This window comes from Kitasatospora sp. NPDC088779 (assembly GCF_040685395.1).
In the GTDB taxonomy this organism is placed as follows: Bacteria; Actinomycetota; Actinomycetes; order Streptomycetales; family Streptomycetaceae; genus Kitasatospora.
On the sequence record NZ_JBFBHW010000001.1, the window covers coordinates 1 to 56,995 of the forward strand.

Annotated in this window: 54 protein-coding genes and 1 tRNA gene (1 of these 55 cut by a window edge); 38 read left to right on the plus strand and 17 right to left on the minus strand. The window is 72.4% G+C overall.

Going from position 1 to position 56,995, the window contains the following annotated elements:
• The 4 genes from AB0P03_RS00005 to AB0P03_RS00020 all read left to right on the plus strand — a co-directional run.
• A partial coding sequence (locus AB0P03_RS00005) for an acyl-CoA dehydrogenase family protein (RefSeq protein ID WP_363627431.1) occupies positions 1-216 on the plus strand: 216 nt, incomplete at its 5' end.
• Positions 217-349: 133 nt separating this feature from the next.
• The gene (locus tag AB0P03_RS00010; RefSeq protein WP_363627537.1) at positions 350-1,057 is read left to right on the plus strand and encodes a TetR family transcriptional regulator; all 708 of its coding nucleotides are present in this window, start codon (positions 350-352) and stop codon (positions 1,055-1,057) included.
• 670 nt (positions 1,058-1,727) lie between these two features.
• Positions 1,728-2,564 (plus strand): hypothetical protein, encoded by an 837-nt coding sequence (locus AB0P03_RS00015; RefSeq protein WP_363627432.1) that lies wholly within the window; start codon positions 1,728-1,730, stop codon positions 2,562-2,564.
• 225 nt (positions 2,565-2,789) lie between these two features.
• Complete coding sequence (locus AB0P03_RS00020) at positions 2,790-3,512, plus strand: YukJ family protein (protein ID WP_363627433.1); 723 nt, start codon at positions 2,790-2,792, stop codon at positions 3,510-3,512.
• A 25-nt stretch (positions 3,513-3,537) separates the two neighbouring features.
• Here the strand turns inward: AB0P03_RS00020 and AB0P03_RS00025 are convergent, their stop codons facing one another.
• The 7 genes from AB0P03_RS00025 to AB0P03_RS00055 all read right to left on the minus strand — a co-directional run bounded on the left by AB0P03_RS00025 (position 3,538) and on the right by AB0P03_RS00055 (position 9,084).
• Complete coding sequence (locus AB0P03_RS00025) at positions 3,538-4,209, minus strand: PHB depolymerase family esterase (RefSeq protein ID WP_363627434.1); 672 nt, start codon at positions 4,207-4,209, stop codon at positions 3,538-3,540.
• A gap of 90 nt (positions 4,210-4,299) precedes the next feature.
• Positions 4,300-5,781 (minus strand): NAD(P)/FAD-dependent oxidoreductase, encoded by a 1,482-nt coding sequence (locus tag AB0P03_RS00030; protein ID WP_363627435.1) that lies wholly within the window; start codon positions 5,779-5,781, stop codon positions 4,300-4,302.
• A gap of 77 nt (positions 5,782-5,858) precedes the next feature.
• Positions 5,859-6,503 carry a flavoprotein gene (locus AB0P03_RS00035; protein ID WP_363583950.1) on the minus strand — a complete coding sequence of 215 codons (645 nt, stop codon included), beginning with the start codon at positions 6,501-6,503 and terminating at the stop codon, positions 5,859-5,861.
• 17 nt (positions 6,504-6,520) lie between these two features.
• Positions 6,521-7,051: a hypothetical protein gene (locus AB0P03_RS00040; RefSeq protein WP_363583948.1), complete on the minus strand. Its 531-nt coding sequence runs from the start codon at positions 7,049-7,051 to the stop codon at positions 6,521-6,523.
• Complete coding sequence (locus AB0P03_RS00045; RefSeq protein WP_363583946.1) at positions 7,048-7,959, minus strand: alpha/beta hydrolase; 912 nt, start codon at positions 7,957-7,959, stop codon at positions 7,048-7,050. The genes AB0P03_RS00040 and AB0P03_RS00045 overlap by 4 nt, the downstream gene beginning before the upstream one ends.
• Complete coding sequence (locus tag AB0P03_RS00050) at positions 7,956-8,804, minus strand: hypothetical protein (RefSeq protein WP_363627436.1); 849 nt, start codon at positions 8,802-8,804, stop codon at positions 7,956-7,958. The genes AB0P03_RS00045 and AB0P03_RS00050 overlap by 4 nt, the downstream gene beginning before the upstream one ends.
• Positions 8,805-8,910: 106 nt before the next feature.
• The gene (locus AB0P03_RS00055; protein WP_350878031.1) at positions 8,911-9,084 is read right to left on the minus strand and encodes a cypemycin family RiPP; all 174 of its coding nucleotides are present in this window, start codon (positions 9,082-9,084) and stop codon (positions 8,911-8,913) included.
• 505 nt (positions 9,085-9,589) lie between these two features.
• Here AB0P03_RS00055 and AB0P03_RS00060 point away from each other — a divergent pair.
• Entirely contained in the window at positions 9,590-10,288 is a 699-nt protein-coding gene (locus AB0P03_RS00060) for an ATP-binding cassette domain-containing protein (protein WP_363618084.1), read from the plus strand.
• A gap of 5 nt (positions 10,289-10,293) precedes the next feature.
• Positions 10,294-11,970 (plus strand): DUF6297 family protein, encoded by a 1,677-nt coding sequence (locus AB0P03_RS00065; protein WP_363627437.1) that lies wholly within the window; start codon positions 10,294-10,296, stop codon positions 11,968-11,970.
• Positions 11,971-12,178: 208 nt separating this feature from the next.
• Here AB0P03_RS00065 and AB0P03_RS00070 read toward each other — a convergent pair.
• A tRNA-Leu gene (locus AB0P03_RS00070) sits at positions 12,179-12,266 on the minus strand.
• A 291-nt stretch (positions 12,267-12,557) separates the two neighbouring features.
• On the opposite strand from AB0P03_RS00070, the gene AB0P03_RS00075 reads away from it, so the two are divergent.
• The 3 genes from AB0P03_RS00075 (at position 12,558) to AB0P03_RS00085 (ending at position 15,552) form a co-directional block, all read left to right on the plus strand.
• Positions 12,558-13,889: a M20/M25/M40 family metallo-hydrolase gene (locus AB0P03_RS00075; protein ID WP_063346934.1), complete on the plus strand. Its 1,332-nt coding sequence runs from the start codon at positions 12,558-12,560 to the stop codon at positions 13,887-13,889.
• Positions 13,890-14,135: 246 nt separating this feature from the next.
• Positions 14,136-14,381, plus strand: coding sequence for a chaplin (locus tag AB0P03_RS00080; protein WP_363583937.1), 246 nt, complete (start codon positions 14,136-14,138; stop codon positions 14,379-14,381).
• A 349-nt stretch (positions 14,382-14,730) separates the two neighbouring features.
• Complete coding sequence (locus AB0P03_RS00085) at positions 14,731-15,552, plus strand: chaplin (protein ID WP_363627438.1); 822 nt, start codon at positions 14,731-14,733, stop codon at positions 15,550-15,552.
• A gap of 333 nt (positions 15,553-15,885) precedes the next feature.
• On the opposite strand, the gene AB0P03_RS00090 is transcribed toward AB0P03_RS00085, so the two are convergent.
• Entirely contained in the window at positions 15,886-16,095 is a 210-nt protein-coding gene (locus tag AB0P03_RS00090) for a DUF5703 family protein (protein ID WP_280681853.1), read from the minus strand.
• A 366-nt stretch (positions 16,096-16,461) separates the two neighbouring features.
• On the opposite strand from AB0P03_RS00090, the gene AB0P03_RS00095 reads away from it, so the two are divergent.
• Positions 16,462-17,067, plus strand: a complete 606-nt coding sequence (locus AB0P03_RS00095; RefSeq protein ID WP_063346931.1) for a hypothetical protein — start codon at positions 16,462-16,464, stop codon at positions 17,065-17,067.
• Positions 17,068-17,153: 86 nt separating this feature from the next.
• Here the strand turns inward: AB0P03_RS00095 and AB0P03_RS00100 are convergent, their stop codons facing one another.
• Entirely contained in the window at positions 17,154-19,376 is a 2,223-nt protein-coding gene (locus AB0P03_RS00100; RefSeq protein WP_363627439.1) for a helix-hairpin-helix domain-containing protein, read from the minus strand.
• A gap of 49 nt (positions 19,377-19,425) precedes the next feature.
• The gene (locus AB0P03_RS00105) at positions 19,426-20,406 is read right to left on the minus strand and encodes an aldo/keto reductase (RefSeq protein WP_350878016.1); all 981 of its coding nucleotides are present in this window, start codon (positions 20,404-20,406) and stop codon (positions 19,426-19,428) included.
• A 251-nt stretch (positions 20,407-20,657) separates the two neighbouring features.
• On the opposite strand from AB0P03_RS00105, the gene AB0P03_RS00110 reads away from it, so the two are divergent.
• Positions 20,658-21,704: an LLM class F420-dependent oxidoreductase gene (locus AB0P03_RS00110; RefSeq protein WP_363583931.1), complete on the plus strand. Its 1,047-nt coding sequence runs from the start codon at positions 20,658-20,660 to the stop codon at positions 21,702-21,704.
• 23 nt (positions 21,705-21,727) lie between these two features.
• On the opposite strand, the gene AB0P03_RS00115 is transcribed toward AB0P03_RS00110, so the two are convergent.
• Entirely contained in the window at positions 21,728-22,711 is a 984-nt protein-coding gene (locus AB0P03_RS00115) for a magnesium and cobalt transport protein CorA (RefSeq protein WP_363627440.1), read from the minus strand.
• Positions 22,712-22,907: 196 nt separating this feature from the next.
• Between AB0P03_RS00115 and AB0P03_RS00120 the strand changes: the two genes are divergently transcribed.
• From AB0P03_RS00120 to mshC, 6 genes are all read left to right on the plus strand, one after another.
• Complete coding sequence (locus AB0P03_RS00120) at positions 22,908-23,600, plus strand: MSMEG_4193 family putative phosphomutase (RefSeq protein WP_363583928.1); 693 nt, start codon at positions 22,908-22,910, stop codon at positions 23,598-23,600.
• 346 nt (positions 23,601-23,946) lie between these two features.
• Entirely contained in the window at positions 23,947-24,522 is a 576-nt protein-coding gene (locus AB0P03_RS00125) for a DUF3090 domain-containing protein (protein ID WP_350878006.1), read from the plus strand.
• 56 nt (positions 24,523-24,578) lie between these two features.
• Positions 24,579-25,364, plus strand: coding sequence for an SCO1664 family protein (locus tag AB0P03_RS00130; protein WP_363583970.1), 786 nt, complete (start codon positions 24,579-24,581; stop codon positions 25,362-25,364).
• A gap of 68 nt (positions 25,365-25,432) precedes the next feature.
• The gene (locus tag AB0P03_RS00135; protein WP_363618098.1) at positions 25,433-26,362 is read left to right on the plus strand and encodes an AraC family transcriptional regulator; all 930 of its coding nucleotides are present in this window, start codon (positions 25,433-25,435) and stop codon (positions 26,360-26,362) included.
• 131 nt (positions 26,363-26,493) lie between these two features.
• On the plus strand, positions 26,494-27,345 hold the full coding sequence (locus AB0P03_RS00140) for a carbohydrate-binding protein (RefSeq protein WP_350878004.1): 852 nt from the start codon (positions 26,494-26,496) through the stop codon (positions 27,343-27,345).
• A gap of 317 nt (positions 27,346-27,662) precedes the next feature.
• Positions 27,663-28,892 (plus strand): cysteine--1-D-myo-inosityl 2-amino-2-deoxy-alpha-D-glucopyranoside ligase, encoded by a 1,230-nt coding sequence (mshC, locus tag AB0P03_RS00145; protein ID WP_363618102.1) that lies wholly within the window; start codon positions 27,663-27,665, stop codon positions 28,890-28,892.
• 91 nt (positions 28,893-28,983) lie between these two features.
• Here mshC and AB0P03_RS00150 read toward each other — a convergent pair whose 3' ends face one another.
• Both AB0P03_RS00150 and AB0P03_RS00155 read right to left on the minus strand, forming a co-directional pair.
• Positions 28,984-29,934, minus strand: a complete 951-nt coding sequence (locus AB0P03_RS00150; RefSeq protein ID WP_363583922.1) for a PAC2 family protein — start codon at positions 29,932-29,934, stop codon at positions 28,984-28,986.
• A gap of 371 nt (positions 29,935-30,305) precedes the next feature.
• Positions 30,306-31,397, minus strand: a complete 1,092-nt coding sequence (locus AB0P03_RS00155) for a hypothetical protein (protein WP_363627441.1) — start codon at positions 31,395-31,397, stop codon at positions 30,306-30,308.
• Between the two features lie 143 nt (positions 31,398-31,540).
• Between AB0P03_RS00155 and metH the strand changes: the two genes are divergently transcribed.
• The 3 genes from metH (at position 31,541) to AB0P03_RS00170 (ending at position 37,875) form a co-directional block, all read left to right on the plus strand.
• On the plus strand, positions 31,541-35,047 hold the full coding sequence (gene metH / locus AB0P03_RS00160) for a methionine synthase (RefSeq protein WP_363627442.1): 3,507 nt from the start codon (positions 31,541-31,543) through the stop codon (positions 35,045-35,047).
• 153 nt (positions 35,048-35,200) lie between these two features.
• A complete protein-coding gene (locus AB0P03_RS00165) occupies positions 35,201-35,902 on the plus strand; it encodes an HAD family phosphatase (protein WP_363583916.1) in 702 nt (233 codons plus the stop codon).
• A gap of 353 nt (positions 35,903-36,255) precedes the next feature.
• Positions 36,256-37,875, plus strand: a complete 1,620-nt coding sequence (locus AB0P03_RS00170; RefSeq protein WP_363583914.1) for an ABC transporter substrate-binding protein — start codon at positions 36,256-36,258, stop codon at positions 37,873-37,875.
• Between the two features lie 88 nt (positions 37,876-37,963).
• Here the strand turns inward: AB0P03_RS00170 and AB0P03_RS00175 are convergent, their stop codons facing one another.
• Positions 37,964-38,635 (minus strand): response regulator transcription factor, encoded by a 672-nt coding sequence (locus AB0P03_RS00175; protein ID WP_063346919.1) that lies wholly within the window; start codon positions 38,633-38,635, stop codon positions 37,964-37,966.
• A complete protein-coding gene (locus AB0P03_RS00180) occupies positions 38,635-39,543 on the minus strand; it encodes a RecB family exonuclease (protein WP_363583912.1) in 909 nt (302 codons plus the stop codon). Before AB0P03_RS00180 ends, AB0P03_RS00175 begins: the two co-directional genes overlap by 1 nt.
• Positions 39,544-39,711: 168 nt before the next feature.
• Between AB0P03_RS00180 and AB0P03_RS00185 the strand changes: the two genes are divergently transcribed.
• The 3 genes from AB0P03_RS00185 (at position 39,712) to AB0P03_RS00195 (ending at position 42,668) form a co-directional block, all read left to right on the plus strand.
• Positions 39,712-40,932: a site-2 protease family protein gene (locus AB0P03_RS00185; RefSeq protein WP_363583910.1), complete on the plus strand. Its 1,221-nt coding sequence runs from the start codon at positions 39,712-39,714 to the stop codon at positions 40,930-40,932.
• A 45-nt stretch (positions 40,933-40,977) separates the two neighbouring features.
• Positions 40,978-41,937, plus strand: coding sequence for a tRNA (adenine-N1)-methyltransferase (locus AB0P03_RS00190; protein ID WP_350877994.1), 960 nt, complete (start codon positions 40,978-40,980; stop codon positions 41,935-41,937).
• A gap of 125 nt (positions 41,938-42,062) precedes the next feature.
• The gene (locus tag AB0P03_RS00195; protein WP_363583908.1) at positions 42,063-42,668 is read left to right on the plus strand and encodes a hypothetical protein; all 606 of its coding nucleotides are present in this window, start codon (positions 42,063-42,065) and stop codon (positions 42,666-42,668) included.
• A 13-nt stretch (positions 42,669-42,681) separates the two neighbouring features.
• Here AB0P03_RS00195 and AB0P03_RS00200 read toward each other — a convergent pair whose 3' ends face one another.
• Positions 42,682-42,987 (minus strand): ferredoxin, encoded by a 306-nt coding sequence (locus tag AB0P03_RS00200; protein ID WP_363583906.1) that lies wholly within the window; start codon positions 42,985-42,987, stop codon positions 42,682-42,684.
• A gap of 283 nt (positions 42,988-43,270) precedes the next feature.
• Here AB0P03_RS00200 and arc point away from each other — a divergent pair, with 283 nt between their 5' ends.
• The 15 genes from arc to tatC all read left to right on the plus strand — a co-directional run.
• Positions 43,271-45,037 (plus strand): proteasome ATPase, encoded by a 1,767-nt coding sequence (gene arc, locus AB0P03_RS00205; RefSeq protein ID WP_363583904.1) that lies wholly within the window; start codon positions 43,271-43,273, stop codon positions 45,035-45,037.
• A gap of 230 nt (positions 45,038-45,267) precedes the next feature.
• Positions 45,268-46,779 (plus strand): depupylase/deamidase Dop, encoded by a 1,512-nt coding sequence (gene dop / locus AB0P03_RS00210; protein ID WP_208869055.1) that lies wholly within the window; start codon positions 45,268-45,270, stop codon positions 46,777-46,779.
• 174 nt (positions 46,780-46,953) lie between these two features.
• A complete protein-coding gene (locus AB0P03_RS00215) occupies positions 46,954-47,172 on the plus strand; it encodes a ubiquitin-like protein Pup (protein ID WP_031069167.1) in 219 nt (72 codons plus the stop codon).
• 163 nt (positions 47,173-47,335) lie between these two features.
• Positions 47,336-48,178: a proteasome subunit beta gene (gene prcB, locus AB0P03_RS00220; protein WP_363583902.1), complete on the plus strand. Its 843-nt coding sequence runs from the start codon at positions 47,336-47,338 to the stop codon at positions 48,176-48,178.
• Positions 48,179-48,209: 31 nt separating this feature from the next.
• On the plus strand, positions 48,210-48,965 hold the full coding sequence (gene prcA, locus AB0P03_RS00225) for a proteasome subunit alpha (protein WP_363583900.1): 756 nt from the start codon (positions 48,210-48,212) through the stop codon (positions 48,963-48,965).
• Positions 48,966-49,086: 121 nt separating this feature from the next.
• On the plus strand, positions 49,087-50,448 hold the full coding sequence (gene pafA / locus AB0P03_RS00230; protein ID WP_363618116.1) for a Pup--protein ligase: 1,362 nt from the start codon (positions 49,087-49,089) through the stop codon (positions 50,446-50,448).
• Positions 50,449-50,584: 136 nt separating this feature from the next.
• Positions 50,585-51,571 (plus strand): FKBP-type peptidyl-prolyl cis-trans isomerase, encoded by a 987-nt coding sequence (locus AB0P03_RS00235; RefSeq protein ID WP_363583896.1) that lies wholly within the window; start codon positions 50,585-50,587, stop codon positions 51,569-51,571.
• Between the two features lie 246 nt (positions 51,572-51,817).
• Positions 51,818-53,128, plus strand: coding sequence for an FKBP-type peptidyl-prolyl cis-trans isomerase (locus AB0P03_RS00240; RefSeq protein ID WP_363583894.1), 1,311 nt, complete (start codon positions 51,818-51,820; stop codon positions 53,126-53,128).
• Positions 53,129-53,291: 163 nt separating this feature from the next.
• Positions 53,292-53,675, plus strand: a complete 384-nt coding sequence (locus AB0P03_RS00245; protein WP_363583892.1) for an FKBP-type peptidyl-prolyl cis-trans isomerase — start codon at positions 53,292-53,294, stop codon at positions 53,673-53,675.
• A gap of 165 nt (positions 53,676-53,840) precedes the next feature.
• Entirely contained in the window at positions 53,841-54,833 is a 993-nt protein-coding gene (locus tag AB0P03_RS00250; RefSeq protein WP_363627443.1) for a WYL domain-containing protein, read from the plus strand.
• Positions 54,834-54,859: 26 nt separating this feature from the next.
• A complete protein-coding gene (locus tag AB0P03_RS00255; protein ID WP_363618486.1) occupies positions 54,860-55,807 on the plus strand; it encodes a WYL domain-containing protein in 948 nt (315 codons plus the stop codon).
• Between the two features lie 27 nt (positions 55,808-55,834).
• The gene (locus AB0P03_RS00260) at positions 55,835-56,041 is read left to right on the plus strand and encodes a hypothetical protein (RefSeq protein ID WP_363583890.1); all 207 of its coding nucleotides are present in this window, start codon (positions 55,835-55,837) and stop codon (positions 56,039-56,041) included.
• 54 nt (positions 56,042-56,095) lie between these two features.
• The gene (locus AB0P03_RS00265; protein ID WP_360230298.1) at positions 56,096-56,272 is read left to right on the plus strand and encodes a hypothetical protein; all 177 of its coding nucleotides are present in this window, start codon (positions 56,096-56,098) and stop codon (positions 56,270-56,272) included.
• Positions 56,273-56,598: 326 nt separating this feature from the next.
• Complete coding sequence (gene tatA / locus AB0P03_RS00270) at positions 56,599-56,916, plus strand: Sec-independent protein translocase subunit TatA (protein WP_363583888.1); 318 nt, start codon at positions 56,599-56,601, stop codon at positions 56,914-56,916.
• A gap of 76 nt (positions 56,917-56,992) precedes the next feature.
• Positions 56,993-56,995: the beginning of a twin-arginine translocase subunit TatC gene (gene tatC / locus AB0P03_RS00275; RefSeq protein WP_363618122.1), read on the plus strand. The gene runs 939 nt beyond the window's last position; the window shows 3 of its 942 coding nt (coding positions 1-3); it begins with the start codon at positions 56,993-56,995; its stop codon lies off the right edge, out of view.

The window sequence follows — 56,995 nt, forward strand, 5'->3', positions numbered from 1 at the left end:
GGGGACGGGGATCTGACGTTCTTCGGGGCGGCGGCGAAGTGCTACGCGTCGGATGCGGCGATGGAGATCACGACGGACGCGGTGCAGTTGCTGGGTGGGTACGGGTACACGCGGGACTACCCGGTGGAGCGGATGATGCGGGACGCGAAGATCACCCAGATCTACGAGGGGACCAACCAGGTCCAGCGCATCGTCATGGCCCGCAACCTGCCGTAACAGCGCCTCCGAGGTGCACCGACGGCCGGGCCGAGCACCCGGTCCGGCCGTTCGGGGCCGATGCTATGTTCCGGGAATGAGCGAGAAGGAAGAGCAGGACCTGCCCATGAACGACGGGCCCACCAAGCCGGCGATGCGCGAGGCGCTCGTCGCCGCGGCCTTCGAGCTCTTCCTGGAACGCGGCTTCGAGCAGACCACCATCGACGACATCGTCTCGCTCGCCGGGGTCGGCCGGCGCTCCTTCTTCCGCTACTTCCCGGCCAAGGAGGACGTGGTCTTCCCGGACCACGAGCGCAGCCTCGCCGAGATGACGGAGTTCCTGGAGTCCGGCACCGGCGAGGAGGACCCGGTCAAGCACGCCTGCGACGCGGCCCGGCTCGTCCTGCGGATGTACGCCGAACAGCCCTCCTTCTCCGTCCAGCGCTACCGCCTCACCCGCAAGGTCCCCGGCCTGCGGGCGTACGAGCTCTCCGTGGTCTGGCGCTACGAGCACACGCTCGCGGCCTATCTGCGCGGCCGGTTCGCCGACCGGCCGGACGGCCCGCTGCGCGCCGACGTGACCGCCGCCGCCGTCGTCGCCGCGCACAACCACGCCCTGCGCACCTGGCTGCGCTCGGGCGGCGAGAGCGACTGGGTGGCCGAGGTCGACGCGGCGATGGCCTTCGTCACCGGCACCTGGAACGACCGCCCGGGCGGCGAGAACGGCGCGGGCGGGGAGTCCGGGGAGTCCGGGGAGTCCGGGGCGGACGATGTGGTGGTGTTGGTCGCCAGCCGCCGGGCGCCGCTGTGGCGGATGGTCCAGGGCATCGAGAGCGCACTCGGCGACGCCCACCGGCTCTGACCGCCGGCTCCGATCAGCCGGCTCCGGCCGACGCCGACCCGCTCCGGTCGCCACCCGCTGCGGAGGGCGCTCCCACCCGAACGGCGCAACTCCGCTCGTCCGGCGCCCGGCTGACGAGCCGCACGCCGTGCGGGCCGCCCGGCCCCGGGCGAGACTCGGTCGCAGGACGGGGGCCGCGCGCCCCGGGAGCGCGAAGGAGCGGCGATGCCGGGGACGCCCCAGCAGGAGAACGGTGGCCCCACCCTGCGCCAGGTGCTGCTCGGCAAGGGCTACCTCGGCCTGCTGCTGGTCGCCGCCCTGATCGGCGCCCCGGTCTCGCTGGTCGCCTTCGGCTTCGTCGGTCTGGAGCACCAACTCCAGCACTGGGTCTGGGAGAGCCTGCCGGTCACCGCCGGCTTCGACCGCGCCCCCTGGTGGTGGCCGCTGCCCGCGCTGCTGCTGGCCGGCCTGCTGCTCGCCCCCGTGGTCACCCGGCTGCCCGGGCACGGCGGCCACGTGCCGGTGGACGGGCTGGGCGGCCCGCCCACCCCGCCGGGCGCCGTCCCCGGCGTGGTGCTGGCCGCGCTCGCCTGCCTGCCGCTCGGCGCGGTGCTCGGCCCGGAGGCGCCGCTGATGGCGATCGGCGGCGGCCGCGATCTCCACCATCTTCGGCAGCCCGCTGGTGGCGGGCGTGATGATGATCGAGGCGGCCGGGCTGGGCGGCCCGCGGCTGATCGCTCTGGTCCTGCCCTGCCTGCTGGCCAGCGGGGTCGGTGCGCTGGTCTTCACCGGCTTCGGCCACTGGACCGGGCTGTCGATCGGCGCGCTCTCGCTGCCGCGGGTGCCCGAGAGCGGCGTCCCGGACCCGGGTGACTTCCTCTGGGGCGTCCCGCTGGCGGTGGTGATCGCCGTGGTCTGCGTGGCCGGGCAGGCCCTCGGCCGGCGGGTCAAGGCCTTCACCACGGGCGATCCGGACGGCCCCCGGCCGGTGCCGACCGCTCGTCGGACCGCCGTCCGGACGGTGCTGTGTGCGATCGCCGTCGGAGCCTGCCTCGCGGCGTACGCCCTGCTCACCGGTCGCTCACCGGAGGAGGCCGCGCTCTCCGGGCAGGCCACCCTGGGCGCGCTGGCGGCCGACCCGGCGGCCTGGCCGATCGGCGCGCTGCTCGCCCTGGTGCTGTGCAAGACGGTCGGCTGGGGGATCGCCCTGGGCAGCCTGCGCGGCGGCCCGATCTTCCCGGCGATCCTGATCGGTGCCGCGCTCGGGGCGGCCTGCGCGCCGCTGCCCGGCCTCGGCACCGCGCCCGCGCTGGCCGCCGGACTGGCCGCCTCCGGCGCGGCCGTCACCCGGCTTCCGGTCACCAGCACGGTGCTGGCGGCGGCGTTGCTGGGTGGTCAGGCCGCCGATGCGATGCCGCTGCTGATCGTCACCGCGGTGACGGCCTTCGTCACCGGCGAGCTGGTCCGGGGGCGGTCGAGACGCGTCCACGCTCCGCCCGGCGGGGGCAGGCCGGCACCGGCCGACTGACCGTCCAGCCCTCGTCCGGTCCCCGTCCAGCCCTCGCCCGGCCCCCAGGCGCCGGCGCCCCGACGTCAACGTTCTGCGGCGCGAAAATCCCTTCGGGGGACGGCAGATGAACAACTGCGGATTCCACGGTCCCCGGTCGGCGGGGTGCGCGATAACGGAGGCACCCCGGCCGACCGGCCGGCGGGGCACCATGACCAGCAGCCAGGGAACCGAGGAACGACACCCATGCCGATCAGCGACTACGGCGTGCTCGCCGCCACCGCCGTCGACCGGCGCCGCGAGGGCGCCACCGACACCCCGCACTACCAGATCCACCTGCGCGACGCCGGGGGCACCGACTACCGCGCGGCGGTCAACGTCCTCTCCCAGCAGGCCCCCGCCGACCTGCGCTACCTCGCGGTCGAGGACTTCCGGCACCCCGTCACCGGCCTCCTCCCGCCGGCCGGCAGCGGCTGGAACCCGCTGCCGTCCCGGCCGGGCACGGCGAGCCTGGACTTCGTCCGCGGGTGCCTGTTCGACCCCGCGGCGATGCGCGTCCTGCCGCCCGACCTCCCGGGCCCGGACAACGACCTCGCCGACGTGCTCGACCAGCACGTCCAACGGGCGATCGCCGACCCGGCGGCCGCGGTGTACGTCTTCGGGCAGCGCTTCGGGCCCGAACCCGGCGTCCCGGACAAGGTGTTCGGCTTCCTGTCCGGCAACGGCGTGCACGACGTGCACATGAACCAGGGCAACAGCGGGCGGTTCCGGACGGACGACGGCGTCTACCAGGACGGCGCGCTGCTCATCCACCTGCCGGCGGAGAGCCGGTGGGCGGCGGTGTTCCTGGCCTTCCAGTCGCAGTCCTGGCACACCGACGACCGCACCGGACACGCCCTGCCCGCGTCCGTCCCGCACCCCACCCGCCCCCGGACCGGGCCCCGTCAGGCGACCGGACCCCAGCAGTAGGTCCTGTCCGGCCGATCCTGGCGGATCAGCCCGCGCTGTGGGACCGGCGGGACTGGGCGAGCAGCCAGGCGTAGACCTCGGGGTCGTCGTACGTCCGCGTCCAGGAGTCGTGGCCGATCCCCGGGTAGCGGGTGAACCGCACCGGACCGCCCGCCTCCCGCAGCGCCTCGACCACCCGCTCGGTGTGGGCGACCGGGACGACGTCGTCCTCCCCGCCGTGGAAGGCCCACACCGGGAGGTCGACGAGGCGCGGCGCCGCCTCGCTCAGCCCGGACCCGCAGATCGGCACTGCGGCGGCGAACCGGCGCGGGTACCGGGCGGCGAGCGCCCACGTGCCGGTGCCGCCCATGCTCAGCCCGGTGACGTACCGCCGGTCCGGGTCGATCCGGTACGTCCGCGCCACGTCCTCGACCAGGGCCGCCAGCGCGCTCACCTCCGCGACCCACGAGCTGTGCGCCGGGCACTGCGGGGCCACCACCACGAACGGCAGCTTCGCCCCGGCGGTGATCTGCCGCACCGGCCCGTGCACGGCGAGCGCCGCCAGATCCTCGCCACGCTCCATGGCGCCGTGCAGGAACAGCAGCAGCGGCCACGGCCCGGGGCCCTCGTCGTACCCGTCCGGCAGCGACAGGGCGTACCCCAGGTCGTTGCCGTCCTCGTCGACGGCGAAGCGGTGGTGCTGAACAGGTGCGGACATCGGTCTCCTCCAAAAACGTCAGGGGTTCCACGGGGCGGACCCGCCGCCACCACCCTTACCGAGCTGCCTCTCCGATTGATGACGCCGCCGTCACGGTTCACGTCGCAAAGACGCCGGACGGGGCCCGAGCGAGGGCGGCGCGGCGATGCCGAACTCCCGGCGGAGCGCGGAGACGGCGGCGAGGTAGCCGCTCATGCCGTGGACGCCCGGACCGGGCGGCGTGGACGCGGAGCACAGGTAGACGCCGGGCAGCGGGGTCGCGTACGGGTTCCACCGGGGGGTCGGGCGCATGAGCAGCTGGCCGAGGGTCAGGGCCCCGGCCCCGATGTCCCCGCCGACGTAGTTCGGGTTGTACGCCTCGTACTGGACGCCGTTGGTGCTCCGGGCGGCGACGACCGTCTCGGCGAACCCGGGCGCGTACTTCTCGATCTGTGCCGTGACGGAGCCGGTGGGGTCCGCCGCGTACCCGTTGGGCACGTGCGCGTACGCCCAGACGGGCCGCTTCCCGGCGCGGACCCGGTCGGGATCGGCGACGCCGGGATCCACCAGCAGCACGAACGGGTCGCCCGCGTCGACACCGCGGGCGACCCCGGACTCCCGGCGGTAGATCTGCGCCTGCGACCCTCCGAGGTGCACGGTGGCGGCCCTGGCCACCTCGGTGTTCCGCCACGGGATCGCCTCGGACACCAGGAAGTCGACCTTGGCCGCCGCGGGCCCGTACCGGAACCTGCGGAGCCGTCGCCGGTAGGCGGCGGGCAGCCGGTCGCCCGCCACGGCCGAGAACTCCTTCGGCCCGGTGTCGAACATGACGACGCGCGAACCGCGCACCTGCGCCAGGTCGGTGATGCGCGCACCGGTGTGGATCTGCCCGCCGTGGCGCCGGATGTCCTCGGCCAGGCCGGCCGCGATCTCCGAGCTCCCGCCGCGCGGCACCGGCCACCCCGAACTGTGCGCCAGGTGGCCGAGGAAGACCGACACGGCTCCGCCGACGATGCTGGGGAGCCTGCCGACGGCGTGCGCGGCCACCCCGGCGAGGAGGGCGGCCGCCTCGTCGGTCGCGAACCGGTGGGTGGCGAGCGCCGTCCCGTGGACCAGGGACCGCCACGCGAGCATCGCCGGAGTCCGCAGGGACGTGGGGACGGAACGGAAGTCGGAGAGGAAGAGCTCCCCGATCTCGGTGCTGCGGCCGATGAGCGGTGCCATCAGCCGCCGCCAGCCGGCGCCGTCGCGGCCCAGCGCGTCGCAGGTCCGGTCGAGGTCCTGGTACGCCACGGCGGCCCGCCCGTCCGCCAGCGGATGGGCGTAGGACGCTTCCGGCCGGAGCAGGTCGACGCCGCGGGCCGACAGGTCGAACCGGCGGAAGAACGGCGACACGGCGGCCATCGGATGGACGGCGGAGCAGATGTCGTGCCGTACGTCGCTGTCGAAGAGGGCGTGCGTGCGCAGGCCGCCGCCGATCTCGTCCTGGCTCTCGTAGACGTCCACGTGCAGCCCGGCGCGGGCGAAGGTGACGGCCGCCGCCAGGCCGTTCGGCCCGCTGCCCACGACCGCGACGTCCCTGTTCCACTTCATGGTCGGTCCGCCTCGTTCATGGTCGGTCCGCCGCGCGGGATTCCACGGGCGGGGCGGCCGGTCACCGGGAGCTGGTGCTACCGGCGGCCCTTTGCATCGAACATTCCTTCCAGCTCCTTCAGGACCGACGGCAGGTAGAAGCCGGTCTCGCCCTCCCATTTTCGCTTCCCGACGCTGTACGCCGCCACGGTCTGGCTGACCGAGACGTTCGGGCGCCGCAGCAGGAGCTCCATGTTGTGTTCGACGACGGCATTTCCGGCCGGAAAGGCGGTGGCGAGCACGATCGGCTTTTCGGTGATCTGCAACGCCATGGTGGCGGGGGTGTCGCAGTTTCCCGAGGCGAGCCGCATCGCGAAATCGAGCGTCGCGGGGAAGACGGCGAAGGCGTCGACGCGTTCGCCGATCTCCACGTGTGCGGATTCCGGGAGGGAGGGGTCGGCGTAGTCGTCGGTCCACACGTCGCCGCCCACCAGTCGGCGCAGGGCGTCCAGCGTCACGAATCGCTGTGCGGACCTGGTCACCAGGAGATCGCTCGTGATCCGGGGAAACGACTGGCGCAGCCAGTGCAGCCAGTACGGTGTGAGCGCGGCATTGATGGATCCGGTCACGATGAACAGGATCCGCTTCTCGCCCAGATCGGGGATCGCCTGACTTCCGGCGCTTGCGGCGATTCCGGTGTTCGCAGCGCTTCCGGAGTTTTCGGTGCTTTCGGTTTCGGGCATCTCGGTGTTCCCCCGGTTCACAGGGCGAGTTCGGGCGAGATCATGATGGGCTTGATCCCGTCGGCACCCTCGGTCGGGACGGACGCCACGATCATGAACTGGTAGTCCCCCGACTCGCTGCTCCTCCTGCACGTGTCCCGCACGGCCCCGGCCATCAGGTTGTACCCGTCGCTGTTCAGCATCCACTCGAACATGGCCCCGTTCGAGGCGAGCGTGCGCACCTGCGACGCCATGTCGAACAGCGCCTTCGGAACCCGGCTCCCCGGGTTCCACAGCACGGCGAGCGGCTTCGCCTCGTTCCGCATGGCCAGGTCGGCCCACGTGGTCCACCCGTCCGCGGGCGTCGCGCGCGTGCGGTAGAAGACGTACAGGTCCTCGATGCCGGGGTTCGGAGCGAAGAAGCGCCACTGCGGCAGGTCGGGGAAGAACGGCAGGCGCATCTTGATCGGCAGCTTGTCGTCGGGCAGGTTCTCGAAGACCGTCAGCACGACGTGCGTCACCAGGGCGGCCTTGACCAGGGACGTGACGGTCCTGCGCCACGCGCTCATGAGTTCTCCAGGATGATCGCCGCCGTCTGCTGCGCCAGGGCGGGCTTGGCGATGATGGACCGGTGGCTGCTCGCCGGGACGACGTGGAAGTCCGCGGCGACCCGCTCGCTGAGCTTGCGCTGCTGCTCGGTGTTGTTTGCGGCCGAGATGACGACGCGCCGCAGCGGGCCGGCGGCCACGAAGTCCTGGCCGGCGAGGGGCTCGTGGAGGTACTCCTGGCGCGCCGCCAGCAGCACCTGGGGGCTGGAGATCGAGGCCAGGTACGCCCGTTGGATGTCCGGGCGGTACTCGAGTTCCCGCTCGGTGGGGCTCGTCAGCCAGCGGGTGGTGCCCAGGGCCGAGCCGAGCAGCCGTCGCGCGGTGTCCTGGTTGTAGCGCGCCACCCGCCGCTTCGACCCGCGATCCTCACCGAGGAGTACGGCGTCCGTCCCGTCGACGATGTGCAGGACGGTGGCGCGCTCGCGCACGTAGGCGGACTCCGCCGCGACGTTCATGGCGGTGAGGGCGCCGATCGAGTGGCCGCACAGGACGACGTCGCCCTCCGGCGCGAGCTGTTGCAGGAGGAACTCGACCGACTGGGCCGGCCGCAGTCCGCTCTTCGAGCGCCAGTACCCGCTGCGGTGGTAGCGCAGGACCCGGAAGCGCCGGCTGAGCAGCCCGGCCACCCAGTCCCAGGACTCCAGCGGCGCGCCCAGGCCGCTTTCGAGGACCGCGACGGGGGCGGTGGGACCGAGCTCCCCGGCATCGAGCGCGTACTCGATCGCGAGGCCGTCCGGGCCCTGGATCAGGGAGGTCCCCTTGAGCCCGCTGCGCCGGGTGTACTCCTCCTCCAGGCGGATGTACGAGAGGTAGGCGCTGACCGCGGCGGCGGCGCTGAAGGTGGCGACCACCTGGCGTTCGAACCTCATCCCCGGCCCCCGTTCCTGGGCAGGCGGTCCACGGCGTAGAGGACCGCCGCGTGGGCCGAGCTGAATCCCCAGAAGAACCGCGGCAGGCCCATCGTCACGGCGATGCCCAGGTGGAAGAGCTTGACGCCGGCCAGGGCCTTGCGGGCGTCCGTCGGCGCCAGCAGGTAGACGACCGGGAACCCGGTCTCCCAGACGATGGTGAACCACGTCATCGAACTGCACAGCAGCGGGCTCTTCTTCAGCCACTTGGCGACCGCGCTGTCCCCGTACTGCTGGGTCTGCAGGACCTGTTCCAGCGCCTCGCCCGACCGCCAGGTGCTGGAGATCGCCTTCGCCGCGCCGGCGGTCACGTAGGCGATGAAGGTCTGGGCGTTGACCGCGCGCAGGAAGAGGTCGTCGGACTTCTCGGCCTCGGGGACCAGGGCGGTGAGCAGGCGGTAGCCGCAGATCAGGGCGGCCATGTGGTCCGCCCCGTCCCTGCCGAACGAGGTGCGGTACTTGCTCAGGCCGCTGGAGGCCAGCATCAGGCCGGCTCCGGTGATCTGCTGCGCCCGGCTCCTGCGGCCGGTCAGGGTCAGCGCTCCGCCGACGACGCCCATGGCCTTGATGGCGACGGCACCGCCGCGGCTGTCGATCGCCTTGCGGAGGGCCTGCGGGACCACGCTGCGATCACGTTTCGAACTCAGGCCCTGCAAAAGGCCGTTGGGTCCGTAGGCGGCCGTCCTGGTCAAGGCTTCGAGGCCGCTGATGATCTCGCCCACCGCGGCAGGGGCCAGCGTCCAGTAATGCGCGTCCTCGCGCGATATGGGGTGGGAAGGCTCGTTGACGATCTTGGTGAATGGCATTCACGCGTCCTCGTGCTCCAGTCGAGCGGGGCCGGAAAGGGGAACCGCTCGTCCCCCTTTCCGGCCCGTCTGCTCACATGGGTGGTGTCACCGGTGGGTCAGTGGTTCAGCAGCCGAGGCAGATCGTGCTGCCCGTCACGACGACCTCGCATATGGCGACGATGGTGGGGGTGGTCATCGCGGGAGCGTTGTGTGCGTTCACGAAACCCTCCTGCGCCTCCGCGAACGAAGCGTTGACGGCATCGGTCACGAACTCGACACGCGATTCGGTGGCGTTCACTCTTTCTCCTTTTGATGGTGGAGACAGCGGCCAACCCGCAGAGGACCGACGCCCGCTGCCGGCCGCTGCCGTTCGACCATATGTCGTTCCGGTAACCACGGGAAGACCCTTGATGTGTTCATGGTGTGCACAATGCGAATCGGTGGCGGATAATTTCGAAGAAATTGACCAATTCCATTGTAGGTGGACATTCTTCGAATTCTGTGCAATGCCCCTTTTGTTGTGGAGTCACCGGATGCTCCTGTATTTGATCATTGATATCGCAGGTCAGGCCTTGATCGAGAATCCGGGCGGGCGGCGGATTCCGCCGAACAGTCCGTATGGCCTCAAATCGCCCCATTTGACTTGACGGCCTCGGGGCCGACCGGAGGATGCGTGCCGGGCCGTCCGGAGGGCGTATTTGGGTCGGCTTTGCAGGATTGGGACGCCTTGCTATGATCGGCCCAATGTTCAGAAAAGTGTGAAAATGAACGTTTCGATCATCCGAGAGAAGACGGCTCGTCGATTGAAAAAGAAAACCGGCAAGGCGGCGGACGCACCGCTGCTGCAACTCGTCGACGTCACACACGCGTACGGTGACAGCACCGTGCTCGACCGGGTCTCCCTCCGCATCCACCGTGGTGAGTGCGTTTCCCTGGTCGGGGAGAACGGATCCGGCAAGAGCACGCTGCTCCGCGTGGCGGCCGGCCGGGAGAGACCCTCCGCGGGGTCGGTCGTCTTCGACGGGGAGGAGATCCACGAGGATTCCCTGGACGTGCGCAAGCGGGTCGCGTCGGTGATGGATCCCGGTGCGTTCTATCCGGACCTCACCGTGCGGGAGCACCTGCGGCTCGTGGCGCTGTCGCACGGCATGGGCGCCGGAGCCGATGCCGCGGTCGACGGGGCGCTGGAGTCGCACCGCCTCACGGCGCAGTCCGAACAGTTCCCCTCGGCCCTGTCCTCCGGGCAGACCCAGGCGCTGCTCCTCGCCGCCGCCTTCATCCGGCCGCACGACCTCCTCATCCTCGACGAGCCGGAACAGCGGCTCGACTCCCACGCCCGGACCGCCCTCGCCCGCCTGATCGCGGAGCACCGCGACCGCGGAACGGCCGTCCTCATGGCCACCCACCACCGGGCCCTGAACGAGGTCGCGGACCAGATCGTCGAAGTCGGCTCGCGTGCGGGGCACTCGGGCCCGTCCGGGGCGGTGCGGGGGGAAGGATGAGCGGTTTGAGCGACAGCGTGGCACCCGCGACCGGGACGAGGGCGCGGGTGCCCGACAGGTCGGGGGACTGCACCGCGGACACCCTGCTGTTCCTGCGCGAAGCCCGGAGTGGCACGCGCCAGGAGAAGCGCAGGAGCGCGTGGTTCATCGCCTACACGGTCCTCCTGGTGGGCGGCTGCTGGGGCGTCCCCGCCCTGCTCCAGTGGACGAGTTCGACCCGGGCGGCCGACCGGCCACCCGTGCAGATCGGGGAACAGGCGTCCGCGACGCTCCTGGCGCTGATCCCGGCGGTGCTGGTCCTCGCCCTGCTGCTCACCGCCCGGGGAGCGATGTGGCGTGGCCCGGTCCTGCTGGACCGGGCCACGACCGGCTTCCTGCTGCCCTCGGCCGTCGACCGGCGAGCCCTGCTCGCGCCGGGGTTGCGGTCCTCGGTGGCGCTGGCCTCCGTGGTGAGCGGCGTCGCCGGCGCGGTCGCGGGCTTCCTGCTGCAGGGCCTGGCCCCGCAGTCGTGGATCCTGCTGACCCTCGCGGGCTCCTGGACGGGCGTCTCGGTGGCGCTCACCACGAGCGCGGTCGGCGTCCTGGTCGAGCGGAACGACCAGTGGATGTCCCGCTACGGCCGCGGGGTCTTCGCCGCGGGGTGGCTCCTCGCCGCGGTCGCCGCCGCCGGCGTGTGGACGGCATGGACACAGGGGCGGACGGGCTGGCTGCAGGACCTCCTGCTCTGGTCGGGCCCGTGGGGGTGGGCGTCCCAACCGCTCCTGTGGGCGCTCGGCCTCGTGGGTACGGCGGGCGCCGTCGGCACGGTGCTGTCGGTCGGCACCCCGGTGGTCGCCCTCGTCCTCGCCTGGCGGGAACTGCCCGCGATCCCGCAGGCCGCCCTCAGGCTGCGCGCGACGGTCGCCGCCCAGATCAGCACGTCCGTCCTCATGCTCGACCTCCGCCAGGCCCGCTCCGGAGTACCGCGGCTCAAGGAGCGGCGCAGCACCCCCCGGCTCCGCCTCCCCGTGCCGCGGCACCGGCTGCTGCTGGTCCCGTGGCGCGACCTCACCTGCCTGCTGCGCAACCCCCGCCGCCTGGGGTGGGCCGCCGTCTGGAGCGGGCTCGCCGTCGGACTGACCGCGGCCGCCCCCTCCTTCACCTCGACCGCACAGCAGATCGTCGTCGTGCTGTCCCTGGTCGCCGAATACCTGGCGGCCGCTCAACTCACCGAGCCGGCCCGGCTGGAGAGCGACGACCCGCGGCGCTCCACCAACCTGCCCTGGACGTTCAAGTCGCTCGCCCTCCAGCACTCGGCGGTGCCCGGCGGCCTCCTCCTCGCGCTCACCGGAGCCGGCGCACTGGCGTGCGTGCTCGGCGGCCGGGGCGCCGCAGGACTCCTCCCGCTCCTCGCCTCCGTACCCGCACTCACCGCGGCCGCGCTGGTCAGCTCCTACCGGGGCGTCGTGCCCATGCACCTGACGATCGGTGTCAACACCCCCATGGGCAACACCGGCCCCGGCCAGGTGGCGCTCTGGTACCTGCGCGGCCCGCTGGCGGTCGGCACCCTCCTGTTCCCGCTCGCCCGCTCCGCAGCCCAGGGCCACCCGTACGCCGCGGCACAACTCGCCTGGACCCTGGCCGTCACCGCGGCCGCCCTCTGGTGGGTCCGGCGCACCGCCCACCGCCTCCACACCCGATAGCCCCGACCCCACACCAAGGGCCGGCCGACCCGCCGTCACGTCGGATCGACCAGCCCCACGAGGTCGGCCGACCACCATGCCCGAAGCCACGACTCCCCGGCGGAGACCTCCACCACCACCCGACACCACTCGCCGGGCCGCCGGTCCCGCGGTTGGTCACACGACGGCCGGGAAAAGCAAAAGACCCCTGAATCAACAGGGGTCTTGCTGGTGTCCGAGGGGGGACTTGAACCCCCACGCCCGATAAAGGGCACTAGCACCTCAAGCTAGCGCGTCTGCCATTCCGCCACCCGGACCGGGTGTTGTCTTAGCGGCTTTCGTTCTCTCGTCGGCCGCGCTGACAGATGTAACTGTAGCAAAGATCGGCTTGGGGTCCCAAAACGGTTCGGGGCGGGGGAGCGAGGGTGGTGGCGGGGGCAAGGGGGAGTGTGTGGCGGGGGCGTGACCAGGGGGTTTCGGGGGCGCGCAGGGGGTGGATCCGGGCCGGGGGCTGGGGGAGGATGGGCGTACGTGCTCGTACGGCCCGGGTGCAGGTCCTGGGGGTGGCGCGCTGGTGCGTCGGTGCGGGCCAAAGACGAGGAGTGACCGTGAGCGAGCGGAGCGAGTCGGCGGGGCCGAGGGCGACGGCTGAGTCGGAGGTCGCCGGGATCTGTCGCGATCTGATCCGGATCGACACCAGCAACTACGGGGACGGCTCCGGCCCGGGGGAGCGCAAGGCGGCGGAGTACGTCGCCGAGCAGCTCGCGGAGTTCGGGGTGGAGCCGCAGATCTTCGAGTCGGCCAAGGGGCGGGCCTCGACGGTGGTGCGGATCGAGGGCGAGGACCGTTCCCGCCCGGGCCTGCTGATCCACGGCCACACCGACGTGGTGCCGGCCAACGCCGCGGACTGGACGTACGACCCGTTCGGGGGTGAGATCGCGGACGGCTGCGTGTGGGGGCGCGGCGCGGTCGACATGAAGGACATGGACGCGATGACCCTCGCGGTGGTCCGCGACCGGCTGCGCACCGGCCGCAAGCCCCCGCGCGACCTGGTGCTGGCGTTCGTCGCGGACGAGGAGGCCGGCGGCACGTACGGGGCGCGGTTCCTGGTGGACAAGCACCCGGAGCTGTTCGAGGGCGTGACCGAGGGCATCGGCGAGGTCGGCGGCTTCTCCTTCACGGTCAACGACCAGGTGCGGCTTTACCTGGTGGAGACGGCCGAGAAGGGCATGCACTGGATGCGCCTGACGGTCGAGGGCCGCGCCGGGCACGGCTCGATGGAGAACGACGACAACGCGATCACCGAGCTGTGCGAGGCGGTCGCCCGGCTCGGCCGGCACAAGTTCCCGCTGCGGATCACCAAGACCGTACGGGCGTTCCTGAACGAGCTGTCGGACGCGCTCGGGGTCGAGCTCGACCCGGAGAACATGGACGAGACCCTGCGGGTGCTCGGCGGCATCGCCAAGATGATCGGCACCACGCTGCGCAACACCGCCCAGCCGACCATGCTCGGCGCCGGCTACAAGGTGAACGTGATCCCCGGCCAGGCCACCGCACACGTGGACGGGCGCTTCCTGCCCGGCTACGAGGAGGAGTTCCTGGCGGAGCTGGACAGCGTGCTGGGCCCGCGCGTGAAGCGGGAGAGCCTGCACTCGGACAAGGCGATCGAGACCACCTTCGACGGCGCGCTGGTGGAGGCGATGCAGACGGCGCTGCGGGCGGAGGACCCGATCGCCCGCGCGGTGCCGTACTGCCTGTCGGGCGGGACGGACGCCAAGTCGTTCCAGGACCTCGGGATCCGCTGCTTCGGCTTCGCGCCGCTGCAGCTGCCGCCGGAGCTGGACTTCGCCGGGATGTTCCACGGTGTGGACGAGCGGGTGCCGGTGGACGGGCTGAAGTTCGGCGTCCGGGTGCTGGACCGGTTCCTCGACGCCTGCTGAGCACCTTGGGTGGACGGCCCGTTCCCGGAGTGCCGGGGGCGGGCCGTCCGCATTGTCCGAGCTAATGATTTGGGACAGGGCGAAGGAGATCAACAGAAACGATCCTGCAAGGAAATGCGGATCGACCGTGTGTGCGGACCGTCACCGTTGCGAGTGAATGGCAAATCTGTTCCGTACCCCGTTTGCCACACCCTCGTTCATCCCTGTGCAACCCGCCGAACGGGTTGCGTTGTCCATACAGGAGGAATGATGAAGGTCAAGAAGATCGCCGCTGTTGCCGCCGCCACCGGTGGCCTGGTGATCGCCGCCGCCGGTGTCGCGTCCGCTCACGGCGGTGCCGGCGCCGAGGGTGTGGCCGCTGGCTCCCCGGGTGTCGTCTCCGGCAACCAGGTGCAGATCCCGGTGCACGTCCCGGTCAACCTGTGCGGCAACACCATCAGCGTGATCGGCGTGCTGAACCCGGCGTTCGGCAACCACTGCGCCAACTTCTGAGTCACGCTCCGAGCTGCTGAGGCTCGTTGAGCCGACTCATTCGGCCCCCGGGCGGCGGACGCGCCGCCCGGGGGCCGCTTGCATGCGGAGTGCGGAGTGCGGAGTGAGGGGAGCTGGGTGCGGAGGGGCAAACAAGAGGGCAATCGCTCGATCGGGTGAAGTTGGTTCGTTCGGCTCAACCTCTCCGCCGCTCTCTCGTTAACTCCTGTGCAGTCGAAGACCTTGCCGGATATCCGGATATACGGAAATTCCGACTTTCGGAAGGTATTTACGTCAAGGTCGTCACGTCGTTCTCGATACGTCAGGGGAAAAGATGAGGAATGTAGCCAAGAAGGGGATCCTCACGGTCGTGGCCACCGGCAGTGTCCTGGCCTCGACCGCCGGCTACGCCTACGCGGGTGCCGAGGCCCAGGGAGGTGCCGCCGGATCGGCGGGCGTCGCCTCCGGGAACTCGGTGCAGGTGCCGGTCGAGGTGCCGATCAACGCCTGCGGCAACACCGTCGACGTGATCGGCGTGCTGAACCCGTCCTACGGCAACCGCTGCGCGAACGTCAGCGGCCACCCCGAGGCCGCCAAGCCGGGCGGCTCCCACGCGGGCTCCGGTTCCCACACCGGCCCCGGGGCCAACACCGGCTCCGGCCGGGGCTCCTCCGCCTCGGGCACGTCCGCCTCCGGCGTCGCCGCCAACTCGCCCGGCGTGGTCTCCGGCAACAGCATCCAGGCCCCCGTGCACGTCCCGGTCAACGCCTGCGGCAACTCCGTCGACGTGGTCGGCGTCGGGAACCCGGCCTTCGGCAACGACTGCGCCAACGTCGCGCAGCCCGCCCCGGCCCCGAAGCCGGTCGACGACTGCCCCGAGAAGCACAGCCCGTCCATCCCGCCGCAGGCCGGCGGGGAGGTCCCGGGCAACCCGCGCAACGGCGGCCCGTCCACCACCCCCGAGGCCGGCGCACACTCGGCCCCCGCCGTCGCGCCGGTCGCGAGCGGCCAGGTCGCCCCGGTCGCGGCCCGCGCCGCAGCCCCGGTCGTCGCCTCCTCGCCGAGCGGCGCCGTCGGCAGCCAGCTGGCCTCCACCGGCGCCGGTGACGTCGAACTGCTCGGCGCCGCCGGTCTCGCCCTGCTGCTCGGTGGCGGCGTGCTCTACCGCCGCGCCCGCGCCGGGGCCCGCTGAGCCGCCGGTAGGCCACATCCCGCGGCGCCACACCCCCGCGGCGCCGCCGGAGCACGAGGCCGGAGCGTGACGCGCCCGCGGCCGCCTGGAGGTACGGGCGGCCGCGGGCGGGCGGAGGTCCGGTGTGAGAACCCGCATCAAGGCCTGACATGACGTGAAGCCCCGGCTCGAAAGCCCGGCGTGAGATCCCCACCGCGACGGGCGCGTTCCCGGGCCCGGAGCTCGCCGATCCGGAGCTCCCCGACCCGGCCGCCTCCCGCCTGGGCCTTCCCCACCCAGGCGCCCCGCCCGTCCATCCCCGTGGCGGCGGGTGGGTTCAGGCGCGCTCGCCCGTCACCAGCTCCGGACCTGCCGGATGATCCGCCGCCGCAGCCGGACCGTCCGGCTCCCGTCGGGGAACAGCCTCAGCCGGTCGAGCTCCCAGTGCCCGTACTCGGCGTGCTCGGTGAGCAGTTGGCGTGCCGCGTTGCGCGTGGTGCCACGCGGCATGCGCAGCGACTGGTACTCGTACTCCGGTTGCCGGACCGGCTTCGGTGGGGTCAAAACGCTCCTCCTGAGGATCACCTGCGCGCAAGCCTACGACCTGCCTCGGACAGTCGGCCCGGGTATTTCCGGACGTCCTCCCGGCCGTCCGTCCGACCCGGTGGGACGCCCCGGACCGGCCGGGGCACGCCAGCCCGACTGACAGTGCATCAGTCCCGTTGTTCCTCCGGACGGGATACCCCGATCCCGGCGCGCGAAGCGGCACCCGATCGGCCCCGCGCGGCCCGGCCGCACGCCCTTCGCGCCGGGCATGCGCGGGGACAGAACCACGCGGATCGGACATCAGGGGGGAAGTTGCGGTGAAATCGCGGGTGTAGGTGACAACCGCTGTGCGTACCGACACCGCGGGGAGATAGCGTCTGCACCATGTCTGATGCCGCGCAGCCAACCATTGCCGAGGTACGCGCCGCCGCCGAGGCGGTCAAGGCCGCCATCGACCGTCATCTGGAAGCGGTGTCAAGCCCCAGCGCAGCGGATGATCCCGCTGTGTCCGCCGCCTACGAGCAGCTCGCGACGGCGGCCATCGCCTACGACCAGATCCTCTACGAGGTCTACGACGAGGTCACCCCCTTCGAGATCCCCGGGGACGAGGGTCCGGGCGGCTACCACGGCCCCGAACAGCCGGAGGCGATCAGCGTGCTGATCCGCCGCGACTACCACGTCGCCGACCCCAAGCGGCTGCGCGCCCAGGCCGAGCGGCTCGACGAGTCGCTGACCCCCGGCGGGGGCGGCACCAGCGGGGTGAACGCCGCGATCGGTGTGCTGTTCGGCGAGTACGAGCCGGACGAGATCGCCGCCCGCAGCGAGGAGTTCGGCCTGGAGGAGGCGGACTCGACGCTCTGGGTCGCGGCGGCGGAGCCGACCGAGCCGGGGGAGTGGCTGCCGGAGCCCTTCGAGCACGCCGACCCGCAGATGCTGATCTGCCGGTTCGACGTGAGCGAGGTCTACGACGACGAGGACCCCGACGACTGAACCGTTCGTCGTGCGGACACCCGGAGGGCGGGCCCCACCTGTAGGGGGCCCGCCCTCCGCGCGTTCCGCCGACCGGCGCGCAGGACCTAGTACGCCGAGGCGGCGTTCTCGGCGAGGATCGCCCGCAGCCGGGTGGTGCGCGGCTGCGCCGGGCGCTCGGTGACGGCCTGGGCGAGCGCCGGGCCCGCCGCGTGCACCACGGACAGGTGCCGCTCGCCGCGGCCGAAGGCGGTGTAGACCCACTGCCGGGTGAGCGCCGGGCCGGCGTCCTCCGGGAGCACCACGACCGCGCCCGGCCAGCGGCGGCCGAGTGCCTGGTGGACGGTCAGCGCCCAGCCGTGCCGCAGCCGGCCCACCTGGGCGGGCGGGACGGTCCGGCGCGAGCCGTCCGCGTACGCCAGGTGCAGGCCGGTGGCGTCGCCGTCCAGCACCCGGGCCGGGCGGGTGACGCCGGGGGCCGGGGAGTCGACCACCCGGTCGCCCGGGTCGAAGCCGCCGAACCGGCCGGGCCCCGGGTTGAGCCGGGCCTTCGCGGCGGCGTTCAGCGCCCGGGTGCCCGCCGGGCCGCCGTGGCCGGGGGTGAGCAGCACCACCTGCTCGGCGGGGATGCCGAGGGCGCGGGGGATGGAGTCGGTGAGCAGCTGGAGGGCGCGGTGGACGGCTTCGCCGCCGTCCTTCGCGGTCAGGATGACCACCTCCTTGTCCGGCGCCTCGACGGGCTGGAGCTCGCCGATGCCGACGCCGGAAACCAGCTCGCCGATCGGGCCGAAGTCCGGGGTGCGGGAGGCGACCGCCGGGCAGACCTTGGCGGCCAGCAGGTCGGCGAAGAACCGGCCGGGGCCGGCCGACCAGAGCTGGCCGGGGTCGCCGCTGAGCACCAGCCGGGTGCCGTCGGCGAGCGACTCCAGGACGGTGGCGGCCAGTTCGACGTCCAGCAGCGGGGCGTCGAGGACGACCAGGACGTCCAGGGCGAGCGTGCCGTCGGAGGCGCGGCCCGGCCCGGCGGCGCCGGAGAGCAGGTCGGCGAGGGTGATCACGGCGGCCGGGGTGTCGGTGAGCGCGGCGAAGGACTCCCGGCCCTGGTCGGTCCAGGTGGCGGCCCAGGCCCGCAGCCCGAGGCCGCCGGCAGCGGCCAGCAGCGCGGCGGGTTCGGCGCGGGCGGCCTCGCCGCCGGTGTGCAGCACCAGGGCGCTGTCGGCGACGGCCTGGATCAGGGCGGTCGCGGAGGAGGACGGCGCGGCCTCGCCGGCAGCCGCCCACGCCGTCGGGCCGGGCGCGGCGGGGGCCTGCGGAGCGTCCTCCGCCGTGGCCTCCGCGGGGGCCACGCCCGAGTCGGAGCCCGAGCCCGCCTCGGAGCCGGAGCCCGCCTCGGAGTCGGAGGCCGGCGAGGAGTCGGCCGCGGACTCGGCGTCCTCCGGCGTCCCGGCGTCCTCCGCCGTGTCCTCCTCCGGATCCTCCTCGCCCGGCTCCGGGTCCTCGCCCGGCTCCGGGTCCTCGCCCGGCACGAAGGTCGACATCAGCCGGACCAGCCCGTCCGCGAGGCTCTCCTCGGCCAGCGCGAGCCGCTCCAGGGCGAGCAGCGTCCGGGTCGGCGGCTCCTCGTCCTCGTCGCCGCCCGCCGCGTGCGCCTCGGGACCGGTCAGCTCCTCCTGGAACGGCATCGCGCGCCCGTCCAGGACGGCGGCCTGGATCGCCGCGGCCGAGTCCGGCAGCCCGTGGCGGTCGAGCCCGGCCGCGATCTCGGCGACCTCGACGGCGGAGTGGCCGCGCAGCGCCGCCTGCTCCAGCAGCCACGGCACCAGCGCCTGGGCGCGGCGCGGGTCGCCGGGGCCGGCGGCGGGGCCGAGCAGGCCGCGGGCGAAGCCGTCCGCGTGCTCGGGGCGGACGCCGGGCAGGGACAGCACGGCCCACGGGTCGGAGCGCAGCTGTTCGGCGGCGCCGTCGCCGAACTCGGCCACCGCGGCGGCCGCGAGATCGGCCGGGGCGCCCCCGGCGGTCAGCACCTCGGCGGTGTCCTTGAGGGCCTGCGCGCGCTGCTGGTCGGGCTGCGCGGAGGGCGGGGCCGGGGCCTTGGCGTCCTTAATGTCCTCGGCGTCCTCGGGAGCCGCGGGACGGCCCTCGCCCTCCGGCGGTGCCGCCTGCGGGCCGACACTGCGGATCCGCTGCGCCAGCTCGGCGATCGCCGCCGCCTTCTCCGCCGGGCTCGCCGTCTCCGCGGGGCTCGCCGTCTCGGCCGGGCCGACCGACTCCGTCGGGCTCACCGAGACTGCCGAGGTCTCCTCCGGAGCGCCGTTCTCCGTGTCACTCATCGTCCGCTCCAAGGGTCACTCCACTGCGTGTTCAGCTGAACGAGGGGGGCTACAGCTCGCTCCACCCCTGGTCCGGGTAGCGGTGCACCGGCGACGAGATGTCGTCCAGCGCACCACGGATCTCACCCGGAAGCGTAAGCGCCTCCACCGACAGCGCCGCCTGCAGCTGTGCCACCGTACGGGCCCCGACCAGCGCGCTCGCCACTCCGGGCCGGTCCCGGACCCAGGCGAGGGCGACCGCGAGCGGGCTGCTGGCGAGGCCGTCGGCGGCCGTGGCGACGGCGTCGACGATCCGCCGCGAGCGCTCCCCGAGGTACGGCTGGACGAACCCGGACAGGTACGGCGAGGCGCCGCGCGAGTCCTGCGGGACGCCGTGCCGGTACTTGCCGGTGAGCACCCCGCGCCCGAGCGGCGAGGAGGCGAGCAGCCCGACTCCGGCGTCCGCCGCGGCGGGCAGCGCCTCGCGCTCGATGCCGCGCTGGAGCAGTGAGTACTCCAGCTGGGCCCCGGCCAGCGGCGTGCGCCCGTGGTGGGCGCGCTGCCAGGTGGCGGCCTTGGCGAGCTGCCAGCCGCTGAAGTCGCAGACCCCGACGTACCGGGCGCGTCCGGAGGAGACGGCGATGTCGAGGGCGCTGAGCGTCTCCTCGACGGGCGTCATGGGGTCGAAGGAGTGCACCTGCCACAGGTCGACGTAGTCGGTGCCGAGCCGGCGCAGCGAGGCGTCGAGGGCGGCGAGGAGGTGGCCGCGGGAGCCGTCGAAGCGGCGGGCGGACTCCGGCACGCTGCCGGCCTTGGTGGCGATGACGAGTTCGGAGCGGGGGATGAGGCTGTCGGTGAGCCGGGAGATCAGGTACTCGGCGCCGCCGTCGGCGTACACGTCGGCGGTGTCGAGCAGGGTCCCGCCGGCGTCGACGAACTCCTTGAGCTGCTCGGCGGCCTCGTGTTCGTCGGTGTCGCGACCCCAGGTCATGGTGCCGAGGCCGAGCCGGGAGACCTGGAGACCGGTACGGCCGAGGTGACGCTTTTCCATCGGACGGGCCCTCCACTGGCCGGTGGCACCGGGCGCCCCGGTAGCCCTGAGAACGCGCAGGTGGGGAGAGCGCTCCCCACGTCGGCTGAGCGTAGCGGCCGGTGTCCGGGCAGGGGTGGCGACCCGCAGAACGATCACCGGGCCCGGGCGGCGGCGGGTGTGACCCAGACCACCACTACCGGTCAGTAGCATGACCGGTGAGTGCGCGGCTACCCTCGCCACCAACCCTCACCGACTGGAAGGTTCGGCACATGCGACTCGGAATCAACCTCGGCTACTGGGGTCTCGGCATGGACGCCGACAACATCGCCGTGGCCCAGGAGGCGGACCGGCTCGGCTACTCGGTGTGCTGGGCGGCCGAGGCGTACGGCTCGGACGCCGCGACGGTGCTGAGCTTCGTCGCCGCGAAGACCGAGCGGATCGACGTCGGTTCGGCCATCTTCCAGATCCCCGCCCGCACCCCGGCGATGACCGCGATGACCGCGGCGACCCTGGACACGCTGTCCGGCGGCCGCTTCCGGCTCGGCCTCGGCGTCTCCGGCCCGCAGGTCTCCGAGGGCTGGTACGGGGTGAAGTTCGACAAGCCGCTCGCCCGCACCCGCGAGTACGTGGAGATCATCCGCAAGGCGATGTCCCGCGAGCGGCTGGTCCACGAGGGCGCGCACTGGACGCTGCCGCTGCCCGGCGGCCCCGGCAAGCCGATCAAGCTCACCGTGCACCCGGTGCGCGAGCACATCCCGCTGTACATCGCGGCGATCGGCCCGAAGAACCTGGAGCAGACCGGCGAGATCGCCGACGGCTGGCTCGGCATCTTCTTCTCGCCCGAGCACGCCGCGCTCTCCCTCGACCCGCTGAAGGCCGGCCGCGCCAAGGCGGGGCAGGGCCTGGACGGCTTCGACCTCTGCCCGACCGTCACCATCGCGGTCGGCGAGGACATCACGGCCGGCGTCGACTCCCAGCGCTCCTACGCCGCGCTGTACATCGGCGGCATGGGCAGCAAGGAGAAGAACTTCTACAACCAGCTCGCCCGGCGGATGGGCTACGAGCAGGCCGCCGACGAGATCCAGGAGAAGTACCTGGCCAAGGACTACGCGGGCGCCGCGGCCGCCGTCCCGCACGACCTGATCGACGCCACCTCGCTGATCGGCGACACCGCCCGGATCGCCGACCGGATGCAGGCCTACGCCGACGCGGGCGTCACCACGCTCACCCTGGCCCCGTCCGGCTTCACCCTGGACGAGCGGATCCAGGCGCTGCGCACCGGCGTCGAGGCCCTGGAGCGCGCCGGCCTGGCGTAGCCGCCCGGGGCCGTCGGGCGGCACTACAGCCAGTCGTGCCGCTTGAACACCCGGTGCAGCACTATGCAGACCGCGACCATCAGCGACAGCACCGCCGGGTACCCCCAGGGCTGGTGCAGTTCGGGCATGTCCTCGAAGTTCATCCCGTAGACGCCCGCGATCATCGTCGGCACGGCGGCCAGTGCCGCCCAGGCCGAGATCTTCCGCATGTCGTTGTTCTGCTGCACGCTGACCTGCGCCAGGTTGGCGTTGAGGATGTCGGACAGCAGCCGGTCCATGCCGTCGACCTGGTCGGTCACCCGGGCCAGGTGGTCGGCGACGTCCCGCAGGTAGGGCAGGGTCTCCGGGCGGATGTACGGTTCGCCGCCGCGGGCCAGGCGCAGCGTCGGTTCCAGCAGCGGGCCGGTGGCGCGGCGGACGGTCATCACCTGGCGCTTGTAGCCGTAGATCCGGCCGGCGGTGTCGCGGCCGACCCGGTTGGGGGCGAAGACGTCCGCCTCCAGTTCGTCCAGGTCGGTCTGGAGCCCGGTGGCTACCTCCATGTAGCCGTCGACGATGGTGTCGCACACCGAGTGCAGCACCGAGCTGGGCCCGTAGCGCAGCAGTTCGGGCTGCTTCTCCAGCCGGGCCCGCAGGCCGGAGAGCGGGGCGTCGGCGCCGTGCCGGACGGTCATCACGAAGTCCGCGCCGAGGAAGACCATCACCTCGCCGGTGGTCACCGCGTGGGCACCGGGGTGGTAGCCGAGCGTCTTGAGGGCGACGAACAGGGAGCCCTGGTACGGCTCGATCTTGGGGCGCTGGTGGGCGCTGACGGCGTCCTCGACGGCCAGCGGGTGCAGGGCGAACTCCCTTCCGACGTGGTTGAGTTCCTCGGCGGTGGGCTCGAACAGGCCTATCCAGACGAAGCCGCCGGGCCCGGCGGCGCGGGCGGCGGCGAGCGCGCCGGCGAGGTCGTCGGGGGCCTCGATCCGGTGGCCGTCGTGGTAGCTGGCGCAGTGGACGATCATCGGGCCATTGTGGCCCGGCGAGGGGTGCCCGGGGCGGAGCCGGGCCAGGAGGGCCTCGCGGGCCGGTGCCGGCGGCGGCCCAGGAGGGCCCGTACCTCGCCCGCGCGTTGCGCGCCCGCACCCCGCGCCGGCACCCGACGGCCGCAGCTCGCACCGACACTCCACGCCCGCGCCCGGAGGCCGTAGGCTGAGCCCCATGCCCACCCTGCTGCTCGTCCGCCACGGCCGCTCGACCGCGAACACCGCCGGAATCCTGGCCGGTTGGACGCCCGGCGTGGACCTCGACGACACCGGGCGCGCGCAGGCCGCCGCGCTGGCCGGCCGGCTCGCGGGGATCCCGCTGGTGCAGGCCGTCAGCAGCCCGCTGGAGCGCTGTCGGCAGACCCTGGAGCCGTTGCTGGCGGCCCGGCCCGAGCTGGGCCCGCCCGCCGAGGACGAGCGGCTGGGCGAGTGCCACTACGGCGAGTGGACCGGTCGGCCGCTGGCCGAGCTGGCCAAGGAGCCGCTCTGGCGCACCGTGCAGGACCACGCGGCCGCCGCGGCCTTCCCCGGCGGGGAGTCGTTGCGCGAGCTGAGCCACCGGACGGTCGGTGCGGTCCGGGAGTGGAACGAGAAGGTCGCCGCCGAGCACGGCGCGGACGCGGTCTGGCTCGCCTGCTCGCACGGGGACGTGATCAAGGCGGTGGTGGCCGACGCCCTCGGCCTGCACCTGGACCACTTCCAGCGGATCAGCGTCGAGCCCTGCTCGGTCACCGCGATCCGCTACACCCCGCAGCGGCCCTTCGTCCTGAGGATGGGCGACACCGGCGACCTCGGCTCGCTCGCGCCCAGGCCCGGCGCGGCCCCGGCCGCCCCGGCGGGCGACGCGGTGGTCGGCGGCACCACCTGAGACGGTCGCCCCGCCTGACCCGCCTGACCCGCCTGACCCGCCTGACCCGCCTGGTACGACCCTGGTCCGACCGGCGCCATCCGACCTGACCGGAGCCGCCCGGCCCGGAGCCGCATCACGTGGGCGGGAGCGCCGCCGCACGCCGCTCCGCAGCGGCCGGCGGCACCACCTGAGCTGGCCGGTGCCACTGCGGCTCGGCTCCCCTGCGGGGGCCCGGAGGTCGTAGGGTGACTAACGAGCCCCGCCGCGTGGCGAGCCCGCGCCCGGGCCGCCGTACGGCAGCCCGAGCCATGACGTCCGAACGATCCCTGTGATCCCCACGACCGACACGATCCGGAGCGAGAGCGTGCCCCGTCAGGTCTTCTTCTACGACCAGCCCGAACGGTTCGTGGCCGGCACCGTCGGCCAGCCCGGCGCCCGGGCGTTCTACCTGCAAGCCAGCGCCCGGGGCCGGATCACCAGCGTCCTGCTGGAGAAGACCCAGGTGGCGGCGCTCGCCGAGCGGATCGACGAGGTCCTGGACGAGGCGCTGCGGCGCAGCGGCGGCGACGTCTCCATCCCGGCCGCCGCCCCGCAGGACCTGCTCGACACCGCACCGCTGGACCTGCCGCTGGAGCAGGAGTTCCGGGTCGGCACCATGGCCCTGGCCTGGGACAGCGTGGACGGCTGTCTGGTGGTCGAGGCGCAGGCGCTGATCGAGGTGGAGGAGGACGAGGACGAGGACAGCGCCGCGGCGGTCTTCGAGGACGACGACAACGGTCCGGACATGCTGCGGGTGCGGCTGTCCGGCGCGATGGCCCGGGTGTTCGCCAAGCGGGCGCTGGACCTGGTCTCGGCCGGCCGCAAGCCCTGCCCGTTCTGCAACCTGCCGCTCGACCCGGAGGGCCACCTGTGCCCGCGCGCGAACGGCTACCGGCGCTGAACACCGAGACCCCGCCCCAGGCGGACCCGGCGGCCGCCGCCGCCCTCGCCGCCGACGTGCCCACCGCGCTGGAGCTGCTGCGCGAGGGCGAGTTGACGGTGCACGGGCGCCTCACCGAGGCGTCCAACGCCGCGTTGTACTGCACCGCCACGCACGGTTCGCTGAGCGCGCAGGCCGTCTACAAGCCGGTCGCCGGGGAGCGCCCGCTGTGGGACTTCCCGGACGGCACGCTGGCCGGCCGCGAGGTCGCCGCGTACGAGGTGTCGGCCGCGACCGGCTGGGCGCTGGTGCCGCCGACCGTGCTGCGCGACGGGCCGCACGGGCCCGGGATGGTGCAGCTGTGGGTCGAGCCGGATCCGCAGGCCGAGCCGCTGCTGGCCCTCCAGGACCCGCGCGGCCCGGAGCACGGCTGGCTGCCGATCGTGCGGGCCGAGGTCGGCGGGGGACGCACCGCGCTGCTGGTGCACCACGACGACCAGCGGCTGCGCCGGCTCGCCGTGCTGGACGCGGTGCTCAACAACGCCGACCGCAAGGGCGGCCACCTGATCCCGGCCGCCGACGGCCGGGTCTACGGCATCGACCACGGCGTCACCTTCAACACCGAGGGCAAGCTGCGCACCCTGCTCTGGGGCTGGGCCGGCGAGCCGCTGCCCGCCGAGGCGCTGGAGGTGCTGACCCGGCTCGCCGAGCGCCTGGACGGCGAGCTGGCCGCGCGCCTCGCCCCGCACCTGACCGCCGCCGAACTGGAGGCGACCCGCGCCCGGGTGGCCGGGCTGCGCCGCACCGGCCGGCACCCGCTGCCCTCCGAGGACTGGCCCCCGATCCCCTGGCCGCCGGTCTAGGGCCTGCGGACCGGTTCGGGCCGGCTGATGGTCTGGACCTGTCCGCGAACCGGCAGCACACTGCTCCGATGGACGCGTTACGGACCACCCCCACCCCCCGTACCACGCCGGACCTGCCGCTGCACCGGCTACAGGTCCCGCTGCCGCACCTGCTCCCGTTCGCCATCGGGAGCTTCGACACGATCGGCCCGCTGTCCCGGGCGGGCTTCCCGCACCGGCACTCGTTCTACGAGATCGTCCACGTCACCGGCGGCCGCGGCGCCCACGTCCTGGACCTGGTCCACCGGCCGCTGGCGCCACCGCAGTTGTGCGTGATCACGCCCGGCCAGGTGCACTACTGGTCGGACGCGGACGAACTCACCGGCCAGGTCGTCCTGTTCAACGAGGACTTCCTGCTCCGGAACCCGCAGGACCTCGCCGCGCTGCGCACCCTGGCCACCCGCCCCGCGCTCGGACTCGGCGAACAGGCCGGGCCGGTCGGCGCGTTGCTCGCCGACATGGAACACGAGTACCGCTCCAGGCAGCCCGGCTACCAGGGCGTGCTGCGGGCCAGTCTGCACATCCTGATCGTCCGGGCGCTGCGCGCCGGCCGGCCGGGGGAGCGGCCGTCGCCGCCCGGCCGGCCGACCGAACTGGCCTCCGCCTTCACCCGGTTGATCGCCGGCCCGGGCGGGGTGCGGCACTCGGTGGCGTCCAGTGCGCAGGAACTCGGCGTCTCGCCGGGCCACTTGCAGACCCTGGTCAAGCAGGCCACCGGTCGCACCCCGGGCGGGCTGATCCGGCGCCAGCAGACCCTGGAGGCCAAACGGTTGCTGGCCTGCACGGATCTGACGATTCGTCAGGTTTCGAAGGAGGCGGGCTTCGCCGACCCGGCCTACTTCTGCCGTTTCTTCCGGCGGGAGACCGGGATGACGCCGGGGGAGTTCCGGGCCCGGGTCGACGGAAATCACCACGATCCCCGGATCGCGTCCATCGCGGCGGCCCCGGACTGCCCGTAACTTTGCTGGTGGCCACCGGTGGTCGGTCCGGCGCGCGCGGACGGGCGGCCGGTTCGGCCCTTGTCATGCCCCCACCATGGCAAGGGCCGCCCCCCACATCCACCCCACCCCCCACCCGAAGGAGAGGGCGCATGCCCACGCCCGACGGCATGATCAGCCGCAAGACCGTCCTGAAGGCCGCCGCCGCGCTCGGCGCCGCCCCGCTGCTGGTCGGCGGCGGCGTCGCGCTGGCCCGCGAGCAGGCCGGCACCGGTCGGCCCCCCGGCCTCACCCCCGAGTGCCACGACGGTGACGACCCCACCATCGAGCAGACCGAGGGCCCCTACTTCAAGCCCAACTCCCCACTGCGCAGCTCCATGGTCAACGACGGCCCCGGCACCCGGCTGACCGTCAGCGGCTACGTCTTCGGCCGCGCCTGCCGACCGATCTCCGGCGTCCTGCTGGACTTCTGGCAGGCCGACGACAACGGCGCCTACGACAACACCGGGTTCACCTTCCGCGGCCACCAGTTCACCGACGCGAACGGCGCCTTCAAGCTGGACACGATCGTCCCCGGCCTCTACCCGGGCCGCACCCGGCACCTCCACGTCAAGCTCCAGGCGCCCGGCCGCCCGGTGCTCACCACCCAGCTCTACTTCCCCGGCGAGCCGCGCAACAGCACGGACACCATCTACGACGCCCGGCTGCTGATGAACGTCCGCCAGAACGGCCCGGGCCGTGAGGGCAGCTACGACTTCGTCCTGGACGTGCCGCAGACCCCGGGCACGCCGAGCCCGACCCCCACCGCCACCCCGACCGGAACCCCCACCGGAACGCCCACCGGAACGCCCACGCCGCCGAGCGGCAGTTGGAAGCCCGGGGCCTCGTACAACGCGGGCGACCGCGTCACCTACTCCGGCGCCTCCTACCTCTGCCTCCAGGCGCACACCGCCATGGTGGGCTGGGAGCCGCCGAACGTGCCGGCCCTCTGGCAGCGGTCGTAGCGGCTCCGGCCGCGTCCCCCGGGGTGCCGGGCGCCCGGTCGGCGGCAGGGTCGACCGGGCGCTCAACCGTGTCCGAAAGCCTGCCCGAAGCCTGTTGAAAGCCCGCCCAACGCCCGCCCAACGCCCGCCCAACGCCTGCCCGAAGCCTGCCCGAAGCCCGCCCGACGCCCGCCGCATGCCTGCCGGAAACAACGCCGGTCCCGTCAAGGTCCGTTCCTTATCAGTCGGGAAGCGGTCCGGCAATGACAGGAAGCGAATCCAGTCGATCTTGTGTACTGGTTAGGCTTTCAAATGTTCGCAAGGTTAAAGTCGGTTCCATGCATGCCTGGCCCGCCTCCGAGGTTCCCGCCCTGCCTGGTCAGGGGCTCCCCCTCCGTATCTTCGACACCGCAGCGGGCACGGTCCGTGAGGTCGTGCCGCAGGACGGCACCGCCCGGATCTACGTCTGCGGCATCACCCCCTACGACGCGACCCACATGGGCCACGCCGCCACCTACAACGCCTTCGACCTGGTGCAGCGCGTGTGGAAGGACGCCGGCCACGACGTCCTGTACGTCCAGAACGTCACCGACGTGGACGACCCGCTGCTGGCCCGGGCGGTCGAGACCGGTCAGGACTGGGTGGCCCTCGCCGAGCGCGAGACGGCCCTGTTCCGCGAGGACATGACCGCCCTGCGGCTGCTCCCGCCGGCCCACTACATCGGCGCCGTCGAGTCGATCCCGTGGATCGTCCCGCTGGTCCAGAAGCTGCTCGCCAGCGGCGCCGCCTACCAGGTGGACGGCGACATCTACTTCTCGGTCGACTCCGACCCCCGCTTCGGCCAGGTCTCCGGCCTCGACCGGGAGGCCATGCGCCCGGTCTTCGCCGAGCGCGGCGGAGACCCGGACCGCCCGGGCAAGCGCCACCCGCTGGACGCCCTGCTCTGGCTCGCCGCCCGCCCGGGCGAGCCCGCCTGGGAGACCGAACTCGGCCACGGCCGCCCCGGCTGGCACATCGAGTGCGTCGCCATCGCGCTGCAGTACCTCGGCATGTCCTTCGACATCCAGGGCGGCGGCAGCGACCTCTCCTTCCCGCACCACGAGATGGGCGCCTCGCACGCCCAGGTCGCCACCGGCGCCCACCCGTACGCCAAGGCGTACGTGCACGCCGGCATGGTCGGCCTGGACGGCCACAAGATGTCCAAGTCCCGCGGCAACCTGGTCTTCGTCTCGGCGCTGCGCCGCGAGGGCGTCGACCCGGCGGCGATCCGCCTGGCGCTGCTCTCGCACCACTACCGCGAGGACTGGGAGTGGACCAAGGCGACCCTGGACGAGGCCGTCGAGCGCCTCGCCCGCTGGCGGGCCGCGGTCTCCCGGCCGGACGGCCCGGCCGCCGAGCAGCTGCTCGACGAGGTCCGTACGGCGCTCGCGGACGACCTGGACGCGCCCGCCGCGCTGGCCGCCGTCGACCGCTGGGCCGAGCGGCAGGAGGCCGGGGGCGGCACCGACATGGGTGCGCCCGGCCTGGTCAGCCGCACCGTGGACGCCCTGCTCGGCGTCGCGCTGTAGGACCTGCCTCCTCTCAACACGCCGAAGGGGCGTCCGGACCACGCGTCCTGACGCCCCTTCGGCGTTGTCCGGGGCGGGCCCGGGGCGGCGGCTACTCCTCGTCGCCGTCCTGGCTCTCCCGGGCCGAGCCCGGGGACTCCGGCTCGGCCGGCCGCTCCGCCGTGGCGTGCCCGGCCACCGGCTTCTCGCCGGTCGGCCCGACGTTCTCCCGGCGGCGCAGGTAGCGCTCGAACTCGCGGGCGATCGCGTCGCCGGAGGCCTCCGGCAGCTCCGCGGTGTCCTGCGCCTCCTCCAACTGCTGGACGTACTCGGCCACCTCGCTGTCCTCGGCGGCCAGCTGGTCCACGCCCAGCTGCCAGGCCCTGGCGTCCTCGCCGAGCTCGCCCGGCGGGATGCGCAGGTCCAGCAGGTCCTCCAGCTTGTTGACCAGGGCCAGCGTCGCCTTGGGGTTCGGCGGCTGCGCGACGTAGTGCGGCACGGCCGCCCAGAGTGTCACGGCCGGGACCCCGGCGTGCGTGCAGGCCTCCTGGAGCACCCCGACGATGCCGGTCGGGCCCTCGTAGCGGCTCTCCTCCAGGTCCAGCCGGCGGGCCAGCTCCGGGTCGGAGGTGACCCCGCTGACCGGCACCGGGCGGCTGTGCGGGGTGTCGCCGAGCAGCGCGCCCAGGATCACCACCAGCTCGATGCCGAGCTCGTGCGCGAAGCCGAGCAGCTCGTTGCAGAACGAGCGCCAGCGCATGCTCGGCTCGATGCCGCGCACCAGGACGACGTCCCGGGTGGTCGGCTCGGTCACCCGGATCACCGAGAGCCTGGTGGTCGGCCAGGTGATCCGGCGGATGCCGCCGTCCAGCCAGACCGTGGGCCGGTTGACCTGGAAGTCGTAGTAGTCCTCCGCGTCCAGGGCGGCGATCACCTTGCCGCCCCAGGTGTCGTCCAGATGTGCCAGGGCCGCGGAGGCGGCGTCGCCCGCGTCGTTCCAGCCCTCGAAAGCGCAGACCATCACCGGGTCGATCAACTCGGGAACATCTTCCAGCTCGATCACCCAGCGTCTCCCTCCGGTCGGCGGTCGAACCTGCGCCGCCTCGGCTGGCCTGCCGGGGCGCCGACGGGTCGGCTGCCGACTGTCGAACCTCTCGTCACCCATGGAACGCCTCGCCCCATGGTCCCTACCTGCCCAGCCTACGGGCTTTGATGCGCACCGCGGCCGGGCACCGGGACAGTCTGGGGGAGCGTGCCGCCCCGATCCAGCGGATATCCGGACGGTCCGGGCTGACGGATCGTCAGCTCCTCCGGGGCCGGCGCGGACGGTGTCCGAGCGGCGACGCGGCGCGACGACGCACCCTTCCCGCACGCGCCGTTCCCGCACGCACTCTTTGCCGCGCGCGCCGTTCCCGCACGCGCCGCCGGAACCCCTCAGGCGTCCACCCACCCGCGCCGGTACGCCGCCCAGTGCTCCGGGGTGGCGGCGAAGTCCACGTAGAGCGCGACGCCGAAGTTCCGTCGCCCCGGGTCCTGGCGGCCCAGGCCCAGCCGGACGCCCCGGACGGCGGCCGGCACGGTCTCGGCGTCACCCCGATGGCCGTGCCGGTCGTCCCAGAAGAACGGCAGGCCGATCAGCAGGTCCACCCCGGCCGGGGTGGCCTCCAGCGCCAGTTCGGTCTGCAGGGCGACGTAGCCGCCGAACAGCGGCTCGGTCGGCATGCTGGTGTCGTACGCCATCACGGCGACCTGGTCGACCCGGCGGGCGGTCTCGGTGAAGTACGCCTGGTCCCACCACTTGCCGTGGTCGGTGAGCAGGATCCCGGCGGTGTGCAGGCCGGGCACCGGGTCGAGCTGCGGGGCCGCCACCGAGAGCGCGGCGCCGTGCTCGGCCGTGACCGGGCGGACCTGGTCGAGCAGGGCCAGCCAGCCGGCGCTGCCGGGCCGGATCGGTTCCATGTCGAAGTGCACGCCGTCGAAGCCGAGGTCCAGGACCTGCCGGGCGGAGGCGGCGACCCGGTCCCGGGTGGGGGCGTCCTCCAGGTCCAGGGCGTCCTTCTCCGGCTTGACCTCGTCGCCCAGCCAGCTCTGCACCCGGACGTCCGGCAGCGCCCGGTGCACCGCGTCGGTGAACCAGCGGGCCCGGGGGTGGACGGCGGGCGGCAGCGAGCCGTCGTGTTCCAGCGGGCCGGTGTGCACGTACAGGTCGCGGACGCCGGTGCCGGCCAGCTGCCGCACCAGCGCGGCGACGTCGGCCTCGCCCTTGCGGCCGTCCACCCAGGCGTGGCCGAGCCAGAGCGCGTCCCGGCCGCGGGTGCGGGCCTCGGCGGACGGGTCGCCGGTGTAGTGCAAGCGGATCGCGACGAAGGCCGAGCCGAGCGCGGCCGCCGGCACGGCCGCCGCGAGGCCCAGTGCCAGCAGCGCCCGGCGCCACCGGGACCAGCTCCGCCAGCGCTTGCGCAACGCCCGGAACGGGGCCGCCAGGGCCCCCGTGACGCGTCGCGCGACGGTCGGGAATCGGCCCACGCGGTTGCTCCCCCCTTGCGGTCGAACGCTCAGGATACGGAATGCGACCGCAGGCCGGGGCGCGGGCCGGATACCCTGGCCACGTGCGGGCCCGAGTAAGCGGGCCCGCAAAGCCGACAGCCGTCGCACCAGGGAGAAGCCCCATGGCCACTGCAGCCAATCCGTCCATCACTCAGCAGAGCCGCGCGAACGCGCTGCGTGAAGCGCTCGCCACCCGGGTGGTGGTCGCCGACGGTGCAATGGGCACCATGCTCCAGGCACAGGATCCGACGCTGGAGGACTTCCAGAACCTGGAGGGCTGCAACGAGGTCCTCAACGCCACCCGGCCCGACATCGTGCGCTCCGTCCACGAGGCCTACTTCGGGGTCGGCGTGGACTGCGTCGAGACCAACACCTTCGGCGCCAACTTCTCCGCACTCGGCGAGTACGAGATCGCGGATCGCATCTTCGAGCTGTCCGAGTCGGGCGCCCGGATCGCCCGCGAGGTGGCCGACGCCCACGCCGCCGACGGCCGCACCCGCTGGGTGCTCGGCTCGATCGGCCCCGGCACCAAGCTGCCCACCCTCGGCCACGCGCCGTACGAGACGCTGCGCGACGGCTTCCAGCAGAACGCGGCCGGCCTGATCGCCGGCGGCGCCGACGCGCTGCTGGTCGAGACCAGCCAGGACCTGCTGCAGACCAAGGCCGCCATCCTGGGCTGCAAGCGCGCCCTCGCCGAGGCCGGGCTGGACCTGCCGGTGCTGGTGCAGGTGACCGTGGAGACCACCGGCACCATGCTGCTCGGCTCCGAGATCGGCGCCGCGCTGACGGCCCTGGAGCCGCTCGGCGTCGACTACATCGGCCTCAACTGCGCCACCGGCCCGGCCGAGATGAGCGAGCACCTGCGCTACCTGGCCAAGAACGCGCGGATCGGCCTGTCCTGCATGCCGAACGCGGGCCTGCCGGTGCTCGGCAAGGACGGCGCCCACTACCCGCTCTCCCCGTCCGAACTGGCCGACGCGCACGACGTGTTCACCCGCGAGTACGGCCTCTCGCTGGTCGGCGGCTGCTGCGGCACCACGCCCGAGCACCTGCGCCAGGTGGTCGAGCGGGTGCAGGGCCGGCCGGTCACCCCGCGCACCCCGCAGCCGGAGTCCTCGGCGTCCTCGCTGTACCAGGCGGTGCCGTTCCGCCAGGACACCTCGTACCTGGCGATCGGCGAGCGCACCAACGCCAACGGTTCGAAGAAGTTCCGCGAGGCGATGCTGGCCGGCGACTGGCAGGCCTGCGTGGAGATCGCCCGCGAGCAGATCCGGGACGGCTCCCACCTGCTGGACCTGTGCGTGGACTACGTCGGCCGCGACGGCGTCGCCGACATGAAGGAGATCGCCGGCCGGCTGGCCACCGCCTCCACCCTGCCGATCGTGCTGGACTCCACCGAGCCGCAGGTGCTGCGGGCCGGCCTGGAGGCGCTCGGCGGCCGTGCGGTGCTCAACTCGGTCAACTACGAGGACGGCAACGCCCCGGATTCGCGCTTCGGCCGGATCGCCTCGCTGGCCCGCGAGCACGGCGCCGGCCTGATCGCGCTGACCATCGACGAGGAGGGCCAGGCCCGCACCGCCGGCAAGAAGGTCGAGATCGCCGAGCGGCTGATCGCCGAGCTGACCGCCGACTACGGCGTCGACGAGGGCTCGATCCTGGTGGACTGCCTCACCTTCACCCTGGCCACCGGCCAGGAGGAGTCCCGCCGGGACGGCATCGAGACCATCGAGGCGATCCGCGAGCTCAAGCGCCGCCACCCGGCCGTGCAGACCACGCTGGGCCTGTCCAACATCTCCTTCGGCCTCAACCCGGCCGCCCGGGTGGTGCTGAACTCGGTCTTCCTGCACGAGTGCGTGGAGGCCGGCCTGGACTCGGCGATCGTGCACGCCTCCAAGATCCTGCCGATCTCCCGGATCCCCGAGGACCAGCGCGAGGCCGCCCTCGACCTGGTCTACGACCGCCGCCGGGACGGCTACGACCCGCTCCAGCACCTGCTGGAGCTGTTCGACGGCGTCTCCTCGGCCTCGGTCAAGGCGTCCAAGGCGGAGGAGCTGGCCGCGCTACCGCTGGACGAGCGCCTGCAGCGCCGGATCATCGACGGCGAGCGCAACGGCCTGGAGGCCGACCTGGACGAGGCGCTGGCCGGGCGGCCCGCGCTGGAGATCATCAACGACACCCTGCTGGCCGGCATGAAGGTGGTCGGCGAGCTGTTCGGCTCCGGCCAGATGCAGCTGCCCTTCGTGCTCCAGTCCGCCGAGGTGATGAAGACCGCGGTGGCCCACCTGGAGCCGTACATGGAGAAGTCCGACAGCGAGGGCAAGGGCACCATCGTGCTGGCCACCGTCAAGGGCGACGTCCACGACATCGGCAAGAACCTGGTGGACATCATCCTGTCCAACAACGGCTACAACGTGGTCAACCTGGGCATCAAGCAGCCGGTCTCGGCGATCCTGGACGCCGCGCAGGAGCACAAGGCGGACGTGATCGGGATGTCCGGCCTGCTGGTGAAGTCCACCGTGATCATGAAGGAGAACCTGGAGGAGCTCAACCAGCGCAAGCTGGCCGTGAGTTACCCGGTGATCCTGGGCGGCGCCGCGCTCACCCGGGCCTACGTCGAGCAGGACCTGCACGAGATCTACGAGGGCGAGGTCCGCTACGCCCGGGACGCCTTCGAGGGCCTGCGGCTGATGGACGCGCTGATCGCGGTCAAGCGCGGCGTGCCCGGCGCGAGCCTGCCGGAGCTCAAGCAGCGCCGGCACGCCCGGGTCGAGGTGGTGGAGGAGCCGGAGGTCAACCTCGGCCAGATCCGCTCGGACGTCACCGTCGACAACACCGTGCCGACCCCGCCGTTCTGGGGCGACCGGATCGTCAAGGGCATCCCGTTCGCCGACTACGCCTCCTGGCTGGACGAGGACGCGCTGTTCAAGGGCCAGTGGGGCCTGAAGGCGGCCCGCAGCGGCGAGGGGCCCTCGTACGAGGAGCTGGTGGAGACCGAGGGTCGGCCGCGGCTGCGGATGTGGCTGGACCGGCTGCAGACCGAGGGCTGGCTGGAGGCGGCCGTGGTCTACGGCTACTACCCGGCCAACTCCAAGGGCGACGACCTGATCGTCTTCCACGAGGACGGCACCGAGCGGACCCGCTTCACCTTCCCCCGCCAGCGGCGCGGGCGCCGGCTCTGCCTGGCCGACTTCTTCCGCCCGGAGGAGTCCGGCGTGCGGGACGTGATCGGCCTCCAGGTGGTCACCATGGGCAACCGGATCTCGGAGGCGGCGAACGAGCTGTTCGCCGACAACTCCTACCGCGACTACCTGGAGCTGCACGGCCTGTCGGTGCAACTGGCCGAGGCGCTGGCCGAGTTCTGGCACGCCCGGGTCCGCTACGAGCTGGGCTTCTCCGGCGAGGACCCGCAGGACGTCAAGGACATGTTCGCGCTCAAGTACCGGGGCGCCCGCTTCTCGCTCGGCTACGGGGCCTGCCCGGAGCTGGAGGACCGCGCCAAGATCGCCGAGCTGCTGAAGCCCGAGCGGATCGGCGTGGTGCTCTCCGAGGAGTTCCAGCTGCACCCGGAGCAGTCCACCGACGCGATCGTCATCCACCACCCGGAGGCGAAGTACTTCAACGCCCGGTAACCCCGGCGCCTCGTTCCGTTCGCTCTTTTCGGGCGAACCGGGCGTATCCTGGATGATCCTGAACGGGCCGGTCCGCTCACCAGCGGGCCGGCCCGCGCCATCCCCGGGGGGCGCTCGAACGCACCCGGGGGTACCGACGGAAGGACTCCCGCCATGACCACCTCCACCGCCGCCCGGATCCTCGACCACGGGGACGGCCGCGGCCTGCAGGCGGTGCTGCTGGACATGGACGGGACGCTGGTGGACACCGAGGACTTCTGGTGGCAGGCCGAGGTCACCCTGTTCGCCGAGCTGGGCCACGCGCTGACCGACGAGGACCGGGCCCAGGTGGTCGGCGGTCCGATGACGCGGGTGATCGACTACCTGGTCGGCACCACCGGGGTGGACCTCGCCCCGGCGGACCTGACGGTGCTGATCAACCAGCGCTTCGTCGACCTGCTGGCGGGCGGCGTGCCGCTCATGCCGGGCGCCGAACGTCTCCTCAACACCCTGGCCGCACACGGGATTCCGGCCGTTCTGGTGACCGCCTCGCACCGGCACGTGGTGGACATCGTGCTGCGCTCGCTGGGCTCCCACCACTTCGCCTTCACGGTTGCCGGGGACGAGGTGCCGCGCACCAAGCCGCACCCGGACCCGTACCTGGAGGCGGCCCGGCGGCTGGGCGCGGACCCGGCCCGCTGCGTGGTGGTCGAGGACGCGCCGACCGGGGTGCGGGCGGCCGAGGCGGCGGGCTGCCCGGTCGTCGCGGTGCCCTCGGTGGCACCGATCGAGCCGGCCCCGGGGCGGCTGGTGCGCTCCTCTCTGGAGCAGGTCGATCTTGAACTGCTGCGCTCGCTGGTCGCTTCGCGGGTGTGATTGTCATCTCATTGCGAGGGTGGTCTACTCGCCGGTAAGCAGCCGGATCCAGCCACCGCCGACGGCCGCCCGGGGAGAAAAAGGGCATTGCCTGACAACTCGTCGGGTGTTTCGCGATGCCCTCAACCACCGTGTCCCAAACGTCATCTGCACGGGTATCGGTCGTGCGTGTTCGATATGGCACGCTACTCCAGTTCGTTCCCCTCCCTCGCGCCCTGCCACCGCCGACGACGGGCAACCCCGTCCCGCCCGCGGTCGTACGGGCGCCAGGCCCGCGCACGCCTTCCGCACCCGGAGCGCCCTCGACGCGGGCCGCCGGCCCCGGTCGGACCGCACCCAGAAGGACGCGCCCCGTGAAGACTTCAGCTGAACGCCTGGCAGCACTCGGCTGCGCCGGTCTTGTCGCCGTGACGGCGGCAGGCTGCGGATCGGTCACCGACGCCGTCAAGGGGGACGGCGGCAAGGCGATCGTCATGGGCACCACCCAGCTCACCGGCGTGCTGGACCCGGCCGCCGCCTACGACTCCGGCTCCTGGCTGCTGCTGCGCAACACCTTCCAGTCGCTGCTCACCTTCCCGGCCGCCTCCAGCGCCCCCTCCCCGGACGCCGCGCAGTCCTGCGAGTTCACCGCGGGCGACGCCACCCAGTACCACTGCACCATGCGGACCGGCCTGAAGTTCTCCAACGGCCACCCGCTGACCGCGGCCGACGTGGTGTTCTCGATCGAGCGCACCAAGAAGATCAACGACCAGAACGGCGCGGCCCCCCTGCTCTCCTCGATCAGGAGCGTCGAGGCCAAGGGCGACACCGAGGTGATCTTCCACCTCTCCACGCCCGACGCCACCCTGCCGGCCAAGCTGGCCGGCCCGGCCGGCGCCATCCTCGACCACCAGGCCTACCCGGCCGACAAGGTCGTCCCCAACGACAAGCTGATCGGCTCCGGCCCGTACCGCTTCGAGACGGTCGAGGTCATGGGCGGCAACGGCGACACGGCCAAGCAGCTGGGCAAGGTCGTCCTGGTGCCCAACGACAAGTACAACGGCGAGGCCAAGCTCCGGAACAGCAAGTTCACCGTCCGGTACTTCGACAAGCCCGCCGACCTGAAGGCCGCGCTGGACAAGGGCGACGTCGACCTCACCGACAACAGCCTGGACCCGAACACCGCCGCCCAGATGCACTCCGACCAGCAGGGCGGCAAGACCGACCTCCAGGTCGTCGAGGGCGACAGCAACGACACCCGCTCGCTGGTCTTCAACACCAAGGACCCGGTCGCCGGCAACGTCGCCGTCCGCCAGGCCGCCGCCCAGCTGCTCGACCGCAAGTCGCTCGCCCGCGACGTCTTCGCCCGGACCGTCCAGCCGCTGTACGCGATGGTCCCGGCCGGCGTCACCGGCCACACCACGGCCTTCTTCGACCGCTACGGCGACCAGGACAGCGGCAAGGCCAAGAAGATCCTCACCGACGCCAAGGTCCAGCTCCCGGTCAAGCTCACCCTCACCTGGTCGCGCTCGCGGGCCGGCAGCGCCGAGCCCGAGACCCTGAAGAAGCAACTGGAGGCCGGCGGCCTGTTCCAGGTGACCGTCCAGACGGAGCCGGACTGGGACAAGTACCGGGCCGGCTGGTCCGAGGGCCGCTACCAGGCGTACCTCATCGGCTGGTTCGCCGACTACCCGGACCCGGACAACTACATCGCCCCGCTGCTCATCGACGGCGGCGCCTACCACCACGGCTGGGACGACCCGAGGATCAGCCAGAAGCTGGTGCCGGACGGCCTCAAGCAGGCCGACCGCAGCGCCGCGGTGGCCGGCTACGCCCAGATCCAGCAGATCGTCGCCGAGAACGCGCCGCTCATCCCGCTGTACCAGAACAAGGGCTTCTTCGCGTCGCGTTCGTACATCATCGGCGTCGAGTCGACCATCGACACCACCGGCGTGTTCCGCTTCTGGGAGATCAGCCGCAGCGCCGGCAAGTAGACGACCGGACGACACCCCTCAACACGGCGGCCCGCCCGCCTTCCCCCAGGGTGCACGGGGAAGGCGGGCGGGCCGTCGGCTGCAGGGTCTACAGGGCGCCCGGGCGCACCAGCCCGCTCTCGTACGCGTACACCGCCGCCTGCACCCGGTCGCGCAGCTGGAGCTTGGTCAGCACATGGCCGACGTGCGTCTTCACGGTGGTCTCGCTGACGAACAGTTCGGCCGCGATCTCCGCGTTCGAGAGCCCGCGCGCCACCAGCTTCAGCACCTCCAGCTCGCGCTCGGTCAGCGCGCTCAGCGCCTGCGGCGGCGCCTCCTCGCCCGAGGGCAGCTTGGTGGCGTACATGTCCAGCAGCCGGCGGGTGATGCTCGGCGCCAGCATCGCCGCGCCGTCCGCCACCACCCGGATCGCCTGCACCAGTTCCTCCGCCGGGACGTCCTTCAGCAGGAAGCCGCTGGCGCCCGCGCGCAGCGCCTCCACCACGTACTCGTCCAGGTCGAAGGTGGTCAGCACCAGCACCTTGGCCGGGCCGTCCCGCCCGGGGCCGGCGATCCTGCGGGTCGCCTCGACGCCGTCCATCCTGGGCATCCGGATGTCCATCAGCACCACGTCGGGCTGCAGCGCCCGCACCTGGTCCAGCGCCTGCTGACCGTCGCCGGCCTCGCCGACCACGACCAGGTCGGACTCGGCCTCCAGGATCATCCGGAAACCGGTGCGCAGCAGCGGCTGGTCGTCGACCAGCAGCACTCGGATCGTCACTAGGACTCCTTGCTCATCTGATCCCCCGTGGGATCGTCTTCGTCAGACGTACGCGACAGCGGCAGCGGGTACGGCGGGGGAGTGCCGCCGAACTCCGGGCAACTGGCCTGGTGGTCGCACCAGTCGCAGAGGCGGTTGCGGGTCGCCGGGAACTCCCCGGTGGCCACCGCGTGGGTGATCCGCTCCCAGAGCGCCCGCAGCTTGCGCTCCACCGCGAGCAGGTCGGCCTCGTCCGGGTCGTAGCTGACCACGTCCCCGCCCCCGCCGAGGTAGACCAGCTGGAGCCGCTTGGGGACGACACCCTTCCAGCGCCACACCACGAGCGCGTAGAACTTCATCTGGAACATCGCCTTGCCCTCGAAGTCCCGCGAGGGCGCCCGGCCGGTCTTGTAGTCCACCAGCCGGACCTCACCGCTCGGGGCGACGTCCACCCGGTCGATGTAGCCGCGCAGCAGCAGCCCCGACTCCAGGGCCGTCTCCACGTACAGCTCGCGCTCCACCGGGTGCAGCCGGGTCGGGTCCTCCAGCCGGAACCACTGGCCGACCAGCTTCTCGGCGTCCGCCAGCCAGCGGGCGAGCGCCGCGCCGTCCGGATCGTCCGGGAACAGCGAGCCCAGCTCCGGGCGCTCGCCCAGCAGCCGCTCCCACTGCGGGCGCAGCAGGCCCAGCGCCCGCTCCGGCGTCCGATCGGTCGCGGGGCTGTCGAAGAGCCGCTCCAGCACCGCGTGCACCAGCGTGCCCCTGGTCGCCGCCGCGCTCGGCGGCTCGGGCAGCCGGTCGATCACCCGCAGCCGGTACAGCAGGGGACAGGTCAGGAAGTCCCCCGCCCGGGACGGGGACAGGCCGGTCGGGGGCGCCGCCGGGCGCGCCGGGGCCCCGGCGGCGCTGGTGGTGTCGGTCTGCTGCATGCCTCCGACCCTATTGCCCTTCGCTGTCATCCTGCTGCCACGGTGCTGCCACACCGCGCGGCACAGTGGGTATGAAGCCTGACAGAGGGCCGCACGCCACCGGAGGGCCGCGATCACGTAGCGTGGGCGCACCGGGGCACGACGGGGCAGACGACCGAAGGGATCACGGTGAGCGACAGCAGGGGGCAGCAGACCTCCGACCAGCCACCGCAGGACGACGGCGGCCGCCCGGCAGGGCGACCGCCCCGGCCGCCCGAGCGCGGCAGCGGCCTCCTGGTGGGCCGCCCCTTCGGCGTGCCCATCTACGTGACCCCCTCCTGGTTCGTCATCGCCGCGCTGATCACCTGGGTGTTCGGCGGCCAGCTCGGCGACGTCCTGCCGGACCTCGGCGCCGCCCGCTACCTGCTCGCGTTCTTCTTCGCGGTCGCCTTCTACGCCTCCGTCCTGGTGCACGAGCTCGCTCACACCCTGGTCGCGCTGCGCTACAGGCTCGGTGTACGGCGGATCCAGCTCCAGTTCTTCGGCGGCGTCTCGGAGATCGAGAACGAGGCCGAGAGCCCGTGGCGCGAGTTCTGGCTGGCCTTCGTCGGCCCGCTGCTCTCGCTGGTGCTCGGCGGCGTGTTCTACCTCGCGATGCAGGCCGTGGAGCTCTCCACGGTGCCCGGGGTGCTGCTCACCGGGCTGATGGTCTCCAACCTGGTGGTCGCCGCGTTCAACCTGCTGCCCGGCCTGCCGCTGGACGGCGGCCGGATGCTGCGCGCGGTCGTCTGGGCGATCAGCGGCAAGGCGATGACCGGCACGGTCGCCGCCGCCTGGGTCGGCCGGGCGCTGGCCGTCGCGGTGCTGGTCGGCCTGCCGCTGTTCAGCGCCGCCCGCGGGATCGAACGCACCACGACCGACACCCTGGTGGACGCGGTGCTGGCCGCCGTCCTCGCCGCGATCATCTGGAACGGCGCCACCGGGAGCCTGCGCAACGCCCGGCTCAAGGAGGTGCTGCCCGGCCTGCGGCTGCGCGAGTTCGCCCGCCGGACCGTCGAGGTCACCGCCGACACCCCGCTCGGCGAGGCGCTGCGCCGGGCCCGCGAGGCCCAGGCCGGCGCGGTCGTGGTGGTGGACGGTCGGGGCGACCCGATCGGCATCGTCCGCGAGTCCGCCGTCCGCGCGGTGCCCGAGCACCGCCGCCCGTGGGTCGCCGTCGGCCCGCTCGCCCGCGACCTCGAACCCGGCCTTCGGCTGGACGCCGACCTCGGCGGCGAGGACCTGCTGCGCGCCGTCCAGGCCACCCCGGCCGGGGAGTACCTGGTGGTCGAGGCGGACGGCCGGGTGTTCGGCGTGGCCGCGCTCACCGACATCGAGCAGCGCCTCACCGCCGCCGTCGCCGGCCGGTGATCACTCTGGTCGGGCGGACCGTCCGCTTCCCTTAGGATTGACCGCATGTCCGAACCGACCGGTGCCACCCGCCGACGCGGGCCCTTCCAGGTCGGGGACCAGGTCCAGCTGACCGACCCCAAGGGCCGCCACTACACGTTCACGCTCCAGGCCGGGAACCAGTTCCACACCCACAAGGGTGCGTTCCCGCACGACGAGCTGATCGGCGCCCCCGAGGGCACGGTCGTGCGCACCACGGGGAACGTCCCGTACCTCGCGCTGCGCCCCCTGCTCCCCGACTACGTCCTGTCCATGCCGCGCGGCGCCGCCGTGATCTACCCCAAGGACGCGGGGCAGATCCTGGCCATGGCCGACATCTTCGCCGGCGCCCGCGTCGTCGAGGCCGGTGTCGGCTCGGGCGCGCTCTCCACCTACCTGCTGCGCGCCGTCGGCGACACCGGCATGCTGGCCTCGTACGAGCGCCGGCAGGACTTCGCCGACATCGCCAAGGGCAACGTCGAGCGCTACTTCGGCGGGCCGCACCCGGCGTGGAAGCTCACCGTCGGAGACCTCCAGGACAACCTGGTCGAGGCCGACGTCGACCGCGTCATCCTCGACATGCTCGCCCCCTGGGAGTGCCTGGACGTCGCCTCCAAGGCGCTGGTCCCCGGCGGCCTGATCTGCTGCTACGTGGCCACCACCACGCAGATGTCCAAGACCGTCGAGGCACTGCGCGACCACGGCACCTTCACCGAGCCGCAGGCCTGGGAGACCATGGTCCGCACCTGGCACCTGGAGGGCCTGGCCGTCCGCCCGGACCACCGGATGATCGGCCACACCGGCTTCCTGCTCACCGCCCGCCGCCTCGCCGACGGCGTCGAGCCGCCGCTGCGCCGCCGCCGCCCGGCCAAGGGCGCGTACGGCGAGGACTACGACAACGGGGGCTCGGAGCCGAGCCTCCAGGAGCGCGCCGCGGCCCGTGCCGCCGCCCGCGCCGTCGAGACCGAGCAGCCCGACCTGGGCTGACCGGGATCGCTTCCCAGGGGTGGTACGAGCCTGCTCGTGCCACCCCTCGGCATTCCGGCCGCCGGCGTGTGGGACGATGCTCGCGCACGCAGACCAGCTCCTGGGAGCACTGGAGGGGACGCCTGGTGGAGACCGCGGTCGGGACGACGGCTGGACAGCAGACACCGCGGGGCCGCACCGGGCCCGGGCACGCGCGCACCGCCCCCTGGCACTGGGCCCTGGCCCTGGCCGGCTGCGGCGCGGTGGTGGCCGCGGCCCTCGCCGCCAGCCCCGCCACCGGCACCCCGGTGCCCGTCCACGGCACTCCCAAGGCCCTCGGGGCGAGTGCCGCCCCCGACCCGGCCAAGGCCCAACTTCCGCTCGACTGCGGCCCGTTCCCGGTCGCGACGGCCATCAGCATGCCGGCCGACCTGGGCGACGGACGGCCCGGCACGGTCGTCGCCGCGCACTGCGCGGCCGAGAACGGCACCCCGCCGGACGCCGTCTACCTGCTCGGTTTCGGCCCCGGCGACCGCCCGGTGGTGCTGGCCACGCTCCTCTCCGAGCGCGAGAACCTCACCCTCGGCCGGCTCGCGCTGCGCTCCGACGGCGCCATCACCGGCCACGCGCAGGGGTATTCGAGCGACGAGGTGCCGCGCTTCCGTCCCGACATCTCACTCGACCTCACCTGGATGCGCAAGGGCGGCGGCTGGGAACGTTCCCAGACCGCCGCCCCGGTCAGCCAGACCTGAGGGGGAGGACGCGTCAGTCCGCGTCCGGCCCGTACACCTCGACCCGGTCGGTGACCCGGCGCACGTGGATGCAGTCGCCGGGGCACTCCTTCGCCGAGTCCACCACGTCCTGAAGGATCGTCAGCGGCACCGGGGCGGTCTCCCCGGGCTGCTGGCGCAGCTCGTCGTCCGGCCCCTTCACGTAGGCGAGGCCGTCGATGTCCAGCTCGAAGACCTCGGGTGCGTACTGCACGCAGATGCCGTCGCCGGTGCACAGATCCTGGTCGATCCACACCTCCAGCTGTTCGGCCGCCGCGGCCGTCTGCTCGGTTACCGACATGGTCCCCTGCCGTTTCTGTCCCGGGTCGCCCTTTTCCGGGGCAATCCCGCCATTCGTACAACGATCGGACCCAGGCGCCCGGTCGCGATCGGATATCACTTCGCTCGACGATACATCTGGCCCGCTTTGGGTGGTGAGCGGTGGGTATCCCCTTAGCAGAGGGGAAGCACGCTGGGGCGAAGATCGGACACGCCCGTTCCATCTTTCTTGATCTAGGGGTTTACGGACCCCTGGTCCCAGGTAGGGTCTGGAAGCGTCCAGCTCCCCGGAGGAGGTGAGGACCGTGGCAGCCCACGATGACGACTACAACCGCAGCACCGGCAGGCCCGCTCGTGGTTCCGACGAGGCCGCTCAGGTCTCGTTCCTTGAGCAGGAAATCGCTGTGCTGCGCCGCAAGCTCGCCGACTCGCCGCGCAATTCGAGGATCCTCGAAGAGCGGATCGTCGAGCTCCAGACCAACCTGGCCGGAGTGTCCGCCCAGAACGAACGGCTCGCCTCCACCCTGCGAGAGGCCCGCGACCAGATCGTGGCCCTCAAGGAGGAAGTGGACCGGCTGGCACAGCCCCCGGCCGGGTTCGGCACCTTCCTCGAGGCCAACGAGGACGGCACCGCCGACATCTTCACCGGGGGGCGCAAGCTCCGCGTGAACGTCAGCCCCAACGTCGCCCTCGACGAACTGCGGCGCGGCCAGGAAGTGATGCTCAACGAGGCCCTCAACATCGTGGACGCGATGGCCTTCGAGCGCATCGGCGAGATCGTCACCCTCAAGGAGATCCTCGAGGACGGCGAACGCGCCCTGGTCGTCGGCCACACCGACGAGGAGCGGGTGGTGCGCCTCGCCGAACCGCTGCGCGAGCTCACCGTCCGGGCGGGGGACGCCCTGCTGCTGGAGCCCCGCTCCGGCTACGTGTACGAGGTCGTGCCGAAGTCCGAGGTCGAGGAGCTGGTCCTCGAAGAGGTCCCGGACATCGACTACCGCCAGATCGGCGGACTGAGCAACCAGATCGAGCTGATCCGGGACGCGGTCGAGCTGCCCTACCTGCACGCCGACCTCTTCAAGGAGTACGAGCTGCGTCCGCCCAAGGGCGTGCTGCTCTACGGCCCGCCCGGCTGCGGCAAGACGCTGATCGCCAAGGCGGTCGCCAACTCGCTGGCCAAGAAGGTCGCCGAGGTCACCGGACGCCCCCAGGGGAAGAGCTACTTCCTCAACATCAAGGGCCCCGAACTGCTCAACAAGTACGTGGGCGAGACCGAGCGGCAGATCCGCCTGGTCTTCCAGCGGGCCCGGGAGAAGGCGAGCGAGGGCACGCCCGTCATCGTCTTCTTCGACGAGATGGAGTCGCTGTTCCGCACCCGCGGTTCCGGCGTCAGCTCGGACGTGGAGAACACCATCGTCCCGCAGCTGCTCGCCGAGATCGACGGTGTGGAGGGCCTGGAGAACGTCATCGTCATCGGCGCCTCGAACCGCGAGGACATGATCGACCCGGCGATCCTGCGGCCCGGCCGCCTGGACGTCAAGATCAAGATCGAGCGCCCGGACGCCGAGGCCGCGAAGGACATCTTCTCCAAGTACCTCAAGGAGTCGCTGCCGTTCCACCCGGACGACCTCAAGGAGCACGACGGCTCCCTGGGCACCACGGTGGCCGCGATGATCCAGTCGGTCGTGGAGCGGATGTACTCCGAGACCGAGGAGAACCGCTTCCTGGAGGTCACCTACGCCAACGGTGACAAGGAGGTCCTGTACTTCAAGGACTTCAACTCCGGCGCCATGATCCAGAACATCGTCGACCGCGCGAAGAAGATGGCCATCAAGGACTTCCTCGACCACGGTCAGCGCGGTCTGCGCGTCTCCCACCTGCTCGCCGCCTGCGTGGACGAGTTCAAGGAGAACGAGGACCTGCCGAACACCACCAACCCGGACGACTGGGCCCGCATCTCCGGCAAGAAGGGCGAGCGGATCGTCTTCATCCGCACGCTGGTCACCGGCAAGCAGGGCGCCGAGTCCGGCCGCTCGATCGACACTGTCGCCAACACGGGGCAGTACCTGTAAGCACGCGGTGAGACCGGGCCGCCCGGCGGTCCCCGGAACAGCACGCACCCCGTCCGGCTGTGGCGCCTCGCGGCCCCGCAGCCGGACGGCGCGTCTCGGGGTCCGCCCGTCGGCGCCGGGTTCTAGGCTCGACCCACCGATCGCGGGCAGAACGCCGGCGCCGGTGTTGTTCAGCGGTACGTCGGCGTGCTCCGCCCGTGGGGGGCGGCGCACCGGGCAAGGAGGGCCGCATGACCGTACGGCGCGTGATGGGCATCGAGACCGAGTACGGGATCTCCGTGCCCGGGCACCCCAACGCCAACGCCATGCTCACCTCGTCCCAGATCGTCAACGCGTACGCGGCGGCGATGCACCGGGCGCGGCGGGCCCGCTGGGACTTCGAGGAGGAGAACCCGCTGCGTGACGCCCGGGGCTTCGACCTGGCGCGCGAGGTGGCGGACGCCAGCCAGCTGACCGACGAGGACATCGGCCTGGCCAACGTCATCCTCACCAACGGGGCCCGGTTCTACGTGGACCACGCGCACCCCGAGTACAGCTCGCCCGAGGTCACCAACCCGCGCGACGCCGTGCTCTGGGACAAGGCCGGCGAGCGGATCATGGCCGCCGCCGCGCAGCGCGCGCTGGAACTGCCCAACGGGCAGAACATCCACCTGTACAAGAACAACACCGACAACAAGGGCGCCTCCTACGGCACCCACGAGAACTACCTGATGAAGCGGGCGACGCCGTTCGCCGACATCGTCCGCCACCTCACCCCGTTCTTCGTCTCCCGCCAGGTGGTCACCGGTGCCGGCCGGGTCGGCATCGGCCAGGACGGCTCGACGCACGGCTTCCAGATCAGCCAGCGGGCCGACTACTTCGAGGTCGAGGTCGGCCTGGAGACCACGCTCAAGCGCCCGATCATCAACACCCGGGACGAACCGCACGCCGACGCGGAGAAGTACCGCCGGCTGCACGTGATCATCGGGGACGCCAACCTCTCCGAGATCTCCACCTACCTCAAGCTGGGCACCACCTCACTGGTCCTGTCGATGATCGAGGACTCCTTCATCGCCTCCGACCTCGCCGTCGACCAGCCGGTGCGCACCCTGCACCGGGTCTCCCACGACCCCACGCTCAAGCACCTGATCACCCTGCGCAACGGGCGCAAACTCACCGCCGTCCAGCTCCAGCTGGAGTACTTCGAGCTGGCCCGCAAGTACGTCGAGGACCGCTTCGGCACCGACGCGGACGAGCAGACACTGGACGTGCTGGCCCGCTGGGAGGACGTCCTCGGGCGGCTGGAGCGCGATCCGATGTCGCTCTCCAGGCAACTGGACTGGATCGCCAAGCGGGAGATCCTGGAGGGCTACCGCAGCCGGGACGCCCTGGGGTGGGAGAACCCGCGGCTGCACCTGGTCGACCTCCAGTACAGCGACGTGCGGCCCGACAAGGGCCTCTACAACCGGCTGGTGGCCCGCGGCCGGTTCGAGCGGCTGGTGACCGAGGCGGAGGTCGAGCGGGCCGTCTCCAAGCCCCCGGAGGACACCCGGGCGTACTTCCGCGGGCGCTGCCTGGAGCAGTACGCCGACCACGTCGCCGCGGCCTCCTGGGACTCGGTGATCTTCGACCTGCCGGGCCGGGACTCGTTGCAGCGGGTGCCCACGCTGGAGCCGCTGCGGGGCACCCGCAACCACGTCAAGGAGCTGCTGGACCGCTGTCGCACCGCGGAGGACCTGCTACGGGTCCTCTCCGGCGGGTAACTTTTCGATCACCATGGGTGAACGTCCGCCGAATGGGAATCATCCGGGGTGGCAGCGGGTGTTGGACAGGAAGCGCCACCGGCAAACCGGGAGCGGCAGTCGCACCTTGTGTATAGGGTCGGTGCAGCAAGCAACGACCAAACCGTGCCAGAAGAATCGAGCGGGGTGAGGGAAATGGCGAGCAAGGACACCGGCGGCGGCCAGCAGCGGGCGAACCGCTCCTCCGAGGAGGTCGAGGAGCAGGCCGCGGAAACCCAGAATTCCGACGACCTCAAGGAACGCCAGGAAAAGCTGAGCGACGACGTCGACGCGGTGCTGGACGAAATCGACGAGGTCCTGGAGTCGAATGCGGAAGATTTCGTCCGCGGATTCGTGCAGAAGGGCGGGCAATAGCCCGTCCCCGGTATTCGGGAATTCACGGTCGTGACCGTCGAGGGCGGTCGGGCGGCGAGGGCCGCCCGGCCGTCCGGCACCGGCCCCCTGCGCGCGTGGACAGTGATCGTCGGGCGGGTAGGGTGCGGGCAACGCGAGCTTCAAGCTACCTGGAAGGAATCGTGTGGAAGCCAACACTCGTGGCACCGGGCGTCTACCGGCTGCCTTCCTGACCCCGGGGTCCTCCTCCTTCGTGGACTTCCTCGCCGAGCACCGGCCGGAGCTGATCCCCGGCCACCGCGGGCTCCCCGCGGGGGCCGTGGTCGACGCCCCGCACGGGACCACCATCGTGGCCGCGGTGTTCGACGGCGGCGTGGTGATCGCCGGTGACCGCCGGGCGACGATGGGCAACGTGATCGCCCAGCGCGACATGGAGAAGGTGTTCCCGGCCGACGAGTACAGCGCGGTCGGCATCGCCGGCACCGCAGGCCTCGCCATCGAGATGGTCCGGCTGTTCCAACTGGAGCTGGAGCACTACGAGAAGATCGAGGGCGCGGTGCTCTCGCTGGAGGGCAAGGCCAACCGGCTCACCGCGATGATCCGGGGCAACCTGGGCATGGCGATGCAGGGCCTGGCGGTCGTCCCGCTGTTCGCCGGCTACGACCTGGACCTCGGCCGCGGCCGGATCTTCAACTACGACGTCACCGGCGGGCGTTCCGAGGAGCGCGGCTTCGCCGCCACCGGCTCGGGCTCGGTCTTCGCCCGCGGCTCGATGAAGAAGCTCTACCGCGACGGCCTGACGGCCGACCAGGCCGCCATGCTCGTCGTCCAGGCGCTGTACGACGCGGCCGACGACGACTCCGCCACCGGCGGCCCCGACCTCGCCCGCAAGATCTTCCCGATCGTCTCGCTGATCACCGAGGACGGCTTCCGCCGGCTCACCGACGCGGAGGTCACCGAGATCGCGGTCGCGATCACCGACGAGCGCCGCTCGCACCCCAACGGCCCGCAGGCCCCGCTGCTCTAGCCATCACCTCTCAGGAAAGGGACGACCGCCGGTGTCGACACCGTTCTACGTCTCGCCCCAGCAGGCCATGGCGGACCGCGCGGAGTACGCCCGCAAGGGCATCGCGCGCGGCCGCAGCGTGGTCGTGCTCACCTACGCCGACGGCATCGTCTTCGTCGCGGAGAACACCTCCAGAGCGCTTCACAAGGTCTCCGAGATCTACGACAAGATCGCCTTCGCGGCGGTCGGCCGCTACAACGAGTTCGAGAACCTGCGCATCGGCGGCGTCCGCTACGCCGACCTGCGCGGCTACTCCTACGACCGGGCCGACGTCACCGCCCGGGGCCTGGCCAACGTCTACGCCCAGACGCTCGGCACCATCTTCTCCTCGGTCGGCGAGAAGCCCTACGAGGTCGAGCTGATCGTGGCCGAGGTCGGCCGCACCGCGGACGAGGACCAGATCTACCGCCTCACCCCGGACGGCTCGATCGTCGACGAGAAGAACTACGTCGTGGTCGGCGGCAACGCCGACTCGATCGGCAACTACCTGGGCCAGCGCCACCGGGCCGGGATGAGCCTCACCGAGGTGGTCCGGGCCGCCGTGGACTCGCTCGCCCGCGACCCCAACGGCGGCAGCCCGCGCGCCCTCACCCCGGAGCAGCTGGAGGTGGCCGTCCTCGACCGCCAGCGGTTCCAGCAGCGCAAGTTCAAGCGCATCCTGGGCAACCAGCTCGCCCGGCTGCTCGACGGCGACCAGTCCGCCGAGTCGGACGACGAGGACGACCCGGCGGACACCGCGCCGGAGTAGCAGTGCCTGCGGAGTCCCGTACGGCGGCCGGACGGAGGCCGTACGGGACTCCGGTGCCCCTGCGGCGGCCCAGTCGTCGTGGAGGCGGTTTCGGACAGCTCCGACACAGAATGGAGTGCTCATGGACCGCCGGATTTTCGGGCTGGAGAACGAGTACGGCGTGACCTGCACGTTCCGCGGGCAGCGCAGGCTGTCGCCGGACGAGGTGGCGCGGTACTTGTTCCGCCGGGTCGTCTCCTGGGGCCGCAGCAGCAACGTCTTCCTGCGCAACGGCGCCCGGCTGTACCTCGACGTCGGCTCCCACCCCGAGTACGCCACCCCCGAGTGCGACGACGTGGTCGAGCTGGTGACGCACGACAAGGCGGGCGAGCGGATCCTCGAAGGGCTCCTGGTCGACGCCGAGCGGCGGCTGCACGAGGAGGGCATCGCGGGGGACGTCTACCTGTTCAAGAACAACACCGACTCGGCCGGCAACTCCTACGGCTGCCACGAGAACTACCTGGTGGCCCGGCACGGCGAGTTCTCCCGGCTGGCCGACGTGCTGATCCCCTTCCTGGTGACCCGCCAGCTGATCTGCGGCGCCGGCAAGGTGCTGCAGACCCCGCGCGGCGCGGTCTACTGCGTCAGCCAGCGCGCCGAGCACATCTGGGAGGGCGTCAGCTCCGCCACCACCCGCTCCCGCCCGATCATCAACACCCGCGACGAGCCGCACGCGGACGCCGAGCGCTACCGCCGGCTGCACGTGATCGTCGGCGACTCCAACATGTCGGAGACCACGACGCTGCTCAAGGTCGGCGCCACCGACCTGGTGCTGCGGCTGATCGAGGCCGGCGTGGTGATGCGCGACCTCACCCTGGAGAACCCGATCCGGGCGATCCGCGAGGTCAGCCACGACCTCACCGGCACCCACCAGGTGCGGCTCGCCAACGGGCGCGAGGCCAGCGCGCTGGACATCCAGGAGGAGTACTACACCAAGGCGCTGGAGTTCGCCGACCGCAAGGGCATCAACACCGGCACCATCGGCCGGGTGCTCGAACTGTGGGGCCGGACCCTGGAGGCCGTCCGCACCGAGAACCTGGACGAGGTGGCCACCGAGATCGACTGGATCATGAAGTACAAGCTCATCGAGCGCTACCGCGAGAAGCACCAGATGAGCATGTCCAACCCGCGGGTGGCCCAGATCGACCTGGCGTACCACGACATCCACCGCCGGCGCGGCCTGTTCTACCTGCTCCAGGGCAAGGGCCAGGCGAAGCGGGTGACCACCGACCTCAAGACCTTCGAGGCCAAGTCCATCCCGCCGCAGACCACCCGGGCCCGGCTGCGCGGGGACTTCATCCGCCGGGCGCAGGAGCAGCGCCGGGACTTCACGGTGGACTGGGTGCACCTGAAGCTGAACGACCAGGCGCAGCGCACGGTGCTCTGCAAGGACCCGTTCCGCTCGGTGGACGAGCGGGTGGAGAAGCTGATCGCCGGGATGTGAGCCCCGCAGGGGATCCCAGGTTTGTGATCAAGGCGGTGTCCGGCCCCGGTGGTGTCTACCGGGGCCGGACGCCGTCCGGGCATACGCTGTCCGTCGAAGTCAGGAGAGCCGACCTCGATCGACAGTTAGGACCACCGTGCGCCGCACCGCCGGTTTGCTACTCACCCTGCCCCTGCTGCTGGCGGTCGCCTGCAGCAGTTCGCCCAAGGCGGCCGGCCCGGCGACTCCGTCCGCGGCGAGCGCGCCTCCGACGGTGCCCGCACCGGTCGGCGAGGCGTCGCCGATGCCCACGCTCTCGGAGGGCGGTTTCGGCAGCAAGGCCACCATCACCCTCCCGGAGGGCCAGCCCGGCGGCCAGTTCGTGGTGAACACCGTCAGCGAGGGCGAGCGGTCGACGGTCAACAAGGGCGACTGGGTGACGGTCAACTACACGGCGAAGGACTGGACCACCGGCAAGGACCTGCCCAGCTCGTACGACCCGAGCGGGAAGCCGCAGCTCTACCAGGCCGGCAGCGGACAGCTCGTGCCGGCGCTGGACCAGAGCGTGATCGGCAAGAAGGTCGGCAGCCGGCTGCTGGTGGTCGCCCCGCCGGCGGCGGCCTTCGGCGAGCAGGGCAGCACCCAGCTCGGCGTCAACAAGGGCGACACCGTGGTGTTCGTCCTGGACATCATGGAGAGCCTGCCGCAGGACTCCACGCTGACCGGCGCCATGACCCCGCCGCCGGCGACGATGCCGCAGGTCAAGGACAACGGCAAGGCCCCGGTGACGATCACCGTGCCGACCGGGCAGGCCGCGCCCACCGACCTGGAGCAGGCGGTGCTGATCAAGGGCGAGGGCAAGCAGGTCAAGAGCGGGCAGACCCTGGTGGTGCAGTACACCGGGGTGCTCTGGAACAACGGCCAGCAGTTCGACTCCTCCTGGACGCACGGGGGCGCGCAGGCGGTGCAGATCGGCACCGGCAGCGTGATCGAGGGCTGGGACAAGGCGCTGGTCGGCCAGACCGTCGGCAGCCGGATCCTGCTCGTGGTGCCGCCCGGGCTCGGCTACAAGGACCAGGCGCAGGGCTCGGTGCCGCCCAACTCGACGCTGGTCTTCGTGATCGACGTTCTGGAAGCGGTTTAGGGAAGCGGCTCAGGGAAGCGGTTTAGGGCGGACACGCTCTAGGAAGTCCCCCCTGGGATTCCGTACGCTTGGGCGGACGCTCGTACAACGAAGCGTCCGCCCTCATCCTGAGCTGTCATACTGCCCTCGCACTGTGGCAGGCGCCGCCCGGCGTCGAGGTCCGGGGCGGACGGTGCGACGGCAGACCGGCAGTCAGCACGCCGGTCGCAGACCTGGAAGACCTCGTGGCGAGATGGATGGGGAGTCATGACTGAGAAGACGCCGAGCCCGGGCGGGGCCGGCACCGCGGCGAACGACAGCTCTGCGGGTGACCCGGCCGCCTCGCGTCCCGGCGGCCCGCTCCCGGGGGACGGCGAGTCGATCGTCGTCCCGCCGTCGATCCTGAAGCAGCAGGCCGGCTGGGCGCAGCCCGGCGAGCAGCCGCGCGCCTCGGGCGGGACCAAGACGGACGACACCCCGCAGATCTTCGCCTCCACCGTGCGTCGGGGCGACACCTCGGAGGCCGGGTACGACGAGAACCCGCCCGGGGTGGGCCGGCTGGGCGTGATCCTCGGCACGGTGCTGGCCGTGCTGCTGGCCGGCAGTGCCGTGACGCTGTACCTGGTGAACAAGGACGGCAAGTCGGACACCGCCGCCAAGCCGGACGCCGCCAAGAGCGCGCCGCCCACGCCGACCGCCGACCCGGTGCCGCCGATCAAGGACAGCGCCAAGGTGCTGCCCACCGTCACCGGTGACTTCGGCAAGAAGGCCGAGATCCAGGTGCCGGGCGAGGCCTCCGACGGCTCCTTCGTGGTGAAGGTGCTGACCGAGGGCACCGGCCCCAAGGTGGACAAGAACTCCTGGACCTCGGTGGACTACACCGCCAAGGACTGGACCACCGGCAAGGACATCCCGAGCTCGTACGACAACAACGGCAAGCCGCAGATCTTCCAGGCCGGCACCGACGCGCTGATCCCGGCGCTGGACCAGGCCGTGGTCGGGAAGAAGGCCGGCAGCCGGGTCCTCGTGGTGGCCCCGCCGGCCGCCGCGTTCGGCTCCCAGGGCAAGGCCGACATGTCGATCGGGGCGAAGGACGACCTGATCTTCGTGATCGACATCCGCAACGCCAACGCGCCCGACGCCGTGGTGAGCGGCACCGTCACGCCGCCGCCCGCGGACTTCCCGCAGGTCAAGGACAACGGCAAGAAGCCGGCCGAGATCACCCCGGTGGCCGGCGCGAAGGACCCGACCGAGCTGAAGTCGCACGTCCTGATCAAGGGCACCGGGCCGGCGGTGGAGAAGGGCGAGAAGGTCGTCGTCCAGTACACCGGCGCGCTGTTCAAGGACGGCAAGATGTTCGACTCCTCGCTCAGCAAGGGCCAGGCGTTCTCCTTCCCGGTCGGCGGTGGCCAGGTCATCCAGGGCTGGGACCAGGGGCTGGTGGGCCAGACCGTCGGCAGCCGGGTGGAGCTGGTGATCCCGGCCGCGCTGGCCTACGGCGACAAGGGCCAGGGCGACATCCCGCCTGGCGCGCCGCTGGTCTTCGTGGTGGACATCCTGGACGCCGGTCAGGGCTGATCCACTTTCGGGTGACAATGGTGTGCGTGTGACCTTCAGGTCCGGCCGCGTGGCCGGACCACCCCGGGCGGTGGGCGCCCGTACCGTGGTCCGGGAACGGACCGGGGGTGCGGGCGCCCGCCGCTTGGTCGTGACTGCAATGCGAAACGTGAGAAGAGGGACTGTGAGCGTCAACCTCAACGAGAAGCCCGAGATCGACTTCCCGATCGGCGACGCCCCGGCGGACCTGCAGATCCGCGACATCGTCGTCGGTGACGGCGAGGAGGCCAAGCCGGGCCACAACGTCAAGGTCCGCTACGTCGGCGTGACCTTCGAGACCGGCGAGGAGTTCGATGCGAGCTGGAACCGGACCCCGAACGAGTTCCGCTTCCCGCTGGGCGGCGGCCGCGTCATCAAGGGCTGGGACCAGGGCGTCGTCGGCATGAAGGTCGGCGGTCGCCGCGAGCTGACCATCCCGTCGCACCTGGCGTACGGCAACCAGTCGCCGACCCCGCTGATCCCGGCGGGCTCGACCCTGATCTTCGTGGTCGACCTGCTGGGCGTCTGAGCCTGCCGCGGCCGTGGGCCGGACCCCTCCGGGGGCCCGGCCCACGGGCGTTTCGGGAGGCCGCTTTTGCCGTGCGTACCGCTACCGGTACGGTCGGTCCCGCCGGGTGGTGATCGCCCGGTTGGCGCACCCCGCGCACGGCGCGGCACACCGGAAGGGTCAGCGATGGCGATCGCCAAGGCAGAGCGGCTGATGAATCTCGCCCTGTGCCTGATGAACACCAGACGTCCGCTCTCCAAGAAGGAGCTGCGGGAATCCATCGAGGCGTACCGCGAGGCCTGGCAGAACAGCAGCGAGGACGCCTTCAACCGGATGTTCGAGCGGGACAAGGACGACCTGCGCGAACTCGGCCTGGTGATCGACGTCGACGAGAGCGCCCTGGACGGCGAGCTCGGCTACCTGGCCCGCGCCGACCGCAACCGGCTGCCCGAGATCGCGCTGGACGCCGAGGAGGCGGCCGCGCTGACCCTGGCCGCCCGGGTCTGGCAGCAGGCCAAGATGTCCGGCGCGGCCAGCGGCGCGCTGCAGAAGCTGCGCGCCGCCGGGGTGCCGTTCGCCGAGCCCGAGGGCCGGACCGCCCTGGAGCCGCGCATCCCCGCCCGGGAGGCCGCGTTCGAGCCGCTGCTCACCGCCGCCCGGGACCGCCGTCCGGTCGGCTTCGAGTACCGCAAGGCCGGCGCCGCCGCCGGCGAGCTGCGCACCGTCGAGCCGTGGGCGCTGGAGTGCTGGCGCGGGCACTGGTACCTGGCCGGGTGGGACCGCGACCGCGGCGACGCCCGGGTGTTCCGGCTCGGCCGGATCACCGGCAAGGTCCGGGCCAGGACCGGCGCCTTCCTCGGCACCGTGCCCGAGCACGTCGACGTCCGCGCGACCGTCGCCAAGTTCGCGGGCGAGGGCGCCACCGCCACCGCCACCGTCCGGGTCCGCCGGGGAGCGGGCTTCCCGCTGCGCACCAAGGCGCTGAGCAGCGCGCGGGTGGACGACGGCTGGGACGAGCTGGAGATCCCGTACGGCAACGGGCTGGGCGCCGACCTCGCCGAGTTCGGGCCGGACGTGCTGGTGCTCGGGCCCGAGGAGCTGCGGGCCGACGTGATCGACCGGCTGCGGGCCGTGGCCGGGCTGGACGTGGTGAACGGAAGCGGAGGGGTTCAGGCGTGAGCAACGCGATCGACCAGACGCGGCGGATGCTGTCGCTGGTCACCTACCTGCGCGAGCGCCCCGGCGCCGAGGTGGCCGAGGTGGCCCGCGCGTTCGGGATCTCCGAGCGCGAGCTGATCGGGGACCTCAACGTGCTGCCGATGTGCGGCACCAGCTTCCGCGGCGGCGACCTGCTCGACATCGACACCGACGGCGAGCGGATCTGGTGGCACAACGTCGACGACGTGGCCCAGCCGCTGCGCCTCGCCGCCGACGAGGCCACCGCGCTGCTGGTCGCCGCCCGTGCGGTGGCCGGGCTGCCCGGCCTGCGGGCCGGCGACCGGGAGGCGCTCACCCGGGCCGTCGTCAAGATCGAGAACGCGGCGGGCGAGAGCGCCGCCGGCAGCGCCCGGGTCGGCGTGACCTTCGAGGCGGAGGGCCACGTGTTCGCCGACATCGACCGCGCGCTCAGCGAGGGGCGCCGCCTGTGGCTGCGCTACTACTCGCACGGGCGCGGCGGGATGACCGAGCGCGAGGTCGACCCGATCCGGCTGCTCACCGAGGGCCACACCTACCTCGAGGCCTGGTGCCGCACCTCCGAGGACCACCGGATGTTCCGGTTGGACCGGGTCGCCGAGATCCGGGTGCTGGACGTCCCCGCCGACCCGCCGCGGCGCGAGCCGCGCGACCTGAGCGGCGGGCTGGTCAACCCGTCCGCGGACGACCCCGAGGTGGTCGTCGAGGTCACCTCCGGCGGGCGCTGGGTGGCCGAGTACTACACCCACGACCGGGCCGAGGAACTGCCCGACGGCGGGCTGCGGATCACCCTGCGCAGCGCCGATCCCTCCCAGCTGCGCCCGCTGGCGCTGCGGCTGGGCCGGGACGGCCGGATCGTCTCGCCGCCCGGGCTGGCCGGGCAGGCCCGCGCGGCCGCCCTGGAGGCGCTGGCCGCTTACGGGGAGCAGACCGTCGCCGACGGGGAGGGGCGGGTCTGATCGGTGGAGCCCGGGACCAGATTCAAGGTGTACTGCTCCGAGTGCCGGGAGAAGGTCGAGCTCCCGGCGGAGGAGTTCCGGCTGACCCTCGGTCGCACCCCGGCCCAGGCGCACTACAGCTTCGGCTGCCCGCTCTGCGGGGCGGCGGTGCGCAAGCCGGCCGGGGAGAAGATCGTCGCGGCGCTCGTCGGGGCCGGGGTGCGCACCATGCGGCTCGTCCCGGCCGAGGGGTAGCGGGCGCTCTCCTCCGGACCAGGCCGGGGGGCCGGGCCCGATAGAGTGGGGCGCATGTCCTGGATGCTCGTCGCCGCCGTCCTGCTCGCCACCGCGGGCCTGCTGGTCCTCGGGGTGCTCGCGATCCGGCTCTGGCTGGACGTGCGGGCGCTGGCCAAGGGCGTGGACGCGGCCTCGCGGGCGCTGGCCGAGGCGGCGGGGGAGCTGGCGGAGGCCGTACCGGCTCGGTAGGGCCGTCCGTGGCGCCCTTCCGGTGGCGCCCGCCGGGCAGGCCGTCCGGTAGCGCCTGTCCGGTAGCGCCTGTCCGGTAGCGCCTGTCCGGTAGCGCCCGTCCGGTAGCGCCCGTTCGGTAGCACAGGAGGGCCGTCGGTGGTACGGGGGCTGCTGCGGGGAGGCGGGGGCGGGTTACGCTCTCAGATGGCTCCTGCAGATGGCTCCTGAACTGCGAACCGGGGCCGCTGTCCTGTTCGGGCGGCCGTCGTCGTGGCGTCATCCGCAGCGGTTACCATCCGCGGCGGGGGGCCCGACGGGTCGCCATGAGTGAAGGTGGTCGCGCAATGCGCATCTCGATGACCGCGATCGTGGTGGTCGTGATTTTCGCCGTCCTGCTGTTCGGCGCCAAGCGGCTGCCCGACCTGGCTCGCTCGCTCGGGCAGTCGATGCGGATCCTGAAGAGCGAGGCCAAGGCCATGCGCTCGGACGGCGCCGAGGAGGACGCCGCCGCGACGCCGCCTCCGGCGCCCCGGGTCGACGGCGGTTCGGCGACGACCGCGGCCAGGACCATCCAGGCCGCTCCGGGTGCCTCGGGCACCGCCCGCCCGGTGGCCGAGCCCGCCGCCGGGCCGTCCGCGGCCGACGGCGACCGCCCGCACTGAGTGCGGCGCACGTGACGAACGCGACCACGGAGGCCCGTCGACCGGCGGGCCTCGACGCACGAGTTGAGGACCGGGGTTG

Excerpts from the sequence above, each read along its gene's own strand:
- AB0P03_RS00010 (WP_363627537.1), top strand. The coding sequence starts at position 350 with ATGCGCGAGGCGCTCGTCGCCGCGGCCTTCGAGCTCTTCCTGGAACGC.
- AB0P03_RS00020 (WP_363627433.1), top strand. The coding sequence starts at position 2,790 with ATGCCGATCAGCGACTACGGCGTGCTCGCCGCCACCGCCGTCGACCGG.
- AB0P03_RS00025 (WP_363627434.1), bottom strand. The coding sequence starts at position 4,209 with ATGTCCGCACCTGTTCAGCACCACCGCTTCGCCGTCGACGAGGACGGC.
- AB0P03_RS00030 (WP_363627435.1), bottom strand. The coding sequence starts at position 5,781 with ATGAAGTGGAACAGGGACGTCGCGGTCGTGGGCAGCGGGCCGAACGGC.
- AB0P03_RS00035 (WP_363583950.1), bottom strand. The coding sequence starts at position 6,503 with ATGCCCGAAACCGAAAGCACCGAAAACTCCGGAAGCGCTGCGAACACC.
- AB0P03_RS00040 (WP_363583948.1), bottom strand. The coding sequence starts at position 7,051 with ATGAGCGCGTGGCGCAGGACCGTCACGTCCCTGGTCAAGGCCGCCCTG.
- AB0P03_RS00045 (WP_363583946.1), bottom strand. The coding sequence starts at position 7,959 with ATGAGGTTCGAACGCCAGGTGGTCGCCACCTTCAGCGCCGCCGCCGCG.
- AB0P03_RS00050 (WP_363627436.1), bottom strand. The coding sequence starts at position 8,804 with ATGCCATTCACCAAGATCGTCAACGAGCCTTCCCACCCCATATCGCGC.
- AB0P03_RS00080 (WP_363583937.1), top strand. The coding sequence starts at position 14,136 with ATGATGAAGGTCAAGAAGATCGCCGCTGTTGCCGCCGCCACCGGTGGC.
- AB0P03_RS00095 (WP_063346931.1), top strand. The coding sequence starts at position 16,462 with ATGTCTGATGCCGCGCAGCCAACCATTGCCGAGGTACGCGCCGCCGCC.
- AB0P03_RS00100 (WP_363627439.1), bottom strand. The coding sequence starts at position 19,376 with ATGAGTGACACGGAGAACGGCGCTCCGGAGGAGACCTCGGCAGTCTCG.
- AB0P03_RS00105 (WP_350878016.1), bottom strand. The coding sequence starts at position 20,406 with ATGGAAAAGCGTCACCTCGGCCGTACCGGTCTCCAGGTCTCCCGGCTC.
- AB0P03_RS00110 (WP_363583931.1), top strand. The coding sequence starts at position 20,658 with ATGCGACTCGGAATCAACCTCGGCTACTGGGGTCTCGGCATGGACGCC.
- AB0P03_RS00115 (WP_363627440.1), bottom strand. The coding sequence starts at position 22,711 with ATGATCGTCCACTGCGCCAGCTACCACGACGGCCACCGGATCGAGGCC.
- AB0P03_RS00120 (WP_363583928.1), top strand. The coding sequence starts at position 22,908 with ATGCCCACCCTGCTGCTCGTCCGCCACGGCCGCTCGACCGCGAACACC.
- AB0P03_RS00135 (WP_363618098.1), top strand. The coding sequence starts at position 25,433 with ATGGACGCGTTACGGACCACCCCCACCCCCCGTACCACGCCGGACCTG.
- AB0P03_RS00140 (WP_350878004.1), top strand. The coding sequence starts at position 26,494 with ATGCCCACGCCCGACGGCATGATCAGCCGCAAGACCGTCCTGAAGGCC.
- mshC (WP_363618102.1), top strand. The coding sequence starts at position 27,663 with ATGCATGCCTGGCCCGCCTCCGAGGTTCCCGCCCTGCCTGGTCAGGGG.
- metH (WP_363627442.1), top strand. The coding sequence starts at position 31,541 with ATGGCCACTGCAGCCAATCCGTCCATCACTCAGCAGAGCCGCGCGAAC.
- AB0P03_RS00165 (WP_363583916.1), top strand. The coding sequence starts at position 35,201 with ATGACCACCTCCACCGCCGCCCGGATCCTCGACCACGGGGACGGCCGC.
- AB0P03_RS00180 (WP_363583912.1), bottom strand. The coding sequence starts at position 39,543 with ATGCAGCAGACCGACACCACCAGCGCCGCCGGGGCCCCGGCGCGCCCG.
- AB0P03_RS00190 (WP_350877994.1), top strand. The coding sequence starts at position 40,978 with ATGTCCGAACCGACCGGTGCCACCCGCCGACGCGGGCCCTTCCAGGTC.
- AB0P03_RS00200 (WP_363583906.1), bottom strand. The coding sequence starts at position 42,987 with ATGTCGGTAACCGAGCAGACGGCCGCGGCGGCCGAACAGCTGGAGGTG.
- dop (WP_208869055.1), top strand. The coding sequence starts at position 45,268 with ATGACCGTACGGCGCGTGATGGGCATCGAGACCGAGTACGGGATCTCC.
- AB0P03_RS00215 (WP_031069167.1), top strand. The coding sequence starts at position 46,954 with ATGGCGAGCAAGGACACCGGCGGCGGCCAGCAGCGGGCGAACCGCTCC.
- pafA (WP_363618116.1), top strand. The coding sequence starts at position 49,087 with ATGGACCGCCGGATTTTCGGGCTGGAGAACGAGTACGGCGTGACCTGC.
- AB0P03_RS00240 (WP_363583894.1), top strand. The coding sequence starts at position 51,818 with ATGACTGAGAAGACGCCGAGCCCGGGCGGGGCCGGCACCGCGGCGAAC.
- AB0P03_RS00250 (WP_363627443.1), top strand. The coding sequence starts at position 53,841 with ATGGCGATCGCCAAGGCAGAGCGGCTGATGAATCTCGCCCTGTGCCTG.
- AB0P03_RS00255 (WP_363618486.1), top strand. The coding sequence starts at position 54,860 with ATGCTGTCGCTGGTCACCTACCTGCGCGAGCGCCCCGGCGCCGAGGTG.
- AB0P03_RS00265 (WP_360230298.1), top strand. The coding sequence starts at position 56,096 with ATGTCCTGGATGCTCGTCGCCGCCGTCCTGCTCGCCACCGCGGGCCTG.
- tatA (WP_363583888.1), top strand. The coding sequence starts at position 56,599 with ATGCGCATCTCGATGACCGCGATCGTGGTGGTCGTGATTTTCGCCGTC.